At 58.4% G+C, this 57,671-nt stretch carries 58 protein-coding genes (1 of these 58 running past the window's edge); all 58 read left to right on the plus strand.

Annotated elements, in window-relative coordinates; all coding sequences use genetic code 11:
• The coding region (locus K8I01_12280) for a chemotaxis protein CheW (protein ID MBZ0221194.1) at positions 1-322 on the plus strand (322 nt) is incomplete at its 5' end.
• Positions 323-336: 14 nt separating this feature from the next.
• Entirely contained in the window at positions 337-1,218 is an 882-nt protein-coding gene (locus tag K8I01_12285) for a protein-glutamate O-methyltransferase (GenBank protein MBZ0221195.1), read from the plus strand.
• Between the two features lie 20 nt (positions 1,219-1,238).
• Positions 1,239-2,138 carry a HAMP domain-containing histidine kinase gene (locus K8I01_12290; GenBank protein MBZ0221196.1) on the plus strand — a complete coding sequence of 300 codons (900 nt, stop codon included), beginning with the start codon at positions 1,239-1,241 and terminating at the stop codon, positions 2,136-2,138.
• A gap of 55 nt (positions 2,139-2,193) precedes the next feature.
• Positions 2,194-2,622: a chemotaxis protein CheD gene (locus K8I01_12295; GenBank protein ID MBZ0221197.1), complete on the plus strand. Its 429-nt coding sequence runs from the start codon at positions 2,194-2,196 to the stop codon at positions 2,620-2,622.
• Complete coding sequence (locus K8I01_12300) at positions 2,619-3,689, plus strand: chemotaxis response regulator protein-glutamate methylesterase (GenBank protein MBZ0221198.1); 1,071 nt, start codon at positions 2,619-2,621, stop codon at positions 3,687-3,689. The genes K8I01_12295 and K8I01_12300 overlap by 4 nt, the downstream gene beginning before the upstream one ends.
• 350 nt (positions 3,690-4,039) lie before the next feature.
• On the plus strand, positions 4,040-5,200 hold the full coding sequence (locus tag K8I01_12305; protein ID MBZ0221199.1) for a hypothetical protein: 1,161 nt from the start codon (positions 4,040-4,042) through the stop codon (positions 5,198-5,200).
• A gap of 22 nt (positions 5,201-5,222) precedes the next feature.
• Entirely contained in the window at positions 5,223-5,849 is a 627-nt protein-coding gene (locus K8I01_12310; protein MBZ0221200.1) for a DsbA family protein, read from the plus strand.
• 8 nt (positions 5,850-5,857) lie between these two features.
• Complete coding sequence (locus tag K8I01_12315) at positions 5,858-6,475, plus strand: cation transporter (protein ID MBZ0221201.1); 618 nt, start codon at positions 5,858-5,860, stop codon at positions 6,473-6,475.
• Between the two features lie 129 nt (positions 6,476-6,604).
• A complete protein-coding gene (locus K8I01_12320) occupies positions 6,605-7,072 on the plus strand; it encodes a Mut7-C RNAse domain-containing protein (GenBank protein MBZ0221202.1) in 468 nt (155 codons plus the stop codon).
• 152 nt (positions 7,073-7,224) lie between these two features.
• Positions 7,225-7,545, plus strand: a complete 321-nt coding sequence (locus tag K8I01_12325) for a divalent-cation tolerance protein CutA (GenBank protein ID MBZ0221203.1) — start codon at positions 7,225-7,227, stop codon at positions 7,543-7,545.
• A gap of 166 nt (positions 7,546-7,711) precedes the next feature.
• The gene (lepA, locus tag K8I01_12330; protein MBZ0221204.1) at positions 7,712-9,514 is read left to right on the plus strand and encodes a translation elongation factor 4; all 1,803 of its coding nucleotides are present in this window, start codon (positions 7,712-7,714) and stop codon (positions 9,512-9,514) included.
• 11 nt (positions 9,515-9,525) lie between these two features.
• Entirely contained in the window at positions 9,526-10,212 is a 687-nt protein-coding gene (gene lepB / locus K8I01_12335) for a signal peptidase I (GenBank protein MBZ0221205.1), read from the plus strand.
• A 341-nt stretch (positions 10,213-10,553) separates the two neighbouring features.
• Complete coding sequence (locus K8I01_12340; GenBank protein ID MBZ0221206.1) at positions 10,554-11,459, plus strand: tyrosine recombinase XerC; 906 nt, start codon at positions 10,554-10,556, stop codon at positions 11,457-11,459.
• A 20-nt stretch (positions 11,460-11,479) separates the two neighbouring features.
• Positions 11,480-12,013, plus strand: coding sequence for an ATP-dependent protease subunit HslV (gene hslV, locus K8I01_12345; GenBank protein MBZ0221207.1), 534 nt, complete (start codon positions 11,480-11,482; stop codon positions 12,011-12,013).
• 51 nt (positions 12,014-12,064) lie between these two features.
• A complete protein-coding gene (hslU, locus tag K8I01_12350; GenBank protein MBZ0221208.1) occupies positions 12,065-13,429 on the plus strand; it encodes an ATP-dependent protease ATPase subunit HslU in 1,365 nt (454 codons plus the stop codon).
• A gap of 113 nt (positions 13,430-13,542) precedes the next feature.
• Positions 13,543-14,400, plus strand: a complete 858-nt coding sequence (gene argB, locus K8I01_12355; GenBank protein MBZ0221209.1) for an acetylglutamate kinase — start codon at positions 13,543-13,545, stop codon at positions 14,398-14,400.
• 109 nt (positions 14,401-14,509) lie between these two features.
• Positions 14,510-15,715, plus strand: coding sequence for an aspartate aminotransferase family protein (locus K8I01_12360; protein ID MBZ0221210.1), 1,206 nt, complete (start codon positions 14,510-14,512; stop codon positions 15,713-15,715).
• A gap of 54 nt (positions 15,716-15,769) precedes the next feature.
• The gene (argF, locus tag K8I01_12365) at positions 15,770-16,693 is read left to right on the plus strand and encodes an ornithine carbamoyltransferase (GenBank protein ID MBZ0221211.1); all 924 of its coding nucleotides are present in this window, start codon (positions 15,770-15,772) and stop codon (positions 16,691-16,693) included.
• A gap of 1 nt (position 16,694) precedes the next feature.
• Positions 16,695-18,011: an argininosuccinate synthase gene (locus tag K8I01_12370; protein ID MBZ0221212.1), complete on the plus strand. Its 1,317-nt coding sequence runs from the start codon at positions 16,695-16,697 to the stop codon at positions 18,009-18,011.
• Complete coding sequence (locus K8I01_12375; protein ID MBZ0221213.1) at positions 18,008-18,817, plus strand: fumarylacetoacetate hydrolase family protein; 810 nt, start codon at positions 18,008-18,010, stop codon at positions 18,815-18,817. The genes K8I01_12370 and K8I01_12375 overlap by 4 nt, the downstream gene beginning before the upstream one ends.
• Positions 18,818-18,890: 73 nt before the next feature.
• A complete protein-coding gene (locus K8I01_12380) occupies positions 18,891-20,129 on the plus strand; it encodes an LL-diaminopimelate aminotransferase (GenBank protein ID MBZ0221214.1) in 1,239 nt (412 codons plus the stop codon).
• Positions 20,130-20,236: 107 nt separating this feature from the next.
• On the plus strand, positions 20,237-20,725 hold the full coding sequence (gene folK / locus K8I01_12385) for a 2-amino-4-hydroxy-6-hydroxymethyldihydropteridine diphosphokinase (GenBank protein ID MBZ0221215.1): 489 nt from the start codon (positions 20,237-20,239) through the stop codon (positions 20,723-20,725).
• The gene (locus tag K8I01_12390) at positions 20,722-20,994 is read left to right on the plus strand and encodes a hypothetical protein (protein MBZ0221216.1); all 273 of its coding nucleotides are present in this window, start codon (positions 20,722-20,724) and stop codon (positions 20,992-20,994) included. Before folK ends, K8I01_12390 begins: the two co-directional genes overlap by 4 nt.
• 176 nt (positions 20,995-21,170) lie before the next feature.
• Positions 21,171-21,971 carry a 3-hydroxy-5-phosphonooxypentane-2,4-dione thiolase gene (lsrF, locus tag K8I01_12395; GenBank protein MBZ0221217.1) on the plus strand — a complete coding sequence of 267 codons (801 nt, stop codon included), beginning with the start codon at positions 21,171-21,173 and terminating at the stop codon, positions 21,969-21,971.
• Positions 21,920-22,990 (plus strand): zinc-dependent dehydrogenase, encoded by a 1,071-nt coding sequence (locus K8I01_12400; GenBank protein ID MBZ0221218.1) that lies wholly within the window; start codon positions 21,920-21,922, stop codon positions 22,988-22,990. The genes lsrF and K8I01_12400 overlap by 52 nt, the downstream gene beginning before the upstream one ends.
• A 13-nt stretch (positions 22,991-23,003) precedes the next feature.
• A complete protein-coding gene (locus K8I01_12405; GenBank protein MBZ0221219.1) occupies positions 23,004-23,867 on the plus strand; it encodes an NAD(+)/NADH kinase in 864 nt (287 codons plus the stop codon).
• A gap of 19 nt (positions 23,868-23,886) precedes the next feature.
• A complete protein-coding gene (gene recN, locus K8I01_12410) occupies positions 23,887-25,605 on the plus strand; it encodes a DNA repair protein RecN (protein MBZ0221220.1) in 1,719 nt (572 codons plus the stop codon).
• 97 nt (positions 25,606-25,702) lie between these two features.
• Positions 25,703-26,182: an N-acetyltransferase gene (locus tag K8I01_12415; GenBank protein MBZ0221221.1), complete on the plus strand. Its 480-nt coding sequence runs from the start codon at positions 25,703-25,705 to the stop codon at positions 26,180-26,182.
• Complete coding sequence (locus tag K8I01_12420; GenBank protein ID MBZ0221222.1) at positions 26,179-27,540, plus strand: TldD/PmbA family protein; 1,362 nt, start codon at positions 26,179-26,181, stop codon at positions 27,538-27,540. Before K8I01_12415 ends, K8I01_12420 begins: the two co-directional genes overlap by 4 nt.
• Positions 27,537-28,214: a Crp/Fnr family transcriptional regulator gene (locus tag K8I01_12425; protein ID MBZ0221223.1), complete on the plus strand. Its 678-nt coding sequence runs from the start codon at positions 27,537-27,539 to the stop codon at positions 28,212-28,214. The genes K8I01_12420 and K8I01_12425 overlap by 4 nt, the downstream gene beginning before the upstream one ends.
• A 367-nt stretch (positions 28,215-28,581) precedes the next feature.
• Positions 28,582-29,502: a M23 family metallopeptidase gene (locus K8I01_12430; protein ID MBZ0221224.1), complete on the plus strand. Its 921-nt coding sequence runs from the start codon at positions 28,582-28,584 to the stop codon at positions 29,500-29,502.
• Between the two features lie 266 nt (positions 29,503-29,768).
• A complete protein-coding gene (gene secA, locus K8I01_12435; protein MBZ0221225.1) occupies positions 29,769-32,486 on the plus strand; it encodes a preprotein translocase subunit SecA in 2,718 nt (905 codons plus the stop codon).
• Between the two features lie 52 nt (positions 32,487-32,538).
• A complete protein-coding gene (gene argJ, locus K8I01_12440) occupies positions 32,539-33,714 on the plus strand; it encodes a bifunctional glutamate N-acetyltransferase/amino-acid acetyltransferase ArgJ (protein ID MBZ0221226.1) in 1,176 nt (391 codons plus the stop codon).
• A gap of 12 nt (positions 33,715-33,726) precedes the next feature.
• Positions 33,727-34,149: a HEPN domain-containing protein gene (locus K8I01_12445; protein MBZ0221227.1), complete on the plus strand. Its 423-nt coding sequence runs from the start codon at positions 33,727-33,729 to the stop codon at positions 34,147-34,149.
• A gap of 52 nt (positions 34,150-34,201) precedes the next feature.
• Positions 34,202-34,981 carry a prepilin peptidase gene (locus K8I01_12450; protein ID MBZ0221228.1) on the plus strand — a complete coding sequence of 260 codons (780 nt, stop codon included), beginning with the start codon at positions 34,202-34,204 and terminating at the stop codon, positions 34,979-34,981.
• Position 34,982: 1 nt separating this feature from the next.
• Positions 34,983-36,503 carry a HAMP domain-containing protein gene (locus K8I01_12455; GenBank protein MBZ0221229.1) on the plus strand — a complete coding sequence of 507 codons (1,521 nt, stop codon included), beginning with the start codon at positions 34,983-34,985 and terminating at the stop codon, positions 36,501-36,503.
• The gene (locus K8I01_12460) at positions 36,500-37,843 is read left to right on the plus strand and encodes a sigma-54 dependent transcriptional regulator (GenBank protein MBZ0221230.1); all 1,344 of its coding nucleotides are present in this window, start codon (positions 36,500-36,502) and stop codon (positions 37,841-37,843) included. The genes K8I01_12455 and K8I01_12460 overlap by 4 nt, the downstream gene beginning before the upstream one ends.
• Before the next feature lie 241 nt (positions 37,844-38,084).
• On the plus strand, positions 38,085-38,501 hold the full coding sequence (locus K8I01_12465; GenBank protein MBZ0221231.1) for a prepilin-type N-terminal cleavage/methylation domain-containing protein: 417 nt from the start codon (positions 38,085-38,087) through the stop codon (positions 38,499-38,501).
• Positions 38,502-38,513: 12 nt separating this feature from the next.
• Entirely contained in the window at positions 38,514-39,416 is a 903-nt protein-coding gene (locus K8I01_12470) for a prepilin-type N-terminal cleavage/methylation domain-containing protein (GenBank protein ID MBZ0221232.1), read from the plus strand.
• Positions 39,417-39,418: 2 nt separating this feature from the next.
• On the plus strand, positions 39,419-39,871 hold the full coding sequence (locus K8I01_12475; GenBank protein MBZ0221233.1) for a pilus assembly PilX N-terminal domain-containing protein: 453 nt from the start codon (positions 39,419-39,421) through the stop codon (positions 39,869-39,871).
• Positions 39,843-43,055, plus strand: coding sequence for a hypothetical protein (locus tag K8I01_12480; protein ID MBZ0221234.1), 3,213 nt, complete (start codon positions 39,843-39,845; stop codon positions 43,053-43,055). The genes K8I01_12475 and K8I01_12480 overlap by 29 nt, the downstream gene beginning before the upstream one ends.
• Positions 43,055-43,405 (plus strand): DUF5666 domain-containing protein, encoded by a 351-nt coding sequence (locus tag K8I01_12485; protein ID MBZ0221235.1) that lies wholly within the window; start codon positions 43,055-43,057, stop codon positions 43,403-43,405. Before K8I01_12480 ends, K8I01_12485 begins: the two co-directional genes overlap by 1 nt.
• A 13-nt stretch (positions 43,406-43,418) precedes the next feature.
• On the plus strand, positions 43,419-44,297 hold the full coding sequence (locus K8I01_12490) for a hypothetical protein (protein ID MBZ0221236.1): 879 nt from the start codon (positions 43,419-43,421) through the stop codon (positions 44,295-44,297).
• Entirely contained in the window at positions 44,287-44,754 is a 468-nt protein-coding gene (locus tag K8I01_12495; GenBank protein ID MBZ0221237.1) for a prepilin-type N-terminal cleavage/methylation domain-containing protein, read from the plus strand. Before K8I01_12490 ends, K8I01_12495 begins: the two co-directional genes overlap by 11 nt.
• 461 nt (positions 44,755-45,215) lie before the next feature.
• Complete coding sequence (locus tag K8I01_12500; GenBank protein MBZ0221238.1) at positions 45,216-45,413, plus strand: helix-turn-helix domain-containing protein; 198 nt, start codon at positions 45,216-45,218, stop codon at positions 45,411-45,413.
• A 10-nt stretch (positions 45,414-45,423) separates the two neighbouring features.
• Entirely contained in the window at positions 45,424-46,491 is a 1,068-nt protein-coding gene (locus K8I01_12505) for a pilus assembly protein PilM (protein ID MBZ0221239.1), read from the plus strand.
• Complete coding sequence (locus tag K8I01_12510) at positions 46,488-47,108, plus strand: PilN domain-containing protein (protein ID MBZ0221240.1); 621 nt, start codon at positions 46,488-46,490, stop codon at positions 47,106-47,108. The genes K8I01_12505 and K8I01_12510 overlap by 4 nt, the downstream gene beginning before the upstream one ends.
• Positions 47,108-47,746, plus strand: a complete 639-nt coding sequence (locus K8I01_12515) for a type 4a pilus biogenesis protein PilO (GenBank protein MBZ0221241.1) — start codon at positions 47,108-47,110, stop codon at positions 47,744-47,746. Before K8I01_12510 ends, K8I01_12515 begins: the two co-directional genes overlap by 1 nt.
• Position 47,747: 1 nt before the next feature.
• The gene (locus K8I01_12520) at positions 47,748-48,263 is read left to right on the plus strand and encodes a pilus assembly protein PilP (protein MBZ0221242.1); all 516 of its coding nucleotides are present in this window, start codon (positions 47,748-47,750) and stop codon (positions 48,261-48,263) included.
• A 125-nt stretch (positions 48,264-48,388) separates the two neighbouring features.
• Entirely contained in the window at positions 48,389-51,346 is a 2,958-nt protein-coding gene (pilQ, locus tag K8I01_12525) for a type IV pilus secretin PilQ (protein MBZ0221243.1), read from the plus strand.
• 296 nt (positions 51,347-51,642) lie between these two features.
• The gene (gene aroC, locus K8I01_12530) at positions 51,643-52,839 is read left to right on the plus strand and encodes a chorismate synthase (GenBank protein MBZ0221244.1); all 1,197 of its coding nucleotides are present in this window, start codon (positions 51,643-51,645) and stop codon (positions 52,837-52,839) included.
• Positions 52,840-52,947: 108 nt separating this feature from the next.
• A complete protein-coding gene (locus K8I01_12535; protein ID MBZ0221245.1) occupies positions 52,948-53,436 on the plus strand; it encodes a shikimate kinase in 489 nt (162 codons plus the stop codon).
• 62 nt (positions 53,437-53,498) lie between these two features.
• On the plus strand, positions 53,499-54,578 hold the full coding sequence (aroB, locus tag K8I01_12540; protein MBZ0221246.1) for a 3-dehydroquinate synthase: 1,080 nt from the start codon (positions 53,499-53,501) through the stop codon (positions 54,576-54,578).
• 81 nt (positions 54,579-54,659) lie between these two features.
• On the plus strand, positions 54,660-54,872 hold the full coding sequence (locus K8I01_12545) for a hypothetical protein (GenBank protein MBZ0221247.1): 213 nt from the start codon (positions 54,660-54,662) through the stop codon (positions 54,870-54,872).
• A 13-nt stretch (positions 54,873-54,885) separates the two neighbouring features.
• The gene (locus K8I01_12550; protein MBZ0221248.1) at positions 54,886-55,245 is read left to right on the plus strand and encodes a roadblock/LC7 domain-containing protein; all 360 of its coding nucleotides are present in this window, start codon (positions 54,886-54,888) and stop codon (positions 55,243-55,245) included.
• Positions 55,246-55,257: 12 nt separating this feature from the next.
• Complete coding sequence (locus K8I01_12555) at positions 55,258-56,343, plus strand: Xaa-Pro peptidase family protein (GenBank protein ID MBZ0221249.1); 1,086 nt, start codon at positions 55,258-55,260, stop codon at positions 56,341-56,343.
• A gap of 220 nt (positions 56,344-56,563) precedes the next feature.
• On the plus strand, positions 56,564-57,025 hold the full coding sequence (gene accB / locus K8I01_12560; protein ID MBZ0221250.1) for an acetyl-CoA carboxylase biotin carboxyl carrier protein: 462 nt from the start codon (positions 56,564-56,566) through the stop codon (positions 57,023-57,025).
• A gap of 53 nt (positions 57,026-57,078) precedes the next feature.
• On the plus strand, positions 57,079-57,671 hold the start of the coding sequence (gene accC, locus K8I01_12565) for an acetyl-CoA carboxylase biotin carboxylase subunit (protein MBZ0221251.1). The gene runs 742 nt beyond the window's last position; only the first 593 of its 1,335 coding nucleotides appear in the window; the start codon lies at positions 57,079-57,081; its stop codon lies off the right edge, out of view.

A 57,671-nucleotide genomic window follows, 5' to 3' on the forward strand; every position in this document is an offset into this window, starting at 1 on the left:
GCCGGTAGTCGACATGCGCCTGAAGTTCGGCATGAGCCGTACGGAGCAGACGGTCAACACCTGCATAATAATCGTCGAGATAAGCCTTGACGGCGAAAAGCTCGTAATCGGGGCTCTCGCGGACTCGGTCCAGGAGGTCATAGAGATAGAGCCCGGGCATATTGAGCCGCCTCCGCGCATAGGCACGAGGCTCAATACCGAGTTCATAAAAGGCATGGGCAAGAGGGATGAGCAGTTCATAATCATCCTTGAGATAAACAAGATATTCTCTTCCAGCGAGCTCGTAGTAATCAGCGGCGAATCCGCGGCCGAGAGCGCGTGAAGCGGGGACCGGATATGGAATACGCGATAAGCCCTGTTGACGATATCGACGTGGCGTCCCCGGGGGGCCTCAAAAGGCTTTCCGAGGGCGATTTTCAGCGGCTCAGTACTTTCATCCAGCAGGAGCTCGGGATCAAGATGCCGCCGGCAAAGAAGGCGCTACTCGAGTCCAGGCTCCAGAAGCGCCTCCGTGCGCTCGGGTGCAAGACCTTTTCCGAGTACTGCGACACGCTATTCGGCCCCGGCGGCATGGCGCGGGAGCTGGTCTTCATGCTCGACCTGGTCACGACGAACAAAACCGATTTTTTCAGGGAGTCGCATCATTTCGACCTGCTCCTCCAGAGCATACTTCCAGCCATGGTCCGCGAGTCGGGCCGCCGCGTCTCCATCTGGAGCGCCGGCTGCTCAACGGGCGAGGAACCATATACCCTCGCTATGGTCTTAAGCGAGTTCGCGTCAGGCCACCCGGGGCTCGGTTTCGATTTCGATATCCTGGCTACCGACATCTCGACACGGGTGCTTGAGATGGCCAGCAAGGGGATTTACAAGGAAGAGAGACTCGTTCCTGTGCCGGAGAGCTTCAGAAGACGCTATTTCCTGAGGAGCAGAGACAGGTCATCGGGGCTCGTGCGGGTCGCGCCGGAGGTGAGGGAAAAGGTAAGGTTCGCGAGGCTTAACCTCATGGACGAGGAGTTCCCGATTGAAAGCCCGCTCGACATTATCTTCTGCAGGAACGTCATTATCTACTTCAACAGGGAAACGCAGGAGCGGCTCATGTGGAAGTTCTGCAACTACCTCAAGCCCGGCGGGTATCTTTTCCTCGGCCATTCCGAGACGCTTAGCGGGCTCGGGCTTCCGCTTAAGAAAGTAGCCGCGTCCGTATACATAAAGTGCTGAATTCAGGGAGGTGAGCCAAGATGCGAGACCTTTCGGACAGGGAACTCCTGGCCGTCATAGAGGAGAGGCTTGAGGCCAAGGACAAGGCCTATGCCGGGCTTGTCGAGCTTACGGGCAAGCTGGAGGAGCTCAACAGGAAGCTCATAGAATCCGAGGATGTGAAGTCCAGCTTTCTCTCGAACATAAGGAATGAGATAAACAACCCGCTCACGTCTGTCCTTACGATGTCCGAGGTCCTCATATCCGGCGACGAACTGCCGGACCATGCCACCCTCAGATCCATAATAGGGATGATACACAAGGAGTCCTTCAGCCTCAACTTCCAGCTCAGGAACATCTTCGCCGCGGCCGAGCTCGAGGCCGGCGAGGCGGTCCCTGGGTTCTCAAGCGTCGACATGGACTCGATACTTAAGGACGTGGTCTCCTCCCTGGGCCACAGGGCAGCGGAAAAGAAGGTCTCCGTGTACCTTGACGTCCAGACCGAGCTTACTGAGAAGGCATTCCGTACCGATGCCGAAAAAGTGCACAGGATCGCCACTAACCTCCTGGCCAACGCCATCGAGTTCAGCCCGGATGGGGGCGAAATTTCCGTTGCCGCCGCGACCGAGGACGGCTGGCTCAGGATATCGGTGAGGGACCGCGGCCCGGGCATAGACCCCCGCGATTTCAACCTGCTGTTCGAGAGGTTCAGGCAGCTTGACAGCGGCGCTTCGAAGCAGCACCTGGGGCACGGCCTGGGCTTATCGATAGTCAAGGCCACCGTGGACCTCCTCGGCGGGGATATATCGGTCGAGAGCAGCCCGGGAAAAGGGGCGCTCTTTACGGTATCGGTCCCCGAGGCCGACATGGATGTTTCCACCTGCGCCATTTCGATGGACGGCGCCGAGTTCTTTACCCAACCCGAGACCAGAAGGTTCTGATAGAGTGCTGCTGAATACCGTAAAAGCCGGGGGACAGCACTACCTGTACCCCGGGATGCTATTTGCCGAGGCGGGCTCGCACAGCGTCGTGACGGTCCTCGGCTCGTGCATCTCTGTCTGCCTGTGGGACCCTGAGAGGAGGGCCGGGGGCATAAACCACTATCTCCTCCCGTACTGGAACGGAGAGGGCCTGAGGACACCCAAGTACGGCAATATCGCGGTCCCGACGCTGATAGAGAGGCTCCTTCAGGTCGGTTGCGGCAAGTCAAGGCTCGTGGCCAAGGTCTTCGGCGGCGCGAGCGTCCTCGAAAGCTCGGGGGTCCTTAACGTCGGTGAGCGTAATATTACGTTCGCCAGGGGCGCGCTTGCGGAAGCAGGCATACATGTCGCCTGCGAGGACGTCGGCGGAACGCACGGGAGAAAAATAATGTTCCATACCGGCACCGGCGAGGTGTTCGTAAGGAAGATAGGGCGGCATGAATGACGAAAAAGACAAAGGTACTCGTAATAGACGATTCCGCGGTCGTGAGGAAGGTCCTGACGGCCATAATAGGCTCCGAGCCCGACCTCGAGGTCATCGGGGCGGCAAGCGACCCCTTTATCGCTGCCGAGAAGATAGCGCACGACCTGCCTGACGTCATAACCCTCGATGTCGAGATGCCGCGCATGGACGGCATCACCTTTCTCCAGAAGCTCATGAGCCAGCACCCGATACCGACGGTAGTCATCTCGAGCCTCGCGGGCGGAGGCTCGGAGACTGCGCTTAAGGCGCTTGAGTACGGCGCGGTCGAGATTTTGCAGAAGCCGACCATTGGCACTAAGGAGTTTCTCGAGGAATCACGCGTGCTCATATGTGACGCGGTTAGGGCCGCTTCCGTCGCGAAGCTCAGGAGGGTGCCGGTCCATGCGGTCGCCCCGGCCCCCAAGCTCAACGCGGACGCGGTCATCGCTAAATCCAGGCCCACGAAGGCCATGCTCCGGACGACCGAAAAGGTGATCATCCTCGGAGCCTCGACCGGCGGAACCGAAGCGATAAGCGAATTCCTCATGTCCATGCCTCTCGATTCGCCCGGCATAGTCATAGTCCAGCACATGCCCGAAAAGTTCACCGCATCGTTCGCAAAAAGGCTCGACTCCGCGTGCAGGATATCGGTAAAGGAGGCCGAGGACAACGATACCGTCATAAGGGGGAGGGCCCTCATCGCGCCGGGGAACAGGCACATGATGCTAAAGAGGAGCGGCGCGAGATATTATGTCGAGATAAAGGACGGGCCCCTCGTTTCGAGGCACAGGCCGTCGGTTGACGTCCTCTTCCGTTCCGCTGCCATGTACGCCGGGAAGAACGCCGTCGGGGTCATATTGACGGGCATGGGCGACGACGGCTCAAAGGGCATGAAGGAGATGAAGGAGGCCGGCTCATTCAATATCGCGCAGGACGAGCGCACCTCGGTCGTATACGGCATGCCCAAGGAGGCCGTAAAGGCCGGGGCAGTGGACTGCGTGCTGCCGCTTAATGAGATAGCGGGCCGGGTGCTCAAGGAATGCGCTTAGGCTATGCGCATAGAAGGACTATCGCAAACTGATACACGCCTAAAGCTGCCCCGTCCTTTCCGACACGGGCAGACTGCTTTCAATCCAGTAGACACTGTTTTTCCTTCCTTTTCCGGTTTGACTTAAATCCCATAAATCTGTATATTATAAGAGGCTTTGGACGATGCCAACTAACGGGCCTATCGGCCCGCGGCATGCAGTATGCCTGTATTCAGACAGGTCCTTTCCGGGCTGCGCACGTGATGCGCCGCGAATAGCCATATGCAGCCCGTTTACCTATGTACGAGCTGGTGCCCCCGCCATGCCCTTTCCCGGAGGAGGCATCAAAGCCCTGAAATGAGAGGTATTCTTTGCTGAAAGCCATTGTATTCGCGGTCTCAATCTTCCTTTTGCCTGCTGCGGCTTTTGCTGAAGATGGCGTATTGACCATCCTCTACAGCGGGGCCATGAGGGGAGAGCTCGAGCCGTGCGGCTGTTCGCCGGAGAACCTTTCGGGCGGGCTCGCGAGGCTTTCGGGTTTCATCAATGCGAATAAAGAGAGGCTCAGTCCCTATGTGCTAGTGGACGCAGGCAACTCCCTCGGGGACGGTTCGCGGCAGGGCAGGCTCAAATCGGATGTCGTCCTCAGGTCGTTCTCGCTGATGAAGTATGACGCCGTTGCTTTATACGGCGGCAAGGCGCTTAAGCCGGTAGCGGAAGCGGCGAACGGGTACGGGGTAAATGCTATCAGCGACCTCACCGGGAGCCCGGGCGCGGTGCGGGTCGAAAAGGGGAAACTCGCCCTTAATATAAGCGTAGACAAGGCCGCCTCCAGGAAGGGCATGATCAATCTGCTCCTTACGGACAGGCCGTCCTCGGAGCTAGGCCAGGTAGAAGACTGGGACGTTGTCGTCACCTCTTCCGGAGAGGTCCTGGAAGAGCCGCTTGCATCCGGCAGGGCGCTTGTTGTTTCCGGCTACCCCAGGGGGCAGAAGCTCGGAGTCCTTACGCTCAGCCTCGATGAGAACGGTCGGGTCTCAGGGTTCAGCCACCGGTGGCAGGACCTGGGAAATGATGTCAAGGAAGGCCAAAAAGTACGTGAAATAATTAACGAATATGACAGGAAAGTCGCCGAGCTTGTAAAAGACGAGGACATGCCTCAGACGGGCCTTAGCCCCTATCTCGGGGCAGAGAGCTGCATGGAATGCCACCGCGCATACCATGAGGGCTGGAAGACCACGCGACATTCGGAGGCCTTCGCCACGCTTGAAAGGGCCGGTAAACCAAGAGACCCTGAATGCGTGAAGTGCCATTCGACCGGCTATGGAGAGGACGGCGGTTTTTACAGCATTTCCGCCACTCCGAAACTGGCCGGGGTGCAGTGCGAGGCTTGCCACGGGCCGGGCAGGGAGCATACGAAGGACTTCAAGCCAATGCAGCCGGTAGGCGAATCCGTATGCGTCAAGTGCCATACGGTCGAGAGGAGCCCTAATTTCGAATTCAAGAGATACATTGAAGGCATAGGCCATTAACAACAAGGACGAAGGAGGACGCATGTTGAAGAAAATACTTTTACTGCTGGTCGGGCTCGCATTCATCCCGCTAGCCGCCTCGGCAGCTCCGGCCCCCTCGATAAAGGGGACCTACACGGAGGTGCAGGGCAAGGAATTCAAATTCGACGGCAAGACGGTAGAGGTTGTCGAGTTCCTGAGCTTCTATTGCGGGAGCTGCTACAAGTTCGAGGAGTCTGTGCCGGTCGTAAAGGGCAACTTCCCGAAAAAGATAAAATGGACGATAGTGCCCGTATATTGGGGCCAGGCGTCCACCAAGCCGAGCGAGGCGTATTTCCTGGCCGAGGAGGCCGGAAAGGGCGAGGAGATGAAAAAGGCCCTCTTCAGGGCCAACTTCATAGAGAAGAAGGACATCGGGAACATCCAGGTGCTCGAATCCCTGGCGGCAGAGATGGGACTCGGCTTCGACTTCAGCAGGAAGCTCAGGACCGGCGCGAAAACGGAACAGGCGAGGAAGGCTCTCGATATGGCGAGGGAGTACGGGATAAGCGAGACGCCTTCACTTGTGATTGCGGGAAACCTCCTTACTAGCCCCCACACACTGAACCATGACCTGAACGCCTTGAAGGACAACGCGATAACCATAATCGGCAGCATACTAAAGAAATAGGACCCGGCATGGCGGACTGCTGCCAGGATAAGGCATGCGAGATCGAAGCCCTGCGAGAAAAGCAGGGCGCGGTCCTCAAGGCCGTGCTGGCCATAAACGCGGTAATGTTCCTCGTTGAGGCCGGTGCAGGGACACTCGCCGGCTCAACGGCCCTGCAGGCAGACTCGCTCGACATGCTCGGAGATTCTCTCGTATACGGCTTCAGCCTCTATGTGCTCGGCAGGGGCGCAAGGTGGCAGGCCGCGTCAGCCCTTTTCAAGGGGCTCATTATGGCCGCGTTCGGGTTTTTCGTGCTCGGCGAGGCGGCCTACAGGCTATTGAACCCCGCGATCCCTCCTGCAGATGTCATAGGCGGAATAGGGGCGCTTGCTCTTTTTGCCAACTCCATATGCCTCTGGCTCCTCTGGAAGCACCGGAGCGACGACATAAACATGCACTCCGTCTGGCTCTGCTCGCGTAATGACATTATCGCCAACGTCTCGCTCTTCGTCGCGGCAGCCGGTGTCTGGGCGACAGGCTCATGGTGGCCTGACATGGCCATAGGTCTTGCCATAGCGGCGGTCTTCCTCCGCTCGTCTTTATTTGTAGTCGGGAGGGCCGTACGCCAGCTTAAGACCGCTAGCTGATGGCCCGAGCCCGGCGAATCCCAATATCCCAGCTTAATCCCGCTCTTCCCGCCCTTGACTTAAGCTCAGGCTTGTGGCCAGAGTTATCTTGGAAGTAGACCAACATACCCTGCCGATAACAGGTCAATAGTGAACGGAAACCCAAGGTTCTTTGCCGATTCCATGCTCGGCAAGCTCGCAAGGTGGATGAGGACCCTCGGCTATGATGTCGAGTACGACCCCTCTATAGAAGACGGCGAGCTGGTCAGGAGGGCGGCTGCCGGAGGCAGGATCGTACTCACAAGGGACACGAGGCTTATCAAGCGGAAGGCGGTCAGGAACATGGCTTTTTTCATAAGGGGCGACCGCATAGAGGACCAGCTGAGGGAGGTCGCTTCCGCGTATCCGCCGGAAAAGGGAATGCTCCTTACGAGATGCTTAAGGTGCAATGCCGTCCTGGAAGATGTCCCCCGCGAGTCAATAAGGGGGAAGGTCCCCCCTTATGTCTACGCAACGCAGGCCGGGTTTTCGGCATGCCCGGTCTGCCGTCGTATATATTGGGGAGGAACTCACAAAACGAGGATGGTAGAAGAGCTTAAGAGGATGCTCAGCGGCTGAAAAGCCTTTCCCCTTAGCGGGCCCCGGCGCCTTACCTTGTTGATTTATCCCTCCAAAGATGGTAGTTTCCATTTCTGGATTCCCTGAATTCAATCATCCGAACGGTCACGGACGGCCTTGAGCCGTTGAGATGCTATCAGAAGGAGTCTCCCATGGACGGACATATCGTCGTCTTCACGACAGCCCAGGATCAGGACGCGGCCCTGCAGATAGCTGACGCGGTCGTAAGCGAGGGGCTTGCCGCGTGCTGCAACATGCTCCCGGGGCTCCGGTCCATCTACATGTGGAAGGGCGAGATTTACGACGAGGAAGAGGTGCTCTGCATCATTAAGACCAGGGCAGGGCTCTTTGACGCACTCAAGGCCCGCATATTGGAGCTTCACGCCTACGAGGTCCCCGAGATCATAGCAATCGATATAAAGGCCGGGCACTCGGACTATCTCAAGTGGATAGACCAGGTCACCGCGAGGTGACGGAGGGGGCGGTCCGTCGGGCGGCCCTAATGTGGCATTTTCCCTGCTAGGGAAGCGGCCCCGGCCCCGCGAAGGGGCCGGGGTTTTATTTTGACAAACCCCCTCTCTTTATTTACAATATCTTGTTATCGCATTTATCCGTACGGGAAGGGAAAAGGCCGTAATTTTGACGACGAAGACAGGCAATATCCGCAACTTTTCGATAATAGCGCACATAGACCATGGAAAGTCCACCCTTTCGGACAGGCTCCTCGAGTACACCGGGAGCATATCCAAAAGGGAGATGATGGACCAGTTCCTCGACAAGATGGAGCTCGAGCGCGAGCGGGGCATCACCATAAAGGCCCAGACGGCGCGGCTCTCTTACAAGGCCGACGACGGGGAGACCTATGTCCTTAACCTCATCGACACGCCAGGCCACGTGGACTTCAGCTACGAGGTCTCGCGTTCGCTCTCGGCGTGCGAGGGGGCGATCCTCATTGTGGACGCCTCGCAGGGGGTCGAGGCGCAGACGCTTGCCCACCTCTACACGGCCGTGGACGTAGGGCTTGAGATATTCCCGGTCCTCAACAAGATCGACCTCCCGTCGGCCGAGCCCGAGAGGATAAAGGCCGAGATCGAGGAGGTATGCGGCATCGACGCATCCGAGGCCGTGCTTACGAGCGCCAAGGAGGGCATCGGGATAAAGGACGTGCTCGAGGCCATCGTAAAGCGCATACCCCATCCGGGCGGGGACGAGAAGGCCCCCTTGAAGGCCCTGGTATTCGACAGCTGGTATGACATATACAAGGGCGTAATAGTGCAGATAAGGGTCTACGAGGGGACCATAAGGAAGGGGACCAGGATACGCTTCATGGCAAACGGCAAGGAGTTCGACGTCGACCATGTCGGCGTCTTCGCCCCGAAGCCGAAGGTGGTGGAGGAGCTCGGCCCCGGCGAGGTCGGTTTCGTCATAGCCGGCATAAAGGAAGTTAGGGACACGAGCGTCGGCGATACGATTACCGATGCCGCGAATCCGACCTCAGAGCCTCTTCCCGGATACAAGCCCGCCAAGTCGATGGTATTTAGCGGCCTCTATCCGGTCGATTCGGTCCAGTACGAGGACCTTAAGGAAGCGGTCATGAAATTGAGGCTCAACGACTCGTCCTTCACCTTCGAGCCCGAGACCTCTCTGGCACTGGGCTTCGGGTTCAGGTGCGGCTTCCTGGGCCTTTTCCACATGGAGATAATCAGGGAGAGGCTCGAACGGGAGTACGGCCTGGAGCTCATAACTACAGCGCCAACGGTCGTCTACAGGGTCACGAAGACCGACGGCTCCGTCATGCTGGTCGAGAACCCCTCGAACCTGCCGACCCCGCAGTTCATAGAGAAGATAGAGGAGCCGTACATACTCGCTACCATTCACCTTCCGTCCGAGTTCCTGGGCGCCATACTCGGCCTCTGCGAGAGTAAAAGAGGCATACAGCGCGAGATAAAGTACCTGAGCACCTCGAGGGTGGTCGTGGTCTATGAGATACCCCTTAACGAGATAGTCCTCGATTTCTACGATAAGCTCAAGACCCTCACCAAGGGCTACGCCTCGATGGACTACGAGTACCTTGATTTCAGGGCCTCGGAGCTCGTGAAGCTGGATATCCTCATAAACGGCGAGACGGTCGACGCGCTCTCCCTCATAGTGCCGAAGGAGCGTGCGTACGCGAGGGGCAGGGAACTCACGGAAAAGATGCGCGAGATAATCCCCAGGCAGATGTTCGAGATAGCCATACAGGCCGCCATAGGGAACAAGGTCATCGCGAGGGAGACCATCAAGGCCATGAGGAAGAACGTGACCGCCAAGTGCTACGGCGGCGACATAACGAGGAAAAGGAAGCTCATCGAGAAGCAGAAGGAAGGCAAAAAGCGCATGAAGCAGGTGGGCAGGGTGGAGCTCCCGCAAGAGGCGTTCCTTGCCGTCCTCAAGGTGAGCTGATGGGAATAGAGATGGCGGAAAAGGAAAAGGAAGATAAGGCACGGGACGAGAAGCGGAAAAAAGGGCACGCGCGGGAGATCGTCGAGGCGATCGCCATCGCCCTTGTATTGGCCCTCGTCATAAGGACCTTCATAATACAGGCCTTCAAGATACCATCGGGCTCGATGGAAGATACGCTCCTCGTGGGGGACCATATAATCGTAAGCAAGCTCTCTTACGGCATACAGGTGCCCAAGCCCGCAATGATAAAGGTGCTCGGGACTACGGTCCCCTTCTTCGAGACCAGGCTTTTCCGTACATGGGGAGAGATAGAGCGGGGCGACGTCGTGGTCTTCCGCTTCCCCGGCGACAGGTCCAAGGACTATATAAAGAGGGTGGTCGGGCTTCCCGGCGACCGTGTCGAGATAATATCGAGGAAGATCTACATAAACGGGGAGGAATGGCAAGACCCGTACGGCATTAGCAAGGGCGGGGTCTACGGCGAGGAGGTCGAAAGGAGCGTATCCTTCGGCCCCTATTCGGTCCCCGAGGGCGCTATTTTCGCAATCGGCGACAACCGCGACAGGAGCTACGACTCGAGGTTCTGGGGGCCGGTGCCCATCAAGGACATAAAAGGGAAAGCCCTCCTAATTTACTGGTCGTGGAACAGCGACGACAACTGGATAAGGTTTTGGAGGATCGGCCAGGCAATACAGTAAGCAACCTCTGAAAAATCGATCTTTTCCCCGGACTCTGCGTCAGGACGTGAATAAAAATGCTCGCATATTTTCATATATGCTCCGCTTTTATTCCCGCCCTTCCGGGAAAAGCGGGGAAATCTCTAATTTTTAAAAGGTTGCTAAAATCATATCGCCCCAAATTCATTGAATAGCAGTCGTAATCAGCCCCCCTCTTACCCGGCGGGGCTCTCTTTTTCCGGGGCCTGCGAGCATGCTCCCCGGCTCATTTTAGATATTGCAGGTTCGGGGTTTTGGTGTTATAAGCTGAATTTACCGCGGTTCCAGGATGCGCGGGCGGGCCTGGATAAAAAGGGGCTTCTGTGAACGGGCTTAAGCGGCTTATAGAGGACTTTGGAAGCTACCTGGCCGTTGAGAGGAACTCATCCCCCAATACCCGACTGGGCTATATGAGGGACCTGGAACAGTTCCGCTCCTTTCTCGCGGAAAATCGTGGTTTAGGTGAGGACCCGGACATTTCCCGTATAGATGAAGCTGCCGTCATCTCTTTCGTTTATTCGCTCCACGGCGGACGGAAGAAGGTCTCGATAGCCCGTAAGCTATCTTCCATACGGTCGTTTTTCAGGTATCTTAGAAGAAAGGGACTCGCGGCCCGGAACCCGGCCGAGAACGTGCCGACTCCGAAGACGGAAAAGTACCTCCCGGCGGTCCTTACGGTCGAGGAGGCCTCGGCCCTTGTCGAGTCGCCCGCAACGGAAGACGGCAGAAAGACGGCGCGACGCGACCTTGCCATACTCGAGCTCCTTTATTCCTCAGGCATACGGTTAAGCGAGCTTACCGGCCTTGACCTCGAGGATGTGGATATCGAGGCCGGGACCATGCGGGTCCTCGGAAAGGGCAGCAAGGAGCGGATAGCCTATATCGGCTCAAAGGCCAGGGAAGCACTCATGGCTTACCTGGACGAGAGGGGCATGCGAAAAGGCCCGCTCTTCACTGGCAAGGGCAAGAGTGGGCGGGTATCCCAGAGGACGGTAGAGAGGCTTTTAAAGCTCTACGTCTTCCGTAGCGGCATAATGAAGGACCCGACCCCGCACTCGCTCCGGCATTCGTTCGCGACCCACTTGCTTGACGCCGGGGCCGACCTCCGGTCAATACAGGAGCTGCTGGGGCACTCGAAACTTTCCACGACGCAGAGATATACCAGGGTCGGCATTGCGGCCCTCATGGAGGCATACGACAAGGCCCATCCGAGGGCCAGGAAGACGTAGCGGAGGTCCATTTGTCAGGCATCGAGTTTCACGGGACTACTATCATAGCCGTCCGGAGGGACGGAAAGGTGGCCATAGCCGGGGACGGGCAGGTCACGCTCGGGGCGACTGTCATGAAGAAGGGGGCCGTCAAGGTGCGCCGCCTGCTTGAAGGGAAGGTATTGGCTGGTTTCGCCGGTTCGACAGCCGACGCCATGACCCTCTTCGACAAGTTCGAGGCCAAGCTCGAGGCCGCAAGGGGCAACATCACCAGGGCCGTAATAGAGCTCGCAAAGGACTGGCGGACCGACCGGGTATTAAGGAGGCTCGAGGCCCTGCTGGTCGTGGCCGATATAGAGCATACTTTCGTCATCTCCGGGAACGGCGATGTCATCGAGCCCGAGGAGGGGATAGCGGCCATAGGCTCTGGCGGCGCATTCGCGCTGGCCGCGGCAAAGATGCTATCGAGGCACACAGCCCTCGATGCGAGGACAATAGCGGAGGAGGCCCTTAAGACCGCCGCCGAGATATGCATCTATACGAACAGCAGCATAACAGTCGAAGAGCTTTCGTGAAAATTGCCTGCATAAGCAGGCCTTTGCAGGAAAATATTAAGAAGGTTTATCATCATGAAAAGCTTTACTCCAAGGGAAATAGTATCGGAGCTCGATAAGTTCATAATAGGCCAGAAGCTCGCCAAACGGGCCGTGGCCATAGCGCTCCGGAACCGCTGGCGCCGCCAGCAGGTGAGGGCCGACCTCCGGGAAGAGATATACCCCAAGAACATAATAATGATAGGCCCCACGGGCGTGGGGAAGACCGAGATATCGAGAAGGCTTGCGAAGCTTGCCCAGGCCCCGTTCATAAAGGTCGAGGCGAGCAAGTTCACCGAGGTCGGCTACGTGGGCCGGGACGTCGAGAGCATAATAAGGGACCTTGCCGAGCTTGCGGTCAAGATGGTAAAGGACGAGGAGAGGGTAAGGGTAAGGGTGAAGGCGAAGGACCTGGCCGAGGAGAGGATACTCGACCTACTTCTTCCGCCCACGACCGTCTCGCCGCTCCAGGTAGCCGACCATGAGAAGATAGCGAAGGAGCGCGAGGCGCAGAAGTCCACGCGCGAAAAGCTCAGGGGGCTGCTCCGTGAAGGCAAGCTCGATGACAAGGAGATAGAGGTAGAGACCAGCGAGCAGCAGAAGATGCCCTCGATAGAGATACTCTCGTCACAGGGCGGGTTCGAGGAGATGGACATGAACCTGAAGGACATGTTCTCGAACATCTTCCCGAAAAAGACCCGGAGGCGGAAGGTCAAGGTGCCCGACGCCCGGGAGCTACTCATAAACGAGGAGAGCCAGCGCCTAATCGACATGGAGAAGGTGACGAAGGAGGCGGTCGAGAGGGTAGAGCAGTCCGGAATCGTATTCATAGACGAGATAGACAAGATCGCGGGCCGCCAGTCCGGGCAGACCCCGGACGTCTCCAGGGAAGGCGTCCAGAGAGACCTCCTCCCCATAGTCGAGGGCTCGACCGTCAACACCAAATACGGAATGGTAAAGACCGACCACATACTATTCATCGCCTCGGGCGCGTTCCACATAGCGAAGCCCTCGGACCTAATACCGGAGTTCCAGGGCCGCTTCCCCATAAGGGTCGAGCTCGGCCCGCTCGGCGAGGAGGACTTCATAAGGATACTCACCGAGCCCGAGAACGCGCTCCTCAAGCAGTACAAGGCGCTTCTCGAAACCGAGGGGATAGAGGTGGAATACACGGACGACGGGGTGAGGGAGATAGCGTCCATCGCCACGATCGTGAACGACAGGATGGAGAACATAGGCGCGCGGAGGCTCCATACCGTCATGGAAAGGGTCTTCGACGAGATATCCTTCAACGCGCCCGATATGGCCGAGAAAAAGATAGTCATAGACCGGGAATACGTGAACAGCAGGCTTTCGGACATAGTGAAGGACGAAGACCTGTCGAGGTATATACTGTAATCGAGCCGTGGCCTCCGGGGGGAGCCAGCGGCTCAGCCCCGGACCACGGATATTTTTTTGAATCCGGAGTATCTTACCCCGCCTCCGGGGCCAAGAGCATATGGAGCGTGCCTGTGCAGAAGAACATTGAAAAGATACGCACTCTTTTCGAATCGCTTCCGTACATAAGGAAGTTCTACAACAAGACGGTCGTCATAAAGTACGGCGGCCACGCCATGATAGACGACGCCCTCAAGAAGAGCTTCGCCAGGGACATCGTCCTCATGAAGTACGTCGGGATAAACCCGGTCATAGTGCACGGGGGCGGCCCCCAGATAGGCGGGCTCCTTGCGAGGCTCGGAAAGGAATCGAGGTTCGTAAAGGGCATCCGCGTGACCGACAACGAGACCATGGACGTCGTGGAGATGGTCCTCGTGGGGAAGATAAACAAGGAGATAGTCGGGCTCATAAACCACTTCGGCGGCAAGGCCGTGGGCCTCGGCGGCAAGGACGGCGGCCTCATAAAGGCCAAGAGGCTAAAGATAAAGGGCGAGGAGATGGGCTATGTCGGTGACGTCGAGGCCATAGACCCCGGAGTCCTCGCGGTCCTCGAAGAGAGCGACTTTATCCCGGTCATCGCCCCGGTCGGCGGCGACGAGGAAGGGACGAGCTTCAACATAAACGCCGATACGGTCGCGGGGAAGATTGCATCGGCCCTGAACGCCGAGAAGCTCATCCTCCTCACGGACGTAGCCGGGGTGCTCGACAAGGATAAAAAGCTCATATCCTCCCTTACCCTTTCAGAGGCGCGGGCGCTCATTACGAAGAAGGTCGCCGTGGGCGGCATGATACCCAAGCTACAGTGCTGCATGGAGGCGGTGGTATCCGGCGTAAAGAGGGCCCATATAATCGACGGCAGGGTCGAGCACGCGGTGCTTCTTGAGGTATTTACCGACGCAGGGGTGGGCACGGCAATAGGGCTCAAGAAGTAAGCAATTTCTAAAATGCTCTCCCCGGACTCTCTAATTTTTGGAAGCTGCCATAAGAGTTTTACTCCCCGCTTTAAAAAAGGGGAATTCAGCATACCGGAGGGTAGTCGAGTTGTCGAACGCTGAGATAATAGCTCTTACCTCGAAGCATGTAGCTAACACATACGGCAGGTTCCCTGTTGCGATCGTAAGGGGCGAGGGGACTCGGGTGTGGGACGCGGACGGGAAGGAATACCTTGATTTCGTATCGGGCCTGGCCGTCTGCAACCTCGGCCACTGCCACCCGAAGATAGTAGCCGCCATCAGGGAGCAGGCCGGTAAGCTCATACATATATCGAACCTTTTTCACATCGAGACGCAGTCAGAGCTTGCGCGGCTCCTTACGGAGAACTCCTTCGCGGAGAGGGTATTCTTCTGCAACTCCGGGGCCGAGGCGAACGAGGCGGCCCTTAAGCTATCGAGGAAGTTCTTCAGCGACAGGGGCGCGAACAGGCATCGCATAGTGAGCATGGAGCAGTCGTTCCACGGCCGCACTTTCGCCGCGCTCGCGGCGACAGGGCAGAAGAAATACCAGTCCGGGTTCGAGCCTCTTTTGGAGCGCTTCGTCTACGCGCCTTTCAACGACATCGAGGCCGCAAAGAGGGTGGTGGATGATTCCACTGCCGCGGTCATGGTCGAGCCCATACAGGGCGAGGGCGGGGTGAACGTGGCGTCCCCGAATTACTTGAAGGAGTTGAAGGAAGTCTGCAAAAAGGCGGGGGCGCTCCTCATATTCGACGAGGTTCAGGTCGGCATGGGCCGCACGGGGACGCTTTTCGCCTACGAGAACTACGGCGCTCCGCCTGACATCATGACGCTAGCGAAGGGCCTTGCCGGAGGAGTGGCAATAGGCGCGATGCTCGCAACCGAAGAAGTGGCCTCGTCGTTCGTGCCCGGTACCCACGCGTCTACATTCGGCGGGAACCCGCTTGCGACAGCAGCAGGGATAGCCGCAGTGAACACTATGATAAACGACGGCATCCTGGACAATTGCAAAAAAGCCGGGGCGTACCTTGAAGGGAAGCTCAACGCGCTAAAGGCCAAATACGGCTTCATAAAAGAGGTGAGGGGCAAGGGGCTCATACTCGGCATGGAGCTTGCCGAAGGCGTAAAGGGCGGCGAGATCGTGAAGGAGTGCCTCGCAAAGGGGCTACTCATAAACTGCGTGGGCGACAAAGTCCTCCGTTTCATCCCGGCCCTTGTGGTTACGGAAAAGGAAGTGGACGAGATGCTGGGGATGCTGGAGCCGGTTCTCTCGTCCGCGGGGAAAGGTAAATAGGTGGAACCGATCACCTTGAAAGCGGCAAGTATTCAAAAAACGCGGGAGCGGATAATGCACCTCCTTACAATAGACGACCTCACGAAAGAAGATATAGACCGCCTCATAGGAAGCGCGGTCACGCTCAAGGCGCGGCATAAGAAAGGAATCCCGCATAATCCTTTACGCGGGAAAACGCTCGCGCTCATATTCGAGAAGTCCTCAACGAGGACCCGAGTCTCCTTCGAGGCCGCCATGCACCAGCTCGGCGGGAACGCCATATTCATGAGCCAGAGGGACTCGCAGATAGGCCGGGGCGAGCCCATAAAGGACACGGCGCGAGTGATGTCAAGGTACGTTGACGCCGTGGTCATAAGGACTTTCGGCCACGGGATAATAGAGGAGTACGCAAGGTATTCTTCCGTCCCGGTCATAAACGGCCTTACGGACCTACACCACCCATGCCAGGTGCTCGCGGACCTCATGACGGTGGTTGAAAAAAAAGGCGGGTACGAAAGCATAAAGGCCAGCTGGATAGGTGACGGCAACAACATGGCGAACTCGTGGATAGAGGCGGCCATGCTACTGCCATTCGAGCTTACGCTCGCCTGCCCGAAGGGATACTGGCCCGACAAGGCGATACTGGATAAGGCCGTTGCCGCGAACCCGTTGATACGCGTGACCGAAAGCGTGGAAGAGGCCGCAAGGGGATCGGACGTCCTCAATACCGACGTCTGGGCGAGCATGGGGCAGGAGGAAGAGGCCGAGGCGAGGAAAAAGGCCTTCGAGGGCTACCAGATAAACGAGAGGCTCCTTGGACTTGCGAAGAAGGACGCGATAGTGCTTCATTGCCTCCCCGCGCACAGGGGGGAGGAGATAACCGACGAGGCGATGGAAGGCCCTGCCTCAGCAATATGGGACCAGGCCGAGAACAGGCTTCACATACAGAAGGCCGTGCTAGAATGGCTGCTGGCCGGAAAACACAGCGAAGGAGCTTGAGATGTCAAGGGGTGTTGGCGTTAAGAAGGTCGTTTTGGCGTACTCCGGGGGGCTCGACACCTCGGTCATAATGAAGTGGCTCATCGAGAAGTACGGGTGCGAGGTCATAGCGTTCTCCGCAGATATAGGGCAGGGAAACGTCGAGATAGACGGCATAAGGAAGAAGGCCTTCGCCACGGGCGCCAAGAGGGTCTATATAAAAGACCTTAGAGAAGAGTTCGTAAGGGACTTCGTATTTCCGATGCTCAGGGCCTCTTCGGTCTACGAGGGAGCGTACCTCCTCGGCACGTCAATCGCCAGGCCTCTCATAGCCAAGGCCCAGATGGAGATAGCCGCTAAGGAGCGGGCGGACGCCGTATCGCACGGAGCTACCGGAAAGGGCAACGACCAGGTCCGATTCGAGCTCGCCTATTATTCGATGGACCCGCATATAAAGGTCATCGCGCCCTGGAGGGAGTGGGACATGAAGGGCAGGGCGGACCTCGTAGATTACGCCAGAAAGCACGGCATACCTGTGCCGGTCACGAAGAAGAAGCCCTACAGCTCGGACAGGAACCTCTTCCACATAAGTTTCGAGGGCGGCATACTCGAAGACCCCTGGGCCGAAGCGCCTGAGAGCATGTACGTGCTGAGCGTCGCTCCTGAAAAGGCCCCGAACAGGGCTACGTACGTCGAGATAGGCTTTGAGAACGGGAACCCGGTATCGGTGAACGGAAGGAAACTATCCCCGGCAAGGCTCCTTGAGCTACTCAATGAGATGGGCGGCAAGAACGGGGTCGGCAGGCTCGACATGGTCGAGAACCGCTACGTGGGTATGAAGTCCAGGGGCGTCTACGAGACTCCCGGCGGCACGATACTCCACGCCGCGAGGAGGGCGGTTGAGTCCATCACCATGGACAGGGAACTCCTGCACCTCCGGGACAGCCTTTCGCAAAAGTACTCGACCCTCGTATATAACGGCTACTGGTTCTCGCCCGAGAGAAAGGCCCTGCAGTCCCTTATCGACGAGGCGACATCCGGCGTTACGGGCGTTGCGAGAGTCAAGCTCTACAAGGGCGGGGTGATGATAGTGGGCAGGAAGGCCGAGCAGTCGCTCTACCACCCGGACTTCGCCACCTTCGAGGAGGATACGGTCTATAACCAGAAGGACGCCGAGGGGTTCATAAAGATAAACGCCCTTAGGCTCAAGATAAAATCGATGGTGGAGGGTGCCGCCGTCGTAAAGCCGAAGAGGGCGGTAAAGAAGGCAGCCAAAGCCACGAAGGCTGCCCCGGCCCAGAAGGGCGCGGCCATATCCGCAAAGGGAGGCAGGCATTGAAGCTTTGCAGGTTCGAGTCCTCCGGAAAGGTCCTCTACGGGATTATTGAGGACGGGAGCGTCTTCGAGCTGGATTCAAATCCTTTTTCCGGGTCGTTTGCGCTTACAAGGGACCTCATCCTTTCTACAGGCCATGACCTCGAAAAGGTAAAGCTACTTGCGCCGGTCTCCCCGTCGAAGATAGTCGCCATAGGGCTAAACTATCGGGCCCATGCGGCCGAGTTCGGAAAGCCCCTGCCGGAAGAGCCCATGCTCTTCATGAAGCCCTCGACAGCGGTCATCGGCCCTGAGGACGAGATAGTCTATCCCTCGCACATGTCCCACAGGGTGGACTACGAAGGGGAGCTTGCGGTAGTCATCGGTAAGACGGCAAAAGAGGTCCTTCCGAGGGACGCATCCGATTACATACTCGGCTACACCTGCCTGAACGACGTTTCGGCCCGCGATCTCCAGAAAAAAGACGGACAGTACACCCGGGCGAAGGGCTTCGATACCTTCGCGCCCATTGGGCCTTGCATATCGACCGGCCTCGATCCCCTCGATACCATTATAAAAACGCGCCTTAACGGCGAGACGAAGCAGGACACCTCGACGAGGGACATGATATTCAATGTGTTCGAGCTCTTAAGCTTCGTCTCCCACGTCATGACGCTACTCCCGGGCGACGTCATCGCGACCGGGACCCCCTCGGGGGTGGGCAAGATGCGGCCCGGCGACACCGTCGAGGTCGAGATAGACGGTATAGGCGTATTGAGGAACACGATAGCCGAGGGCAGGGCTTCCAGGAAGCTCTGGGCTGACGGTTAGTCTTGCAGAGAAGCTTTTTTTGTTCTAATATGTCTCATTCATCCAGTTTGGAATAAGGAGGTTCGCACCAGAGATGCCTGAGGATTTCATCCAGGGTTCTTTCGCGGAGAGGATAGGGGGAAAACTCTTCGGAAAAAGCCAGAAAATCTACAAATTTGAGAAGATAAAGAGGGCCAAGGCAGAGGCCAGGAAGAGTAACCCCAATGCGGAGCTCTTTGACTTCGGCGTGGGCGAGCCTGACGAGATGGCCTTCCCGCCGGTGGTAGAGGCCCTTAAGCTCGAGTGCGCAAAACCCGAGAACAGGGGCTATTCGGATAACGGCATACAGGAGCTGAAGGAAGCCGCAGCAAGATACCTCGACAAGGTCTATGGCGTCGCGGGGATAGACCCGGCAAAGGAGGTCGTCCATTCCATAGGCTCGAAGCCAGCGCTAGCCATGCTCCCGGACGCCTTCATAAACCCCGGGGACGGCGTGCTCATGACCGTGCCGGGGTATCCCATCCTCGCCACCCATACCGAGTGGAACGGCGGGCGTGTAGTGAAGCTCCCGCTAAAGGAAGAGAACGGGTTTTTGCCGGACCTGGATGCCATCCCGGCTAAAGACCTCGCCGGGATAAAGCTACTTTATCTCAATTATCCCAATAACCCGACCGGCGCCGCCGCGACTCCTGAGTTCTTCGAGAAGGTCGTCGGGTTCGCGAAGAAGAACAAGATAATCGTCGTCCACGACGCCGCCTATGCCGCGCTCTCCTTTGACTCGAGACCCTTGAGCTTCCTTTCGGTCCCGGGCGCGAAGGAGGTCGGCGTGGAGATACACTCCTTTTCCAAGGCCTTCAACATGACCGGCTGGAGGCTCGCCTTTGTCGCCGGGAACGAGAAGGTCGTATCCGCCTACGCCCATGTAAAGGACAATTACGACTCGGGCCAGTTCATCGCCATACAGAAGGCGGGCATCTACGCCCTCGACCATCCGGAAATAACGGAAAAGATATCGGACAAATATAAGAGAAGGCTTAAGCTCATGGTCGAAGCGCTTGAGGGCTGCGGCTTCTCGGCCGTAATGCCCAAGGGCTCCTTCTATCTCTATGTCCGCGCCCCTAAAAAGGCAAAAAAGACGAACACGGTCTTTTCTTCAGCCGAGGACGTCTCCGAGTACCTCATAAAAGAGGCGCACATCTCGACCGTGCCCTGGGACGACGTGGGGAGCTACCTGAGGTTCTCCGCGACCTTCGCGGCCAAGAACAAGGACGAGGAATACAGGGTCATAGAGGAGTTTAAAAAGAGGCTTAAGGGCCTGGACCTCGAGTTCTGAGGAAATAGGCAACCTTAAAAATGGTTGCCTGATGCTCATCATCTGACCGGGCCTGAATCCGTTTACGCGGTTCAGGCCTTTGTTTTTGGGACAGGCCTTTGTATCTGATGGAAGAACGGATATTCATAGCCATAGGCTCTAACCTCGGGGACAGGGAAAGGAACATCCGCGAGGCGACAAGGCTTGCTGAAAAAGGCGGCGGGCTTACTGTCGTCAAGGTAAGCCCGCTGTACGAATCGGAGCCCTGGGGACCTCAGGACCAGCCGAGATTCGTGAACGCTGCTATGGAGGCAAGGAGCGAGTTGCCGCCCGGCGAGCTATTACGGTACCTTAAGGGCATAGAGGCGGAGATGGGTAGGCGGGAGGCGGAAAGGTGGGGCCCGCGCCTCATTGACCTTGATATAATATTCTACGGCTCGAGGGTGATAAAGGGCGAGCGCATCGAGGTGCCGCACCCCCGCGCCCATGAGCGGGCCTTTGTCATGGTCCCCCTCTCGGACATCGCGCCCGGGTTCGTCGACCCGCTTTCTGGGGCCACTGTCTCCGAATTGGCGGAAAGGCTCGGAAAAGAAGGGTTAAGGAGAATGGAAGGTTGAAGAGCGTACTCATATTATTGGCCATATTCTTCATCGTGCTCGCGCTTAAAAAGGCGCTCGAATCAAAAAAGGCGCGCGGGGCCGGAGAGGCCTCGGTCCACCGCGATACTGTGCGCCACGGGCGCGGCGACAGCGAGGAGATGGTGCTGGATACGGTTTGCGGGACATACGTTCCGATAAGCTCGGCTTTGAAGTCGTCTGAAGGCGGCAGGAGTCTTTTTTTCTGTTCCGAGGAGTGCAGGGCGAAGTTCATGGCGGGCCACGCCTGAGGCGGGTTTCGGCGGTTTTTACGGACAAACCCGGAATAAATACAGTTGACGCGGACCCCTCGGCTTGTTATCCTGATTTTCCGAAATCCCCCTCGGCTCGGCAGGGGGAAGCTCTTGTTTTAGAAAGATTTTTGCGGTCCGTTCCGCTTGAAAACTTATCTCAGGAGGGCACACACATGGGTTGGGGGAAGAAAAACCGTCTTGCGAAGATAATACGGCCGGAAACCGGAAGGACCGTCATGTTAGCCGTTGACCACGGATACTTCCTCGGCCCCACGAGCGGGCTCGAAGAGCCTGGGAAGACCATAGCCCCGCTTGTGAAGCACGCGGACTGCCTCATGCTTACGAGGGGGGTCCTCCGGGCCTGCGTCGACCCCGGCGTGGACGTGCCCATAATGCTCAGGGTATCGGGCGGGACGAGCATACTCGGCAATCTCGCGGACGAGGGCACGACGGTCTCGATGAGGGACGCCATCAGGATGAACGCGGCGGGCGTGGCCCTTTCGATATTCGTCGGCTCGGAGCTCGAAAGAAAGTCGCTTCTCGCGCTCGCGGACCTCATAAACGAGGCCGAGGAGTTCGGGATTCCGGTACTCGCCGTTACCGCGGTCGGGAAGGATATGACGAGGGACGCGCGCTACCTTGGCCTAGCCTGCAGGATAGCCGCAGAACTCGGCGCCCATGTCGTCAAAACCTACTACTGCGAGGACTTCGAGAAGGTAGTAAAGAACTGCCCGGCGCCCATAGTAATTGCGGGCGGCAAGAAGATACCCGAGAGGGAAGCCATAGACCTCTCCTATAACGCGATCTCCAGGGGCGCTGTGGGCGTGGACATGGGTCGGAACATCTTCCAGTCCGAGCATCCGGTCGCCATGATAAAGACAGTAAGGGAGATAGTCCACAAGGACCTTAAGCCCGACAAGGCATGGGACCTCTTCAAGACGCTGGCAGGCGAAAAGGAGACAGCCGCCCGTTGAAGGCCGCCGTATACTACAACAATAATGACGTCAGGGTAGAGGAAAGGCCAGTCCCCGCCATAGGCCCCGGAGAGGCGCTCGTAAGGATAGAGGCGAGCGGCATCTGCGGAAGCGACGTCATGGAATGGTACAGGATAAAAAAGGCCCCCCTTGTCCTGGGCCATGAAATAGCCGGGACAATAGAAAAGACCGGCCCCGGCGTAAAGGGCTTCAAGCCCGGCGACCGGGTGACGGTAGCGCACCACGTGCCCTGCAATACCTGCAGGTACTGCCTCGCCGGGAACCACTCGGTATGCGACACGCTCCGCTCGACCAACTTCGACCCCGGCGGGTTCTGCGAGTTCGTGAGGGTCCCGGCCATAAACCTCGACAGGGGCACCTTCATCCTTCCGGATAATGTGAGCTTCGAGGACGGGACATTCGTAGAGCCCCTCGGCTGCGTTGTCCGGGCGTTCAGGGTGGCAAGGTTCTCCCCTGGCATGAGCGTTCTAGTAATCGGCAGCGGCATGTCGGGGCTTCTTCATATACGGCTTGCGCGGGCCCTCGGCGCCGGGAAAATAGCGGCTACGGACATAAACAATTTCAGGCTCGATTCCGCTACCCGCTCGGGCGCGGACCTCGCGCTGGATGCGCGTACGGACGTGCCAGCGAAAATACGGGAAGCCTTCGGAAGGCCCGTTGACCTCGTCATTATATGCGCGGCGAGCGACTCGGCCATAACACAGGGCCTTAAGAGCGTTGACCGCGGCGGCACCGTTATCTTCTTCGCGCCCAAGGAGCCGGGAGGGACCTACCCCCTCCCGCTCTTCGACCTCTGGAGGGACAATATCACTATCATCAATTCCTATGCCTCTCCGCCGTATGAAACCCTCGTCGCTTTGGAGCTAATCGCCTCCGGAAGGGTCAGGGTCAACGACCTCATAACGCACAGGCTCGGACTGGATGAAGCGCAGGAAGGGTTCAGGCTCGTCGCCGGGGCCGGGGAATCGATAAAGGTCGTGATAGTGCCGCAGAGGTGATGAGGAGTTTCATTTGAAGAGGTTAGGCCTAATAGTCAAGGTAAGCAACCCCGAGGCGATCAAGCTCGCCGACAGGATAGCTGACTGGGTCGTCGAAAGGGGCGGCGAGGTCTTTACCGACGAGGGGCTCGCCCTCATGATAAAGAACGCCGGGGCAGTCCCCATAAAAGACCTCCCCACGAGCGTCGATCTGATAGTCGTCCTCGGCGGCGACGGCACCATGCTCCACGCCGCGAGGCTCATAGACGGCAGAAAAGTCCCAATCCTCGGTGTGAACATGGGAAGCCTCGGCTTCCTCACCGCAATAACAGTCAAGGAGGTCTTTCCGCTACTTGAAAAGATAGAGCGCGACGACTTCGTACTCGAGGAACGGATGCTCCTCTCGGTCGAGCACGCGAGGGAGGAGAGGGTCCTCTCGACCCACAAGGTCCTGAACGACGCCGTCATAAAGGGCGAGAGCGCGAGGCTCGTAAGGCTCGAGACCCGCATAAACAGGGAATATGTGAACACCTACAGGGCCGACGGCCTCATCGTGGCTACACCTACCGGCTCGACGGCCTACTCCCTCTCCGCCAACGGCCCGATACTATACCCGACCATACACTCCATAATAGTGGCCCCCATATGCCCGTTCAATCTCACGAACAGGCCGGTGGTCATACCGGACTGGATGACCGTGGACGTGACCGTGAGCCCGGAGCAGTCTAATATCGAGCTCATACTCGACGGCCAGGTGAACCTTCCGCTCGAGAGCGGCGACATGGTCAAGATAAGGCGCGCCGGCGAGAGCGTCTATCTCGTGAGATACGACGGCAAGAGCTATTTCGAAATCCTCCGGGAGAGGCTCATGTGGGAGGTCGGCATGGTTAGGAACTGAACCGCTGCCGGGCCTGCTTATGCTGCTTGAACTGAGTATAAAGGACTTCGCCATAATAGAGTCCCTCTCTATCGGGTTCGGCCCGGGCCTTAATATCTTCACCGGCTCGACCGGCGCGGGAAAGAGCATCATCATGGACGCGCTCGCCCTGGTCCTCGGCGACAGGGCCTCTGGCGACCTTATCCGCGAGGGTAGCGTTGAGGCACAGGTGGAGGCCCTCTTCGATGTTTCGGGCGTAAGGGGGGGCGGCCTGGATGACGTGCTCACGGAGGCCGGTTTCCCGGCCTCGGACGAGCTTGTGATCAAGAGGGTCGTCCAGCGGGCCGGAAGGAACAGGATATATATAAACGGGAGCCTCTCGACGCTTGTTACGCTCACCGAGGTCGGGCGGAGGCTTATAGACATATACGGCCAGAGCGAGCACCAGTCCCTTGCAAGGTCTGACGAGCACGTAGAGGTGCTCGATTCGTTCGGCGGCCTTTCCGGGCTACGCACCCTAATGGCCTCGGCATACAGGGATATGGCCGAGGCGAGGCGCGAGCTCGAAGCCCTCTTGAGCGAGGCCAGGGGCGGGAGGGAAAGAAAAGATTTTCTTTCCTTTCAGCTGAATGAGCTGTCGGCAGCCGGGTTAAAGCCCGGCGAGGAAGAGGAGCTAAAGAGCCTAAGGGAAAGGCTCCAATCAGTTGGGAAACTCAGGGAGGCTACCGAATTTTCCGAACGGGCCATTTATTCGGATTCAGGCTCGATAACCGAGAGGCTCGGGGCGGTCGCGAGGGCTTTGAAGGAGGTCTCCTCGCTCGATGAGCGGCTTAAGGACGCGGCAGCGAGGGTGGAGGCAAGCCTCCTGGAGCTTGAGGATACAGGCGCGTTCTTCCGGGATTACGCCTCCTCGATAGAGGCCGACCCCGATGCCCTGGAAGCGGCTTCCGAAAGGCTCGACCTCATCGGGAAGCTCAAGAAGAAATACGGCGGAAGCGTCGATGAGATGCTCCTTAAAAAAGAAGCCCTGGAAAAAGAGCTCGGGCTTCTCGAGAATACGGACCTCAAGCAGGCGGAGCTCGAAGCAAGGTACAATTCCGCGCATTCAAAAGCTGCCGGGATAGCGGGCGATCTGCACGCCGGAAGGCTTGAGGCCGCAAAGGGGCTCAAGGCCGGCATAGAGGAAGAGCTTACGAACCTCGGAATGAAGGGCGCCCTCTTCGAGCCTCTGGTCGAAAAGGACATGGGGCAGGACGGCGGCCCTAGGCTTACGGAAAAGGGCTCTGACAAGGTTAGTTTCCATATAGCCGCCAACGAGGGCGAGGGCCTCAAGCCCCTTTCAAAGGTGGCTTCCGGGGGCGAGCTTTCGAGGATAATGCTCGCCATAAAGAGCGTAATATCCGCGGGCAGGGTCCCGACAATGGTCTTCGACGAAATAGACACAGGCGTAAGCGGCGCCATTTCACAGGTTGTGGGCCTTAAGCTTAAAAAAGTGTCCAAGGCCAACCAGGTGCTTTGCATAACGCACCTGCCGCAGGTCGCGGCCTTCGCGGACAGGCACTTCGCGGTCTCGAAGGAGGCAACGGGAGGGAGGACTGTCACGAGGGTCAGGGAGGTCTCTGGCGAGGACAGGGTGGACGAGATATCCTCCATGCTCGGCGGCCTCAAGGTAACGGAAACAACGAAAAAGCACGCATTAGAGCTGATGGAGGCCGCGGACAAACTCGCCAGGCCAGGCAAGGCTCTGAAAAAATCTTGAGGGGACCTTTCGACGGAAAGTTCCCCCCCCCCCCCAAAGATTTTCAGCAACTTGCACTGTCGGCCTGCCGGGCCGCCCAGGAGGAAAAAGGGTAGAATTGGTAAGGAAGGCGCTTCTTTCAGACGTAGAGAGCATACACCAGATAGTCGAGGCTTTCGCCAAGCGGGGCATAATGCTCCACAGGTCGGCCTCTGACATCTGCGCGACGCTGAGGGACTTCTTCGTATACGAGGAAGGAGGGAAGATACTCGGGACCTGCGCGCTGCATATAGCTTCGCCGGAGATGGGCGAGGTTAGGTCCCTTGCCGTAAGGAGCGGGCATACCGGGAGGGGCATAGGCACCAAGCTCGTGACGGCCTGCCTGGACGAGGCCGCGGAGCTGGGCTTAAAAAGGGTATTCGCGCTCACCTACAAGCCGGGGTTCTTCAAAAAGCTCAGGTTCAAGTGCATAAGCAAGGAGGTCCTGCCGCACAAGATCTGGGGCGACTGCATAAAATGCGTGAAGTTCCCGAACTGCGACGAAATAGCCGTCATAATCGAGCTCGCGGGCGGACCGCGGGAAAGGGGGCAGGCGTGAAGGGATTTCTTGACGATGCCGGCGCGGAAGAGACGATCGGGAGGCTCAGGAAGCTCTTGAAGGGCAGGGCGGATTCGTACGAGATATATTTCTCGCTCCAGAAGGGGCTCGGGGTCGAGGCCAAGGACGGGGCTGTGGATGCGTTGAAGGCCCGGTCGAGCAGGGGCGTGGGATTACGGACCATATCCGGGAGGAGGCTCGGTTTCGCATTTTCGAGCGTTCTCTCCGAGAGCGCGCTCTCGGAGCTCGTAGAGAACGCGATTTCTGGAAGCAGGGAGGCTTCCGAGGACGAGTATCTCAGGCTCCCGGAGCCCCAGCAGGGCCTTCCGGAGGAAGACTTGGGGCTATTCGACGGCTCGTTCGGGGCGAGGCCCGAGGAGGAGCTCATAAAGGCTGCGGTCGAGATAGAGGAAGCGGCCCTCTCATTTGATAAGAAGGTAAAGAGGGTGAGGAAGGCTTCGTACTCGGAATCCCTCGGCGCGGGAAGGCTCGTCAACTCGAACGGAGTCGACATAGTCCACGCTGCCACCTATTACAGCGGTAGCGTCACCGCCGTAGCGGAAGGCGACGGCGAGGCCCAGATGGGCTGGGAGATGGGGACCGGCCATAAGGGAGCGGACGTGGACAGCCGCGCAATCGGCGGAAGAGCCGCCGAGAACGCCGTTAAGCGCCTCGGCGCAAGGACCATAAAGACTACAAGGTGCGGGGCGATGATAGAGAACACGGTCGCCTGCGAGCTCCTTGAAGCCCTTGCCGGGTCGTTCCTGGGCGATGGCGTCATAAAGGGCAAATCCATGCTCATAGGAAAAAAAAGGAAAAAGGTCGCGTCCGGCGCGCTCAATATCTGGGACGACGGGGTCATAAGGGGCGGCTGGGCCACCTCCGCCTTTGATGCCGAGGGCACGGCCTCGAGGAAGACCGCGCTAATCCTTGAAGGCGTCTGCCAGGGCTATCTCTACGATACCTACTGGGCCGGAAGGGCAGGCGCCGCCTCGACGGGTAACGCCGTGAGAGGCGGTTACAAGTCAACGCCCGGAATAGGCATAACGAACCTCTACATCGAAAAGGGCGAAAGGGGGTTCGAGACTCTCCTCAAGGAGCTTGGAAACGGGCTTTTCATAACCGAGCTCCTGGGTGTGCATACAATCAACGCCGTAAGCGGGGACTTCTCGCTCGGGGCCGCGGGCTTCCGGGTGGAGAACGGGGAGGTCGCCTACCCTGTAAGGGGAATGGCCGTCTCCGGGAACCTGCTTGGGCTTTTCTCGGGCGTGACCGAGTGCGCGTCGGACCTGAGGTTCATAGGGTCCATCGGCGCGCCCAGCCTGCTGGTCGAAGAAATCGAGGCGAGCGGAACATGACTGACGTAAAGGAAGACGCAAGGAAGTTGAAGGAAGTCCTGGCCCTGAACCCGCTTTTCAAGGGGCTCGAGGACTTCTATATAACCGACCTCATCCCGAGGGCGGAGTTGAGGTCCTGGCCCGGCGGCATTCAGGTCATCACGGAGGGCGACGAGGGCGACGCCGTATATTTCATCGTCTCCGGGAAGGTCAAGGTCACGCTCTACGGCGAGGAAGGCCGCGAGATAGTGCTCGCGGTCCTCAAGACCGGCGACATGTTCGGCGAGATGTCCATAATGGACGACAAGCCCAGGTCCGCGAACGTCGAGGCCGTTACCGACCTCTCATGCCTGGTCATAGGCAAGTCCGCCTTTCTGGAATACCTCTCGAAGCACCATAAAGTGTACATGCGGCTATTCGCCTATCTTACCGGCAGGCTCAGGGAGGCTACGAGGAAGATAGGCGGGCTCGCGCTCCTGGACGTCTGCGGTAGAATCGCCCACACTCTCATCGGCATGGCCAACGCCGAGGGGTCCGATGAAAAGGTCATAGCCATAGAGAGGCCCACTCACGAAGAGCTCGCGGCCATGATAGGCTCCTCCAGGGAGGTCGTGAGCAGGGCCCTTAAGAAGATGACCCAGGAGGGTTATATAAAGATAGAAAAAGGCAGGATACTCCTTTACCTCACCGAGTGACCCGGGTCACTGCCCCCGACGCTCGCCTCAAGTATACTCATCCCGTGCTTACGGCCCGCCGCGGGCTAAATAGCTTGACACGGGAGCGCTGAGTATGCTAATGAATCTCCACTCGAAAAAGCACCCGCAAGACCCGGGAACCCCGAAGTCCGTACCTTTTTTTCAAGTTTTTCCCTTGCGCGCCGATATGAAATGGCGGCAAAAACACCGAGACCCTTTCCACCCGCTGAAAAGACCGGGCCTGGAAGGCTCACCATGAGCGGCAGCCGTCCTTAAGCCGCGGTAATCCCGCAATACGGCTTTAAACCCGGGCTCTCCGGAGCAGCCCCGGGCAGAGCGAAAAAATCCTGGAAGGGAGGACCTCACGTTGGATAGGCGGTTTCTTACGCTCTTTGTCCTTGCGAACGACGCTTCCAAACCGAGAAAACTGAATATCCCCTTCAGATATCTCAAGGTAGCAGGAGTTCTTTCCATCGTCTTTTCCCTCGCCCTGGCCTTCGTAATAATAGATTACATGAGGCTCAGGGTGAACCACGTCGAGTTCTCATCGCTTAAGAAGGAAAACTCCGAGCAGAAGGCCGTGCTCCAGGGCTTCGCCTCCAAGATAAGCGACCTCGAAAGCCAGCTGGCCAGGCTCAACCTGTTCGACAAGAAGATACGCATAATCGCGAATATCGAGAAGGACCCCAAGCCGGCCGGAGGCGCCGAGCAGGTGCTCGGGATGGGAGGCGATTCCTCGGTTGACGAGAACACGTTCCCGTCCGCCGGAGCGAAGGTCGACGAGCTGGTAGAGAAAATGCGCTCCGACCTCCTTAACCTCGAATACCAGGCCGCTCAGCAGGAGGAGAGCCTTGTCGAGCTTAGCGACCACCTTGTAAATAAGTCGGTCATGCTCGCCTCCACGCCGTCGATATGGCCGGCAAAGGGATGGGTCACCTCCAGGTTCGGGAGCAGGATCTCTCCTTTTACTGGAGCACCCCACCACCATGCCGGGATAGACATAGCCAACAGCATAGGCACCCCGGTAATCGCGCCTGCGGACGGCATAGTCGTCAAGGCGGCAAAGGAGGCGAACCTCGGCAGGGCCGTGGTCATCTCGCACGGGTACGGGATCAAGACCACTTACGGGCATCTTTCCGAGACGTTCGTAGCCGTGGGCCAGAGGGTCAAGCGCGGCGCAAAGATAGGGACCATCGGAAACTCGGGACGCTCGACGGGGCCCCACCTCCATTACTCGGTATCCTTGAACGGGATAAACGTCAATCCCGAAAAGTACATACTCGACTGAACCGGTTCCATCAAGGCATGGAAAGGCCCCCGGAGAGTTCCGCGGGGCCTTTTTATTTTGAATGAAAGCCGCTCGTGTGCGCTTTTAAAAAGGATTTCGGCCGGTATGGAAATATTGTTATAATTATGCTATTATAATTGTTTTCCGGTCCAAGGCATATTTATGCCATAATAACCGCGATATGCCGGATTAATGAGCAATATCCCGGCGGTTGCATAAAGGTTCTGAATTCAGGCCGCCCGTAAAAAAAGGGAAACCAGGGGAATATGTTAAACAGTCTGCTTAAAAAAGTTTTCGGCTCCAAGAACGAGCGCGAAGTCAAACGGATGGCGCCCATAGTCGAGGAGATAAACTCCCTTGAGCCGTCCATGAAGGCCTTGAGCGACGAGGGCCTGAAGGACCTGACGCTCAGGTTCAAAGAGGAGCTTGCCTCGGGTAAGACCCTGGAAGACATCCTCCCGAGGGCGTTCGCCGCCGTGAGGGAGGTTGCGTGGAGGCGCCTTAAGATGCGCCACTTCGACGTCCAGCTCATGGGCGGATACGTCCTTAACAGCGGCAAGATATCCGAGATGAAGACCGGCGAGGGAAAGACCCTCGTCGCCACGCTCCCGCTCTATTTGAACGCCCTTACCGGCAAGGGCGCGCACCTCGTGACGGTGAACGACTACCTGGCGAGGAGGGACAGCCACTGGATGGGCACGGTCTATCACGCGCTCGGCCTTACGGTGGGCATCATCCAGAGCGATGAGAGCTATATCTACGACCCTTCCTACACCGATGGGCCGGGGAGCTTCACTCACCTCCGCCCCGTAACGCGGAAGGACGCCTATAACGCCGACATAACCTACGGCACCAACAACGAGTTCGGGTTCGACTACCTCCGCGACAACATGAAGTTCTCGCTCGACGAGTACGTCCAGCGGGAGCACAACTTCGCCATAGTGGACGAGGTTGACTCCATCCTCATAGACGAGGCCAGGACCCCGCTAATCATCTCAGGGCCGACCGAGGACTCTACCGACAAGTACTACGAGATAGACCGTATAATGCCCGGGCTCAGGAAAGAAGACCACTTCACGGTGGACGAGAAGGCCAAGCAGGTCCTCCTTACCGAGGAGGGCATGAACAGGGTTGAGGAGCTCCTCGGCATAGAGAACCTCTACGACCCGGCGCACATAGAGACGCTCCACCACGTAAACCAGGCGCTTCGCGCCCACGTCCTCTTCCACAGGGACGTGGACTACGTCGTGAAGGACGGCCAGGTCATAATAGTCGACGAGTTCACTGGGCGCCTCATGACCGGGAGGCGCTGGAGCGACGGGCTCCACCAGGCGGTCGAGGCCAAGGAGAAGGTCAAGATAGAGAGCGAGAACCAGACGCTCGCCACCATCACCTTCCAGAACTACTTCAGGATGTACGAGAAGCTCGCTGGCATGACCGGCACCGCCGATACCGAGGCCGCCGAGTTCAGGAACATATACAACCTCGACGTCGTGGTCATCCCGACGAACAGGCCGCTTGCCAGGGTGGACGCAACGGACCTCGTCTACAAGACCAAGAAGGAGAAGTTCAAGGCCGTAATAAAGGACCTTGAGGAGTCCTACAGGCAGGGGAGGCCCGTGCTCGTCGGCACCATCTCCATCGAGGACTCCGAGCGCCTCGCCAAGATGCTCGTAAGCCATAAGATCCCTCACCACGTGCTTAACGCGAAGCAGCACGAGCGGGAGGCCGAGATAGTCGCCCAGGCCGGCAGGCTAAAGGCCGTCACCATATCGACCAACATGGCCGGAAGGGGAACCGACATACTCCTCGGCGGAAACCCCGAGTACCTTGCCTCAGCCCGCGCCGGCAAGGACGACACGAACCCCGAGTACAAGGCCGCGCTCGAGAAGGCGAGGGCGCTCTGCGAGGAGGAGAAGGCCAAGGTGCTCGCTTTGGGCGGCCTCTACATCCTCGGCACCGAGAGGCACGAGTCCAGGCGCATAGACAACCAGCTCCGGGGCCGCGCGGGCCGCCAGGGCGACCCGGGCTCGTCAAGGTTTTATATGTCGCTCGAGGACGATCTGCTGCGCATATTCGGCTCGGACAGGATAGCCTCCATAATGGAGAGGATAGGAATGGATGAGGACGTGCCCATCGAGCACGGCCTCGTCTCCAAGGCCATAGAGAACGCGCAGAAAAAGGTCGAAGGGCATAACTTCGACATAAGGAAGCACCTCCTGGAATATGACGACGTCATGAACCAGCAGAGGACCGTCGTCTACGGGTACAGGAAGCAGATACTCGGCCAGCAGGGGCTCCGGGAGATGGTGAAGGAGTTCTCCGAGGAGGCCGCGAGGGAACTGGTCGGGACGCACGTCGACGAGAAGAGCCATGTCGAGGACTGGGACCTAAAGACAATAAACGACGCGGCCATGATGCAGTTCGGGATGCATTTCGGCCCCGATGACATGCAGGGCGTGAACAGCCGCGAGGCCCTTGCCGAGGGCATAGCCGAGAAGGCGTGGAAGTCCTACGAGGATAAGATAGCTATCGTGGGCGATGAGGCCTTCCTCCAGTTTGAGAAAGTGATACTCCTCCACACGCTCGACTCCTTATGGAAGGACCACCTCCTTTCAATGGACCACCTCAAGGGCGGCATAGGCTTAAGGGGCTACGGCCAGAAGAACCCGCTCCAGGAGTACAAGAAGGAAGGCTTCGAGCTCTTCGCGGGCCTCATCGCGAGGCTCCGTAGCGAGGTATGCGAGCGGCTCTTCAAGGTGCAGATAAAGATGGAGGAGAACGCTCAAGCCGCCCCGCCGCCTCCTCAGCCCAGGCAGAGCCAGCAGAGGGTGAGGTACTCGAGAGGGGAGGAGGCCGAAAGCGCCCCCGAAAAGGAGCAGCCTGTCGTAAGGGCGGGCGAGAAGGTAGGCAGGAACGACCCGTGCCCATGCGGGAGCGGTTTGAAATACAAGAGATGCTGCGGCATGACCGTGGCAAGATAAGGCGGCGGAAAGCGGGATGGCGGATTTCACGAAGGCCGGCAGGCAGTTCGATCTGAGGGTGCCGGGATTCAGGGCCGCGGGCGCGGCTGCAGGCATAAAAAAGAACGGAAAAAAGGACCTTGCAGTCATCGTGAGCGACTCCCCGGCATCAGTTGCGGGGGTCTTCACGACCAATTCCGTCAAGGCCGCCCCGGTCCTCCTCGACATGAAGAGGATTAAAAAAGGGCTGGCGAGCGGGCTTCTGGTGAATAGCGGCAACGCCAACGCGTGCACAGGAAAAGAAGGCATGCGGAACGCGGAGGCCATGGCCGAGATGGCCGAGCGCACGCTGGGGTTGAAGAAAGGGAGCTTACTCGTCGCCTCGACCGGAGTAATCGGCGTGCCGCTCCCTATAGATAGGGTGGAAAAGGGCCTGCCTTTACTTTCCAGATCCCTCGGGTATGAGGGCCTGGGCTCGGCGGCAGAGGCCATGATGACCACAGACGCCTTTCCCAAGAAGACCATCCTGAAAGCGAAGCTCGGCGGCGTTGAAGTCACCCTCGCCGGGATCGCAAAGGGCGCGGGCATGATATGCCCCAATATGGCTACGATGCTCGCCTTCTTTTTTACCGACGCCAGCATAAAAGCCCCCGCGCTCTCAAAGGCCCTGAAAGCCGCAGTCGACCGCTCTTTCAACAGCATAATCGTCGATAATGACACCTCTACCAACGATACGGTCCTTGCCTTCGCGAACGGCGCCGGGAACGGCGGCGAAATAAAAGATGGCACAAGGGAGTTCGATTCTTTCACTGAACTCCTCACCGCGGCTTCTACCGAGCTAGCCCACATGATAGTAAAGGACGGAGAGGGCGCGACAAGGTTCGTGGAGATCGAGGTCTCGGGCGCGTCAAGCGTCGCAGAGGCAAGGAAGGCCGCCCGGACCGTCGCGGAGTCCTATCTTTGCAAGACCGCCTTTTTCGGAGGCGACCCGAACTGGGGGCGCATAATCGCGGCCATAGGCAGGGCGGGCGTAAAGATGAGGGAAGAAAGGACCAGCATCTCCTTCAACGGCGTGCAGGTCGTTCTAAAGGGACTCGATACAGGCAGGGAGAAGGAAGCTGCAAGGGCCATGAAGAAAAAGGAGCTCCTGGTGCTGGTCGATATCGGCGCGGGCAGGGGCTCGGACAGGGTCTGGACGACCGACCTCACCTACGAGTACGTCAAGATAAACTCCGCTTACAGGACTTAAGGAGGGAAATCCATGGAACCTTTTCTCAAGGAAGCCGAAAAATGGCTGAGGCAGGCCGAATACGACCTCAAGGCCGCGGAGTGGACGCAGCAGGGCGGCTTCCATGCCCAGGCCACCTTCCTTGCGCAGCAGTCCGCTGCCAAGTCCCTGCGGGCTTTCCTCTTTTTAAGCAAGGAGGACGCCCGCGAGACCCGCTCGGTCGTAGAGCTTATCGACAGGGCCATAGTCCATGAGGAGGAGTTCAGGAAGTTCGTCGGCTCGTCCAGGAGCCTCGACCTCTATTACAAGACCTCGCGCTTCCCTGACGCCATCCCCGGCGGCATACCATCCGAGGTGATATCAGACAAGGAATCAGTGGAGGCGATACGCCAGGCAGCCGACATCATCGCCATAGTCGAGAAGAAAAGGAAGTCGGCCCTCCCGGAAAGCCTTTGATCTTGCGCCAAACCGGCGCTCCGGTCCTTAAGCCGCGGTGAATATTCAGCCGATGTCCGTAGACCTCATCCTCATCCTGCCCCTTGTTTTCGGGGCCATAGTTGGCAGCTTCCTGAATGTCTGTATCCACAGGATACCTCTGGGCGTTTCGGTCGTATATCCCCCTTCGAGCTGTCCGAACTGCTCAAAGAGCATACCCTTTTACCTGAATATACCTGTCATAAGCTATGTGTTGCTGCGCGGCAGGTGCTCCTCGTGCGGCGAGCCGTTCTCGGCGAGGTACCCTGTAGTCGAGGCCTTTACGGCCCTCGTTGCGCTCTTCACCTTCTTAAGATTCGGCCCCACTCTGGAGGCCGCGGTTTATTTCGTATTCCTCTCCGCGCTCATAGTCATAACCTTCATAGACCTTGACCTCAAGATCATACCTGACGTCATAAGCCTTCCGGGCATTGCCGCCGGGCTCATGGCCTCGTTCTTTCTCCCTTACCCGGGGGTGCTTGATTCTTTTATCGGCGCTGCCGCCGGCGGCGGGGTGCTATTTGCGGTCGCCTGGGGGTATTACCTGGCGACCGGGCAGGAGGGCATGGGCGGCGGGGACGTGAAACTCCTGGCCATGATAGGCGCGTTTCTTGGCTGGAAGGGCGTAATACTTACGCTCCTCATCGGGTCTTTTGCCGGCGCGCTCATAGGCGCTGTCTTGATGCTCGCGCTCGGCAAGGGTTCGAGGTACGCGGTGCCATTCGGCCCGTTCCTGGCCTTGGGAGCGGCGGTGCATCTCTTTTTCGGTGAGTCGATCATAAGCTGGTACCTCTTAAGGGCTACGGGCGGCTAAAATGAAAAATGGCCTCGGCATCCGGTTCCAGCTAACCGCCAGCATGGTCATAATGACCGTCGCGGGAATAGGGCTCATAGGACTCCTCAGCGTAAAGATAGTCGAGAGGAGCGCGCTCATGTGGAAGGCGAGCCAGGCAGGGGACATGGTGAGCTTCGTCCGCGCCGCGTTCAGGGTCCAGAAGGAGGTAGCGGTTGCCGCAAGCATCACCGGGGCGGCCTTGAAGGAGGCGGGGGTTGCTTCTTTCAGGCTTGTTGGCCCGAACGGCAGGACGCTTGTAGCCGAGGGCTCGATGCAGGAGGGGCCCGGCGAGCGGTTCGCGTCCACGGAGGGGTTCGAGGCCTTCAGGTACGGCGGCGGCTGGTTCATGGGCGCCGGCGAGAGCCTCCGCATATCAGCGCTGGTGAGCTGGCCGGGGCAGGGGAACGGCAGGATCGAGTTCGTCCTGAGCCTCGCCGATATAAACGAGGAGATGGCCGGGGTCAGAAGGTTCCTCCTCATTTACGCCCTTCTCGACTCCGCCGTCATTATCATATTCGGCCTCTTCCTCCTTTCGCGCTCTGTCGTGGGGCCGCTTAAGCGCCTCGAGGAGGCGGCTACCAGGATAGCCGGAGGCAGGCTTTATGAGCGGGCCAGGGTCGACGTGGAGAACGAGATAGGGAGCCTCGCCTCGTCCTTCAACAGCATGGCCGGAAGGCTGGAAGAGGAGATAAGGTCTCTTGAGCGCGTGAACGTCGAGCTCATGACCGCGCAGGACGAGCTTTTGAGGTCGTCGACCCTTGCCGCGGTCGGGAGGCTCGCCGCGGGCATAGCGCACGAGATAGGAAACCCTCTGGGAGCGCTCAGGGGCTACATGGACCTCCTCGGCAAGGGCGGCCTTGACCGCTCCGAGGAGGCCGAGATAGTCGAGCGCGCCTCCAGGGAGGTGTCGAGGATAGATTCAATCGTTAGGGAGTTCCTGGAGGTGGCCCGGCCCCCTCGTCGAGAAGGGGCCGCTGTCGCGCCCGTGGACGTGAACGCGCTCGTAGAGGATACGCTTACGGTCCTTTCAATGAGGGATGATTTCAAAGGTGTGAGGGCGGAGATGGATTTAACGGAGGGGCTTTCGCCAGTGATGGCGGACGGGGGGAAGCTCAGGCAGGTCTTCATGAACCTCCTTCTTAACGCCGCGCATTCAATGGATGGGATGATTGATAAGCCTGTGAGGATATCGACAGGCACAGAGAGCCGGCCCAAGAAGGCCGGGAGAAGGAGAAGCGACCAGCCGCTCGGGACCGATGCCTCGGCGATGGAGTTCATTACGGTCTCTTTTTCCGACAGCGGCTCCGGCATATCCGGGGAGGACGCGAAGAGGGTCTTTGACCCGTTCTTTACGACCAAGGGGGCGGGCAGGGGCACGGGGCTCGGGCTTTTCGTCTCGCAGTCGATAATAAACGCGCACGGCGGGGAGATATCGTTCAGGTCGGTCCCAGGCGAGGGCTCGGTCTTTACCGTCGCCCTCCCCTCCGGGAGGAACCGATGAGGATACTCATAATCGACGACGAGGAGTCGATGCGCCACATGCTTTCCGTGATCCTCAAGAAAGAGGGCTATGATACGGTCTCGGCCCATGACGCTCAAGCCGGGCTTACGCTCCTCGAAAAGGACGAGTTCGATTTCATTCTCTCGGACATACGGATGCCCGGAATGGACGGGACCGGGCTCCTTAAGGCGATAGCCGATAAGGGCGTTGCCTCTCCCGTCATAATAATGAGCGCCTACGGCTCGATGGACTCGGCAATGGAGTGCATGAAGCTCGGGGCCTACGACTACATATCCAAGCCCTTCAAGGCCGACGAAATAGTGCTCGTCCTGAGGAAGGCCGAGGAGAGGGAGAGGCTCCGGAGGGAGAACAGGAGGCTCAAGGAGGAGGCCGCGAGGGAATATGACGTGTCCGGCATAAGGACCTCCGACCCCGTTATGGAGGGGGTGCTCGGTCTCGTCCTCAAGATAGCGGATTATTCGACCTCGGTCCTCATTACGGGCGAGAGCGGCACCGGCAAGGAGCTTGTCGCCCGGGCGATACACTACGGCGGCAGGCGCTCTGGCGGGCCTTTCGTCGTCGTCAATTGCGGGGCCCTTCCCGGACCGCTACTTGAAAGCGAGCTCTTCGGCCACGTGAAAGGCGCGTTCACCGACGCCCACAGGAGCAAGGCCGGGCTTTTCCAGGAGGCCGAAGGCGGCACCATTTTCTTAGACGAGGTCGGCGAGCTGCCGATGGAGCTCCAGGTAAAGCTCCTTCGCGTTCTGCAGGAAGGCGAGGTAAGGAGGGTCGGCGACAACAGGCCGGTAAAGGTGGACGCAAGGGTCGTCGCCGCCACTCTAAGGGACCTTAAGCATGAAATATCGAGGGGCGCTTTCAGGGAAGACCTTTTCTACAGGCTGAACGTAATCGAGGTAAAATTGCCGCCCCTCAGGGAGCGGCAGGGCGACGTACCGCTACTCGCCGAATGGTTCGTCGAGAAGTATGCGCGAAAATTCATAAAGCCGCCCAAGGCGATTTCCGCCGGGGCAATGGAGGCGCTAAAGAGATATTCTTGGCCCGGCAACATAAGGGAGCTCGAGAACGTCATAGAGAGGGCCATGATACTCGAAGAGACCGGGACCATAAGGGAGTCCTCCCTCCCGCTCCTTGCCGGACCCGAGGCCCCAAGGAGCGCTGGACCTTCCGACCTCTCCATCAAGAAGGCCCAGGAATCAATGGAAAGGGAGCTTATAAGGAAGGCGCTCGACCAGACCGGGAATAACAAGACAAAGGCCGCCATGCTCCTTGAGATAAGCCACCGGGCCCTCCTTTATAAGATAAAAAGTTATGGACTATGAAAAAAGTGCATAGTTCCATGACACCCTTCCATATATGACTTTAAATAAATCAATAACTTAGGTTTTGGCACGACGCTTGCTTTTCGGAATAGGCAGAATAGGCGCCCTTTCATGTGCACGGGTTCTCTAAGGCCTTACGCCTGTTGAGATCCTGTTTCGATCTGCATAACGAACCCAACGCGGACGACCAGATGAAGACAAGCGTATCCTAAAATACGGGCATGGTAAGGGTGACAACGGGATGCTGAAGCTGATGAGGACCGGCCAGAACAAGGGTTTCACGCTGATTGAACTGCTTATCGCAATATCCGTACTTGCAGTCGGCATACTGGGCGTTGCCACAATGATGACGACGGGCATAATGTCCGGACGGTTCGCGCACATGGTGGCCGCCGAGAGCTCGGTCGCTGTCTCGGTGCTCGAGGAGTTGATGTCCAGGGACGGTTCAGACCCGGTCTTCTCATCTAATATTACGAACGCGGTATACGACCTCGACCCGTCCTCTGCCGCAACGGGCATGGTCGTGCAGGGCAGGATGTACTCTGCAGTCTATTCGGTGGTTCCCAATTCCCCGGTCGCCGGGGTTGCGAGCATAGAGGTGGTTATAACAAGCAACGGACGCATGGCGAGGTACGCATCGCTCAAGAGCGTGCTTTAGGCGGGGCAGTAAATGAGAAATGACGATAGGGGCTTTACGCTCCTCGAACTGATCATAGCGATGGGCATTCTCGGGATGGTTACTGTCGCGATCTTCTCGGTCTATAACACCCAGCGCAAGGTGGCCTATGTAGAAACGGACGTTGCTGACGTGCAGCAGAACGTGAGGCTGGCCGTCCACAGCATACTGAAGGACCTGAGGATGGCCGGGTTCATGGTGCCGGACGGGCAGGACCCCATTGCGTCGGCGGTGGACGGGGCCGGCCCCGTGGCGAGCGACCTCCTTACGATGAATACGACCACCGCGAGCGGGGCCGCGTGCAGGATAGACGCGGAAATGACGGTCGACATCCTGTCAGGGGCCGCCTTCACTCTCGCGGTTTCGTCCGAGCGCGACCTCGACGGCTTCTCCGCCGGGGACTCGGTAAGGATATTAAGCCCCGGCGAGCGGGCCCAGCCCGCGGAGACCGCGTATACGGTCGTATCCAAAAACGCCGCTGTTCCGAGCATAACCTTGAGCCCGCAGTTCGACGGTGGCACCGTGGACCTCAGGCGGGGGTTCATTGTCGCCAGGACGGGAGATTCCCTGCCCGACACTTTTCCGAATACGGTGAGATACTGCCTTGGGCCGGCTGCCGGGTGCGCCCCGGCCGTGCCGTGTCCCGCCGGTAACTGTCTCATGAGGATAATGAATGAAGATCCGTCCGAGAACTCGATAGTGGCCACCAACATAGGGGGGCTCCAGTTTAGCTATGTCCTGGACGGCAGCACGGCCGAGATCGCCGTCCCCGCCGACCTCTCGGCAGTCCGCGACGTAAAAATAGTAATAGCGGGTGAGACCGTGAAAACGGCGGTGCTTTCGGGCTCGCCTAAGACCAGAGAGTTCGCGGCAATCTCAAGGATAAGGAACAGGTGACCATGATGGAAGCGAAAAAGATAACCGGCAACGAGCGCGGGATGGCGCTGGTGATAGCCCTGATCGCGCTATTCCTGATGAGCATACTCGGAGGTATGGTCTTTACCACGTCCAATTCAGAGGTGCTCGGCGCTAAAAATCACAGGGTGATGAACGAGTCGCTCTACGCCGCCGAGAGGGGGATAGAATACGCCAAGAGCGACCCGGCCATATACTCAGCCATAGGCACGGGGTCGGTCGCGATACCGATCGGCGGCGTGAGCCTGGAAACCGTGGCGAGCGACGCCTCCGGGATCGTCGAATATCTGACCCGGGGCAATCCGCCGAGGGGCTCGGGGATGGACGCGACCGAGTTCGAGGCGAACTATTTCGCGGTAAACGTTGAAGGGACCGGCCCGTTAAACTCACGCACGGAGGTAGAGATAAATGTCGCAAGGATCGTCCCTAAGAATTAGTCTCGCCGTTCTTGCATGCCTCGCGTATTCTCACCTGGCTGCGCCTGACGCCTCGGCCCTGGACCAGTACCCCGGGGACACGGTCATTTACGGCGCCACGACCGAGACGATACAGCCCAACGTCCTGGTTATACTGGACAACTCGGGCAGCATGGCCGACTCGATCATATCCGGCGACCCATATACCCCAGCCACAATCTATGCTTCCGTAAACGCTTGCAACGGGCAGTCCTGTTTGACCAATAAGGTCTACCGGTGGAGGTCCACCGGAGGCGGCACGTGGGTAAGCCACATAAACGACGTCAATACCATAAGCTGCAACTCGGCCAGGAACTCTTTTCTTCAGACTGGCCTTTACCAGGGGCGGCTCCGGACCAACGGCTCGTGCTCGAGCACATCAGGGAGCTTCGCGCTGGGCAACTATATCAACTGGCTGACCGCCACCGGCGGCTATCGCCCCAAGATGGATGTGGCGCAGGAGGTGCTTACCAATCTCGTCAATTCTACCGAGGGCGCCAAGTTCGGCCTGATGATATTCAACAGCTCCAACGGAGGACATATAGCCGGGGTGGGCGACAGCTACGGATACGGCGGGTACGACGCGTATATAAAAGATATGGACGAGATCTTCTCCGGCACAACAACCAACAGGACCGCCTATGTCAACACGGTCAACAATGTAGAGCCGACTACGTGGACGCCTCTCGCCGAGACCATGTTCGAGGCCATGCGGTATTTCCAGGGCGGGGCTACGGCGTTCAACGGGACTTACACTTACACGAGCCCCATAGAATACAGCTGTCAGAAGAACTATATAATACTCATCACCGACGGCATGTCCACCGAGGACCGTTCCTCGGTCCTCAGGAGCATCTGCAACAACGGCGACTGCGACGGCGACGGGCACGAGCCAGCCAACGACCCTGACAAGGAATACGATTCAAACGGCTCCGACTACCTTGACGACGTCGCAAAATACATTTATGAAACCGACCTGCTGCCGGATACCGGGGAGGAGAGGACCTTCGGAAGACAGTTCGCCATAACGTACACGGTCGGGTTCGGCCTTGCCGGGGTCGACTACGCCGAGCAGCTCCTCGAGGAGACTGCCTATAACGGCGGCGGAGAGTACTATTCCGCAAACTCGACCTCCGGCCTGAGCGAGTCCCTCAGGCGGATATTGGCTACTATCGTGGAGGACAACACTTCATTCGTGGCGCCCGTCCTTCCTGTAAGCCCCGAGAACCGGACTTACTCGGGAAACAGGATATACATGGGCTTTTTCAAACCCAAGAACAAGGCGTTCTGGAGCGGTAACCTCAAGAAATTCGGCCTGGATTCGGACGGGAACGTTACGGACAGCAACGGCGCCCACGCTACCAATTCCGACGGGAGCATAAGGGACAACGCCACCTCGTTCTGGAGCCTGGTCCAGGATGGCGGCGACGTCGAGCGCGGAGGGGCCGGCGAAGCCCTTGTCGCCCGCACCGCCCCCAGGAACATATACACCTATACCGGGTCGAGCACGGACCTGACCGACCCGACGAACCTCCTTTTAAGCTCCAATACCGCGGTCACCACCGCAATGCTTGACGTCGCGGATGCCACCGAGAGGGACCGCTTGATAGATTACGTGCACGGATACGACTCTTACGACGAGGACGGGAACGGCATTACGGACGAGTTAAGGGCCTGGATAATGGGGGACGTGCTCCACTCAAAGCCGCAGGTCGTGAACTATGACAGGTACTCGTATGTCGATGAGGACAACTGCGGCGTGAACGAGTCTATCGTACTGGTCGGGTCGAATGACGGGATGCTGCACGCCTTCAGCGACTGCGACGGGAGCGAAAAGTGGGCCTTCATCCCGCCCGACCTGCTCGGGAATCTCAAGCACATGCCCGCCGCCGTCCACACCTATTTCGTGGACTCCTCCCCGGTGGCATACACCTACGACGCCAACGGCGACGGCAGGATAGACTCAGGGAGCGACAAGGTAATCGTGATTTTCGGCGAGCGAAGGGGTGGCGGCTACTATTACGCGCTGGACGTGACCGACCCTGACCAGCCGGTGTATCTCTGGAGGATAAGCTCCACGGAGAGCCCGTCCGGGGTGAATACCGAATACGCGGAGCTGGCCGAGAGCTGGTCCGAGCCGGTTTTCGCCAGGGTGCGAGTCAATGTCGGAGGAGTGATAAAGAAAAAAGTCGTGGCTATCATAGGGGCGGGCTACGACAACCTGGCCGAGGACTCCGAGCCTGCTGTCGCGTCCACGACAGGAAGGGGCATATACGTTATAGAGGTGGCGGATATAACCACCACGGGCTCGATAAGCCTCGCCGGGAGCGGCTGGAAGCTCTGGGGGTACACCAGGGCTGATGACGCTGGCATGACAAAGTCCATTCTTTCGCAGCCGGCCGTCCTTGATATCGACGGAAACGGGTACGCGGATACCGTGTACATAGGCGACCTTGGCGGGTACATGTGGCGTCTCAACATCGGGTCAACGCTTACATCCTCATGGGACGGGACCAAGATATTCAGCTCCGGTGGTAGCAGGAAGATCTTCTACAAGCCCTCCGTGACGCTGGAGCCGGGCTACGAGCTCATCTTTTTCGGCACAGGGGACCGAGCCCATCCGCTTTCCACGAACATTTCCGATAGGCTGTATGCCTTGAAGGACAACGGGCAGACCACGGCCAAGACGGAAGGAGACCTCGTTGATGCGACCGACGTGGATTCGGTTAGCATCGCGAGCTCCTACGGATGGTATATCGAGCTTGAGGGCAGCGGTGAAAAGGCACTTGCCGGGGCCGCCGCATTCGGAAAGGTGGCCTATTATACGACATATATCCCGGCTTCAGACGTCGGGGTCTGTACTACGGACAGCAGCGGCACGTCGGTGCTTTACGCGGCCAGCCACCTTACCGCAGCGGCGGCGTACAATTACAACCCCTATAACGACCCTGTGCCTGACGGTGATGACGTTGACGATGAGCAGACGTCGACGAAGGACCGGACTGACAGGTCGAAAGTGATAGGCTCTGGCATAGCCTCGGGCATCGTCACCTCAGTGGGCCCCGGGGGTTTCTCTGCCCTCATAGGCTCCGGCGGGGCCATAATAAAGCCGGATGTAAACGAGAGCGGCTCTAGCATACCACTTTACTGGAGAGAGGTGCGCTGATGAAGATAGCTGTCCTTGTTGCAGCGTTTTTGTTCTTTCTCGCCGCGGCGTGTGGCGCCGAAGAGACAGGGCCGCAGGACTATGTGTTCCTGGACGGCATAATAAGCGATTTCAAGGGGCCGGGGTTCATATTGAACGAGCGCCACACGATAATCGTGACTCATAAGACCGGTTTTTACGATTCATCGGGCAGTAAGATCGCCTCATACAGGCTTGAACCGCAAAAATGGGTGTATGTGGAAGGCTACCCGGGCGCGAACGGGAGCGTTGAAGCGGAAAAGATATATGTCCTGCCGGGGCCGGCACGGAAGAAAGGCAGCCATAAATATGACTTCATGCAGTCGCCGTGAGAACGCATTTCGGTTGATAAAGGGACTCTGTTTCCTTTCCGTCGCCATAGCTCTTCTTTCATCCGGTTGCGAAAAGTCGGGCGGCCCCGAGAAGCCTGAGACGCGGATAGATACGGAAATGGCTACGCTGTCGGTCACTCTCACGCCGGAGCGCCCGGCTGCGGGAACCGACGTGAAGGCGGTCGTCAGCGGGCGGGCCGGCGATGTCGGATTTCTGTGGGAAGTAAACGGAGAGGAGGTCGACGCCAGCGGGGACACGCTCGGGAAAGGCATGTTCCGGAAGGACGATGTCATAAGGGTCACGGCGGAGGCCGGAGGAATGGAGGCGGCGGATGAGACCGTTGCGGCCAATACGCCCCCTTCGATACTGTCCGTAAGGATAAGGCCCGAGGCCTTCAGCGCCGGCACCGAGATTTCGGCGGAGGCAGAGGGGCATGACCCGGATAACGACCTGCTGCGCTATGATTTCGTGTGGTCGGTAAACGGCGAGCGTTTTTACGGCGAGATCCTTCCCGGAAAGCAGGTGAGGCGCGGCCAGGATATTTCACTGAGGGTAGTCGCATTCGACGGCGACGACGAGAGTGAGGCATTCGAGGCCCGGGTCATCTCCGCTAAGAATTCCCCGCCCCGCTTCGTATCGTCCCCACCCGCGGAGTTCTCACGGGTCTTCATATATGAGGTGAGGGCCGTAGACCCTGATGGCGACGATGTAGGGTTCTCCCTCGTTAAGGGGCCTGAAGGCATGGCTTTCAAAGGCAACAGGCTAGAATGGGATGTAAAGAGCGGCGAGGGCCAGCCCGAGATTGTAATATCAGTGGATGACGGCAACGGCGGAAGCTCGCTCCAGACGTTCAGGCTCACCATCGGCAGGGAGGAGCAGGATGCGGAGTAGCGGATATTCGCTTGTCGAGACGATAATAGCTCTAGCCATAGCCGGCGTCCTCGCCGCCATAGCGGTCCCGCAGCTCTATCAGTGGTCTCAGTCGCTCAAGTATAAGGAGGCGGCCTGGAGCATGCTTTCCGGGCTCAGGGACTGCAAGCAGCTATCCATGTCCACTAACCTCGAGCACAGGGTGGAACTGGCTTTGGACTCCAAGAGGTTCAGGCTGGCCAGGGGCGATCGGCCCTCGGGCAGCATCGTCTGGACGCCCGTGAGGCAGTGGGCGGATCTCCCCGAAAGCGCTAGTTACGCGAGCGGAGACGCTTGCGCAAGCACCGCCGACCTGAACATAGTGTTCAGGCCGAACGGCTCGGCCCAGGCAGCGACCCTCTGCATCAAGGATCCGTCTGCTTCCGTAAAGTTCCGCATAAACCTGAACGCAACAAGCGGACGGGCTTCGATAGTTTGACGCCGGACGGCCGCTTCGTGAGCCTGAACCGAGAGGGCCATTCTCGTTTTTTTCCTGTGGCCCTCTGCTATTTTCTCTGGTCGCGCATCAGTAATGCATCCGGCCAGGAACGGCAAGCGACGCGCTCTGGAGGACTCAAGCGAATATTAGCAATAGTTTATGTTTGAGAGAAGCGCCGAGCCCGTCCCCGGTGCCCGTCTTTGCCTCCCCACACCCGCATGGGAACCAGACTACAGCTGGCCAACGCGAAACGCGTGGGGCCACATTATGAAAAAAGTCCTAAACTTATCCGGGTATGCGCCGATATTATAGTTAATTATGTGCCAATTAGAAGAAATATGTTGACAATTATGGCTCATTGGAGATAGATTGCACACAAATCCAGCTCAGATTCGTAATTCCCGTGGCTACGCGGCTCTCCCTCAAGACCATCCATACCGTGTGACTAAAGTGCTTGTGCCATGACGAGAAATAATCTAAAAAAGATACGTGAGGGCATGCTCCTCAGCAAATCCGAACTTGCCAGGAAGGCGGGGGTCTCTCCGCTTACGATAGACCGGGTAGAGAAGGGGTATCCTTGCAGGCTCGAGACGAAACGGAAGCTCATATGCGCTCTAGGCCTAAAGGTCTCCGACAAGGGCAAGATATTCCTGGACTGACGGGGGTAAAATGAACTTTTCCTTCAGCAAGAAAAAGGACGCCGTGGCATTCGACATCGGCTCCAATTCAATAAAGCTCGTGCAGATGAAACGCACCAAGAAGGGCTGGGAGCTCGTGAAGATGGGCATTGCGAAGCTTCCGCCCGAGGCCATAGTCGACGGCTCCATCATCGATTCGATGACAGTCACCAACACGCTCCGCGAGCTCGCAAAGGAGCACGGGGTCAAGGTGAAGGACACGGTCTCGTCGCTCACCGGCCATTCCGTCATCATAAAGAAGGTCAGCTTCCCGGCCATGACCGAGGACGAGCTGGCCGACTCCATCCAGTGGGAGGCCGAGCAGTACATCCCGTTCCCCATAAGCGACGTCAACATCGACTTCCAGATACTCGGGACCGACGCCGAGGGCAGGGGGCAGATGGATGTCATGCTGGTGGCCGTGAAGCGCGACGTCATAAACGACTACACCAACGTCATAAAGGAGGCCGGCCTGAATCCGGTCGTGATAGACGTCGACTCCTTTGCGCTCGAGAACATGATGGAGGTGAATTACCCGCTCGCTCCCGGCGAGAACATCGCCATGGTGAACATCGGGGCGAGCATCACGAGCATAAGCGTGATACTCGGGGGCATCACGATATTCACCAGGTCCATTCCCATGGGTGGCAACCAGTTCACCGAAGAGATACAGAGGCAGCTTAATATAAGCTTCAAGGACGCCGAGGACCTGAAGACCGGGTCGAAAGAGCCGTCCGAGCAGGAGGCCCCGGAGCTCGCCTCAGCGCTGGAATCGGTCTCCACGAACCTCGCGTTCGAGGTGAAGAGGTCGCTTGACTTCTTCCTCGGCGGGGCGCACGGCTCGTACATCAGCAAGATATTCCTTTCCGGCGGCGGCTCCAAGGTCGCGGGCCTGCAGAACCTTATGCAGGAGAAGACGTCGGTGCCTGTCGAGCCGGTCGACCCGTTCAAGGGCATCGAGGCCAACCCGAAGCATTTCGACCCCGAGAGGCTCAAAGAGGCCGCGCCGCTCTTCGGCGTGGCTGTCGGGCTCGCCACACGGAGGTTCGCCGACAGATGATACGCATAAACCTCCTGCCCGTAAGGGCAGCCAAGAAAAAAGAGTCGATACGCCTCCAGCTCACGATAGCCGGGCTGGCCACTTTTTTCGTGACCGCCGTCTCGATCGCGGTATACATCATCGCCGCTGCGGAAGCGCGCGGCCTCCAGGAGCAGATAACCTCCGGGAACCAGGAGCTCAACGAGCTCACGAAGAAGATAGGCGAGCTTTCGAAGATAAAGGAGCAGAAGAGGATAGTCGAGGAGAAACTCGCCATCATAAACCAGCTCGAGTCCGACAGGACCGGCCCGGTAAGGCTCCTTAGGAACATAAGCGAGGCCATCCCGCAGAGGGCCTGGGTCAAGACGCTCAGGGACAAGGACTACCAGATATCGATCGAGGGATACGCGTCCGACGACGAGGTGGTCGCTGAGTTCATGAGGGGCCTTGAGAAGGCCAGGATAGGCAAGGTCGAGCTCGAGGTGGCCAAGAGGGAGGCGGAAAAGGAGACCGGCTCCGAGGTGGTGAGCTTCGTAATCCGCCTTGAAAGGGAAAAACCCGAGAGGGAGACCAAGGCCGACGAGAAAGGCAAAGGCAAGGCGGCCGGCAGGAAACCTTCGGCCAGGGAGAAAAAATAATGGCCCTTCCGATAAAGATAAACCTCGATTCGATACTGAAACTTCCCCTCTCAAAGAGGATACTCATACTCGCGGGCGTGAACCTGGCCGTGGCCGGGCTCCTCTACTGGTTCCTCATCGGCCCCAAATACGCCAGGGTGGCGGAGCTTGACATGGAGCTTTCCGGGCTTACGGTCAAGCTCAACGAGAGCAGGCAGATAGCTGCGGACATACCGAAGTACCTTAAGGAAAAGGAAGAGATGGAGGAGAAGCTCGCGGCAGCCGTCGCGCAGCTCCCGAACGCGAAGGAGATACCCGACCTGATAGACGGCATAAGCGGGGCCGGCGTCCAGGCCGGGCTCAAGATCCTGCTTTTCAAGCCCGACAAGGAGGTCGAGAAGGGCTTCTACGCCGAGGTCCCGGTAAAGATGACGGTGGAGGGCAGGTACGACAGCCTTTACGACTTCAGCGTCAAGATAGGGAACCTCCCCAGGATAGTGAACCTCGGAAGCCTCGAGGTAGTCTCCCAGGGCCATAAGAACCGTGTGCCTGTCCTCAAGACCGACCTGGTGGCCACGACCTTCAGGTTCCTCTCAGGGGAGGGCGCGGCAGAGCCGGAGGAAGAGGGAGACCGGAAAAAAGGAGACCGGAAAAAATAAGATGAAAAGGACACTTTTCATAGCACTGGCGATGTTTCTTCCGCTACTTGCGGCCTCGTGCAGCAAGACCGAAGAGGCGGTCGTGGATAAGGCGGCGAAGCCGGCCGCCAAGAAGGAGCAGGCAAAGGCAGCGGAAACGCCCGTGCAGACGGCGGGCACGGAATCCGGCGGAACTGCCGACCTGAGAAACCCCTTCCAGAGCCATCTAATCGCCTCAAGGGGCATCGAGGGCCCGGCCAGGATCAAGGGCCCGCTCGAGTGCTGCGAGCTCAACTCGTTCAAGCTCATGGCGGTGGTCGTCGGCTCCGCAGACTCCGAGGGCTATGCTCTTATCCAGGCCCCTGACTCAAAGCGGTATGTGATCAGAAGTGGAGACACGCTCGGCACGAGGGAGGGAAAAGTCATGAAGTTCACCTCGAATGCCGTTGTCATCCGTGAGGTATCAAGAGACGAGGCGGGCAAGGTCAGGTCCTCCGAGGATATCGAGCTCAGGCTGCCTGAAAAGACAGGCGCATGATTTTTTTTCAGAATGACCGCCCTTCGCCCGGCATCAGGGTGAGGGCTAGAAAAAGGCCCGGCCATCCGGCCCCAGCCTTAAATGGAATCCAGCCGCTCACAAGGGAAGCATAAACGGAGGTTTTTATGAGTTTGAGAGATGTTCGGTTGAGGCAGGCCCTCATGGGTATCATGCTCGGAGGCGCCCTGACCGCGGCAGGCTGCGCTTCGACCGGCCCAAAGGAGATACAGGCAGAGCCGGCCGCAGAGGCTGCCGCGCCTGCCGCCTCGGCCGTATCGGTCGAATACATCGACGTGGTCGGAGAGGGGGACAGGGTCCTCATCGGGACGACAGGCCCGGTCAAGTTCACCGTCTTCAAGCTGTCTTCCCCGTCGAGGCTGATAGTCGACATGCCGGGGATAGACCTTGAGAAGGTCGCGAAGACCCTTGCCGTCGGAAACGACTACGTCGGCGAGATAACCACGGCAGTCTACGGCGAGAACAAGGATATCGGAAGGATAGTAATAGGCCTCAGGGAAGGCATTGACCACGAGGTCAAGTCAAGCGAGAACAGCATCCTCGTAAGCCTCAATAAGGGAGATCAAGAGGCAGGGGAGGCGGGCTCCCTCAAGCTTGCCTCTGCCGATGCCGTCATCGAAGAGACCCTCCCTGAGACGGCTGCAGCGCCCGCTGAAGGGCAAGCCGAGCCGGATGGGCCAGCCGCCGTAAGCGAGGCCGCAAAGGCGGAACCTGAAACTATAGTCGAAAAGACCGCCCCGGCGAAGAAGGCCACGAAGGTGACCGGCCTTGAGACCGCCTCAGAGGGCGAGAATACCGTTATAAAGGTGTTGACCGACGGCCTGGCCGGCAACCACAACGCATTCGTGCTTGCCAAGCCTGCGAGGATAGTGCTCGATGTATGGGGCGTGCGTAATTCCACGGGCAAGGACGCCAGGAACCTGAATGATAAATATGTGAAGACCGTAAGGATAGGAAGCTACCCTGACAAGGCCCGCTTTGTTTTCGATGCGAAGGGAGAGAAGCTCCCTCCGCATTCCGTAAGGGTTGAAAACGGCGCTATAGTACTGACCGTGGGGCCTGGCGCATTGCAGGCCGCAGCCCCCGCCCCGGCGGTAACGGCGGCGCTCCAGGCAAAGCCTGAGGCCCAGAAGCCCGCGGAAATAGCGGCATCGGCCCCGGAAATTGCAGCTGCCCCGGCGCTCGCTGAGCCTCTTAAGGAACCTGAAGCCGCAAAGCCCGAGGAAGTAGCGGCATCGAGCCCGGCGCTTCCGGCGGTCCCGGCAATTTCGACAGCAGCCGAGCCTGCATCCGAAAAGACCATATCTATAAAGGATGAGGTGAAGGGAACCAATATAGACAGGATAGATTACGCGAGGGTCGGAGATAAGGGGAGGCTTACTATTGCAGGCGCCTCGAAGCTCGAGTACAGGACGAAAGAGAGCAAGGACGGGAAGACAATAGCCCTGGACATCAAGGGAGCGGTCATCCCCGATACCCTGGTAAGGACGCTCGACGCGTCCAAGCTCAAAACGCCGGTCGCATCGGTAAGCTCCTATCAGGATTCTGTAAGCCCCAGCTCGGTAAGGGTGCTCGTAAAGCTCAAGGACAAGGCCGCGTACAATGTCCAGGAAGCCGGCAATTCCATAGTCGTCGACTTCACGGAGGCGGCCGCCGCAACGGATAAGGCGGTCCAGGCCGAGCCCGCCGCTCCGGTCGTTTCCGAAACGAGCGCGATTTCTCAAGAGCTCGCAGAAGCAAAGCGCTACAACGGCAAGAAGGTAAACCTCGACATGATGGACGCCAACATAGCCGATGTCTTGAGGCTGCTTGCCGAGGTCAGCGGCATGAACATCATAGCGTCTGACGACGTAAAAGGTACCATCTCGCTAAGGCTGAAGAACGTCCCCTGGGACCAGGCCTTTGACATCATAATGAAATCCAAGGGCCTGGACAGCGTCCAGGAAGGGAACGTCATAAGGGTCGCGCCCGCGCAGAGGATAAGGCAGGAGAACGAGGCCCTGCTCGCCGCCAAGAAGGCGGGCGAGAAGCTGGAGGACATGGAGATCGAGTTCGTGGCCGTCAACTTCGCAAACGCCGACGAGCTCAAGGACCAGGTCAAGAGCGTCCTTACCGACAGGGGCGAGGTCACGACCGACAAGCGCACCAACACCCTGGTGATAAGGGACATAAGGAAGGGAATAGACGCCGCAAAGAACGTCATAACCAAGCTCGACACCCCCATTCCGCAGGTGCTAATAGAGGCCCGCATCGTCGAGGCGTCTTCGAGCTTCGCCAGGGACCTCGGTATCCAGTGGGGCGTCGACTATTCGGCGGGGAACAAGCACCAGTTCAACACGCTCGGCAGCTCTTCCAGCTTCGGATCATGGGCGTTAAGCCCGGACCGCAGGATAATCGGGATCGCCGAGGAGGGCGGGGCATTCCCTCTCGAGAAGAAGGAATGGCCGTCCAGGCCCGGCGTGAGCAACTATGCCGTGAACCTCCCGGCGACGGGCACCGCGGGACCGCTCGGCGCATTCGGCTTCATGTTCGGTAAAATCGGCGCTAACCCGCTCATCCTCGACCTGAGGCTCACCGCCGGCGAAACGCAGGGGCAGCTTAAGACGATATCGAGACCCAGGGTCACTACCCTGGACAACAGGGAAGCCAAGATCGAGCAGGGCGAGTCCATACCCTTTGAGACGACCTCCGCCGCGGGCACGGCGACGACCTTCATAGACGCTAACTTGAGCCTCACTGTGACCCCGCATATAACCCCGGACGGAAGCGTCCTCATGAGGATAAACGCATCGAGGAACTCCATAGGCACGTTCAGGACCTCCGGCGGGCAGCCTTCCATCAACAAGAAGGAGGCCACCACCGACGTGCTCGTCAAGGACGGAGAGACGACCGTCATCGGCGGAATAGTCATAACCGACAAGAACAACAGCGAGCGCGGCATCCCGTTCCTCAAGGACATACCGGTCCTGGGCTGGCTCTTCAAGAGCAAGTCCGTTGCGGACACCCAGACGGAGCTCCTGATCTTCATAACCCCGAAGATATTGAAGGAGAAGACCATAGGCTAAGCCCCGCCTTTCAACCTAAACGCGAAAAATGCACCCTTCGGGGTGCATTTTTTTATTTATGGAAGGCCTAAAAAGTTATATAAATAATGGGTTGCGGGGCGAGGAGCTCCATCCCAAACAGGTCTAACAGGTTGCTGAAAAAGCAACCTGTTAAGCAATCCTGGATGGATTGCCAAATTGCGAGACTATCCAAGTCGAGCAATTTGCAAGACTTGGACGAATTCACTTCGGCCAAGTCGTGGCTGAAAAAGGCCCGGATGGACTTTTTCAGCATCCTACTGAAAGGGGCTTGAAAAATGCTCAGATACCTTACTGCCGGCGAGTCGCACGGCCCGGAGCTTACGGCCATAGTTGAGGGTATGCCATCCGGCCTGAAGGTCTCCTCAGCCGATATCGACGCGGACCTTAAAAGGAGGCAGTCGGGATACGGCAGGGGCGGCAGGATGAAAATAGAATCCGACCGCGTGGAGATAACATCCGGCGTAAGGAACGGGCTTACCCTCGGCTCACCTGTTACGCTCAAGATACGGAACCGCGACTGGGAGAACTGGAAGGAGATAATGGCCGCCGAGAGCGCTTTATCCGACAGGTCGGTCACGCGGCCGAGGCCCGGGCACGCGGACCTGACCGGCGGCCTCAAGTACGGGCACAGGGACCTCCGGAACATACTCGAGCGTTCGAGCGCGCGGGAAACGGCTATGAGGGTCGCATCAGGCGCGCTCGCCAAAAGGCTCTTAAAGGAGTTCGGCATAAGCGTCTTCAGCTGGGTCGTTGAGCTCGGAGGGGTAAAGGCCGGGAGCGCGGCCCTTGGCAACAGGGGCGGGGCAGAGGCCCTTTTCAGGCTGGCCGAGGCCTCTCCGGTCCGGTGTCCTGATGAAAAGGCCGGAAAGGCAATGATAACCCGCATCGACAGAGCGAAAGAGGCCGGGGACAGCCTCGGCGGCTCGTTCGAGGTCGTTGTGGCCGGGGCCCCGCCCGGGCTCGGAAGCCACGTGCACTGGGACAGGAAATTGGATGCGAGGCTCTCTTTCGCCCTGATGTCCATACAGGCCATAAAAGGCGTTGAGGTCGGACTGGGGTTCGGCGTGGCAGCGCTTCCAGGCTCGGAGGTGCACGACGAGATCTTCTATAGAAGCGGGCGCGCTAAAAGCAAGTGGTGGCCTCGCTCGCCGAGGTTCTGGAGAAAGACCAACAACGCGGGCGGCGTAGAGGGGGGCATGTCGAACGGCGAGGCTATAGTCCTCAGGGCCGCCATGAAGCCCATACCGACTCTCTATAAGCCGTTGAGGTCAATCGACATAGAAACGAAAAGGCCCTTCAAGGCCAGTGTCGAAAGGTCTGATGTGACCGCGGTCCCGGCAGCCGCGGTCATAGCCGAATCGGCCGTGGCATTCGAGCTGGCCAACGCCTTCATCGAGAAGTTCGGCGGCGATTCGGTTAAGGAGATCGCGCGTAACTATCGGGGCTACCTCGACGATATAGCCGCTTATTAAGCCTCAGGCGGGAATAAGGGAATCCCGGTAAATCACTGGATATGCCAGGTCTTTAAAAACGCGGTATTCAGGACGGCGACGGAAGTGAATATAGTTCTTGCGGGCTTCATGGGCACAGGGAAGACGACAGTCGGAAGAGTCCTTGCCAGAAGGCTCGGCCATAAGTTCGTGGACATGGACGAGCTTATCGAAAAAGAGGCCGGCATGTCCATATCGGAAATATTCGGGAAAGAGGGCGAGGCCCGCTTCAGGGCAATAGAGACCGGCATCATAAAAAGGCTTGCCGCGGGGGATTTCGGCGGCAAGCTCGTGCTTTCTACCGGGGGAGGCGCCGTTGTCAATCCCGGGAACCGTGCCCTTTTCAGGAGCTGGGGCACGCTCGTATGCCTTACGGCATCAATTGACGAGATACTCAAGAGGGTCGGGGACAGGGACGACAGGCCGCTCCTCCCGGCTGGCGAGAGGCGGGAGGCGGCGCTAAGGCTCCTTCGCGAAAGGGAACCTGCGTACAGGGACTGCGACCTTGAGGTGGAAACCACCGGAAAGAGCGCTGACGAGGTCGCGGACATAATCGAGAGATACGTGCGCGACGCATAAAAGGAATATAGCAGTATCAAGAGTTTGCATTTGAAGTTTAATATATCTTCGCAAGGCGGAAAATGGGCGCCATAAGGGTAGAGCTCAAGGAAAGGTCGTACGACATCCATGTCGAGAGGGGTATCCTCAAAGGCATGGGCAGTCTCGTAAGGGACCTCGGCCTAAAAGGCAGGGCAGCTGTCATAACGAACCCCACGGTCGGGGAGCTTTACGGCGGAACAGTCGTTGAAAGCCTTGCCTCGGCAGGGCTCGATCCTTTTTTAATCACCGTGCCGGACGGCGAGGAATACAAGAGCATTGAGGAGGCCTCGAAGATATACGACGCGCTCATCGCGGAACGGTTTGAGAGGTCCTCCCCCGTAATAGCGCTCGGCGGCGGGGTCATAGGGGACATGGCCGGGTTCGTGGCCGCGACATACTTGAGGGGCGTGCCTTACATCCAGGTCCCTACGACACTCCTTTCCCAGGTGGACAGCTCCGTAGGCGGAAAGACCGCGGTAAACCATCCGAGGGGGAAGAACCTCATAGGAGCATTCTACCAGCCCAGGGCGGTATTCATAGACCCAGACGTGCTAAAGACCCTTCCGGAAAGGGAGGTGAAAGCGGGGCTTGCCGAGGTCGTCAAATATGGGGTCATATGGGACTCCGGTTTTTTCGCGTTCCTTGAAGAGAACGCCTCGAAGCTCCTTACGCCAGGTCCCGAGATAGAGAAGGCCATAGCGGCCTCGTGCAGGATCAAGGCCGAGGTCGTCGGCCTTGATGAAAAGGAGGAGGGCCTCCGGTCCATCCTCAATTTCGGCCACACCTTCGGCCACGCCATAGAGGCGCTCGCCGGGTATGGAGCGTACAGGCACGGCGAGGCGGTCGCAATCGGCATGCGCATGGCGGCCGGCCTCTCGGAAAGGCTCGGCCTTTGCCGCGAATGCGGCCCGAGGATCGAGGGACTCCTGAAGGCCCTCGGCATCCCCTTTTCGCCTCCGGCAATACCACCTAGGGACTTCCTCGATGCCATGAGGCTCGATAAGAAGGTCGTCGGAGGGAGGATAAGGTTCGTGCTGGCGATAGAGCTCGGGAAGGTAGTCCTCCAGGAGGTCCCGGAGGAGGATATCCTCGGATTTCTTGAGTCTTACACGCGCGAATGAGCACAGGGGAGGAACCCCTTTTTATCTTGACTTGCCGCCGTTTCTTTAATAATTTAGGACATTAAACCAGGGCCGGAGAGCATGAGGAACATAAAGGCCGGAGATGATATCTTTTTTACCGCAACCATGGCCGAGGTCCTGGAAAAACAGGGCCTTTACGAGGACGCCCTGATTGTCTACAAGATCCTGGCCGATACGAACCCCTGGGACCAGTCACTGAGTTTCAGGATAGAGCGTCTCAAGGCCCTTGCAGCCGGGCGCGGAAGGAAAAAGCCCGCCAGGGACGAGAACTGAGAGGTCGGGAAAGATGCCTTTCAAGAGCATATTGAAGGAACTGGTCGAGGCTATCGACGGCGGCGTTGCCGCGACTCTCATGGGCAGGGACGGCATATCCGTCGAGCAGTTTATAAAGTCCGGCGGATATGACGTCGAGACCGTCGGGGTCGAGTACGGCAAGGTAGTGGACGAGATAGGAAAGGCCTCCGACCTCCTTAACCTGGGGAGCGTCCAGGAGGTCATGGTCTCGACGGCCTCCGTGGACATACTCCTCAGGATGGCGTCAGAGGACTACTACATAGCGTTCGTCCTCGCGGGCGACTCCAATATCGGAAAGGCAAGGTATCTCCTCCGGAAGGCCGCAGTTACGGCCTCCGAGGAGCTTCGCTGAGAGGGCAGGCGCTTGGGGGCTAAGCGGGAACCGGACTACAGGGGGAGGCTGAGGGGCCTGAGGACGCTCCTCGGTGATAAGCTTGACGCCATCCTAGTAAGCGACCTCAAGAACGCGAGATACCTTTCCGGCTTTACCGGCTCGAACGCATTTATTGTCGTAACGCACGACGAGGCGTTTTTCCTTACTGACCCGAGGTACACGGCCCAGGCCAGGGAAGAGGTCAAGGGCTTCAAAATACGGATATTCAGGAAGGCGCTGGACGAGATATCCGCGCTCGTACTTGAGAAGAGGATAAAGGCCCTCGGCTTCGAGGCCCCGAACCTCAATTATGCCTCGTACAGGAAACTCGCCAAGGCGCTCCCGAAAGTAAGGCTCCGGCCTGCGGACGGCCTTATAGAGCGCCTGAGGGAGAGGAAGGACCTCTTCGAGGTCGAAAAGATAAGGGCCTCGGCAAACCTTCTTGACGTCGGTTTCAGGAAGGCCGCGCGGCTTGTAAGGGCGGGCGCGATCGAGAGCGAGGCCGCTTTCTCCATAGAGGTGGACCTCCGGAGAAAAGGCGCCGAGGCGATGGCCTTCGACACGATAATCGCTTCTGGCGAGCGCGGTTCACTCCCGCACGGCAGGGCGTCAGGGAAAAGGATAAAAAAAGGCGAGCTCGTTGTTGTGGATATGGGCGTCCTGATGGACGGATACAATTCTGACGAGACCCGCACTTTTGCTGCCGGGAAGCTTAAGCCCCGGCAGAGGGAAATATACGGCATAGTAAAGGACGCCCAGTCAGCCGCCATCGATGCGATAAGGCCGGGCAGAAGGGCTTCCGAGGTGGACGGCGCGGCGAGGAAAGTCATAGAGAAGGCCGGGTACGGTAAGTTCTTCGGGCACGGGACCGGCCACGGGGTCGGGCTCGACATCCACGAGCGCCCCTCGCTCGGCCCGCTCTCCGAAGACGTCCTCGATGAGGGCATGGTCGTCACAATAGAGCCCGGCATATATCTCCCGGGCTACGCCGGCGTGAGGATAGAGGACATGGCGCTCGTAGTGAAGGGCGGATGCGAGCTCCTTACGAAGACGGCGAAGGAATTGATCGAGGTATAACGGGATGTTGAAAAGTCCTTCCTGGACTTTTTCAACCACGGCTTGGTCGGAATGGATCCGTCCAAGCCTCACAAATTGCTCGACTTGGATATTCTTCGCAATTTGGCAATCCATCCCTGGATTGCTTAGCAGGGTATTTTCAACACCCTGCGAAAAGGTGCATTGGGGAAGGCAAGCGCATTTTGAAATCGTTCTTGAGGAAGACGTCTGAGGAGGACCAATGGACATAAAGGACATAAAAGCCATCTACAAGTTCCTGAGGGAAACGGATATCGTCGAGTTCGAGCTGGAGGGGCCGGACGGCAAGGTGAGGCTCAAGAGGGGGAACGCCTATGCCGCGCTTCCCGCAAGGGAAGCGGCCATGCCGGAAGCCGCGCCCGCCAGCGCGCCTCAAAAGGAGCCGGTGAAGGAAGACGCCGGAAAGGCCAGGCCGGACAACATAAAGGTCATTACCTCGCCGATGGTCGGCACTTTTTACAGGTCGCCCTCGCCCGAGGCCTCGCCCTTCATCGAGGTCGGGTCGGTCGTGAAGAAGGCCCAGACACTCTGCATAATAGAGGCCATGAAGCTCATGAACGAGGTCGAAAGCGACTTTAACGGCAAGGTCGTCTCGATACTCGTCGAGAACGGCCAGCCCGTAGAGTACGGCGAGCCCCTCTTCCACATAGAGGTCTCGAAATAACCCGCACCGCGCCGGTTCGGCGCGGCCCGCAGGGGAAACCGCAAAGGATACGGATGTTCAACAAGATACTGATAGCTAACAGGGGTGAAATTGCGGTCAGGATAATCAGGGCCTGCCGCGAGATGGGCATAAAGACGCTGGCGGTCTACTCCGAGGCCGACAGGGAGGCCCTGCACACGAGGCTTGCCGACGGCGCGATCTGCATAGGCCCGGCAAAGAGCAAGGACAGCTACCTGAACATCACCTCGCTTATAAGCGCGATGGAGGTGGCTGACGCGGAGGCCGTGCACCCCGGCTACGGCTTTCTTGCGGAGAACGCGGGCTTTGCCGAGGCCTGCGAAAAATGCGGGATCAAGTTCATCGGGCCGACCTCGAACACCATGCGCCTCATGGGCAACAAGGTGCAAGCCAAGCGGCTCGCCGAAGAGCTTAAGGTGCCGGTGCTGCCCTGGAGCAACCGCGGCCTTTCCGACGAGAAGGAAGCCCTGGAGGTATCGAAGAAGATAGGCTTCCCGGTCCTCATAAAGGCCGCGTCCGGCGGGGGCGGAAGGGGCATGAAGCTGGTGCACACGCAGGCGAGCCTCGCGAGCGCCTTCAATACCGCCAAGTCCGAGGCGGTCGCCGCGTTCGGCGACGGCGAGGTCTT

This window comes from Deltaproteobacteria bacterium (assembly GCA_019912665.1).
Classification (GTDB): Bacteria; Desulfobacterota; GWC2-55-46; order GWC2-55-46; family GWC2-55-46; genus UBA5799.

Excerpts from the sequence above, each read along its gene's own strand:
- folK (MBZ0221215.1), top strand. The coding sequence starts at position 20,237 with ATGGAAGAACGGATATTCATAGCCATAGGCTCTAACCTCGGGGACAGG.
- lsrF (MBZ0221217.1), top strand. The coding sequence starts at position 21,171 with ATGGGTTGGGGGAAGAAAAACCGTCTTGCGAAGATAATACGGCCGGAA.
- K8I01_12315 (MBZ0221201.1), top strand. The coding sequence starts at position 5,858 with ATGGCGGACTGCTGCCAGGATAAGGCATGCGAGATCGAAGCCCTGCGA.
- K8I01_12505 (MBZ0221239.1), top strand. The coding sequence starts at position 45,424 with ATGAACTTTTCCTTCAGCAAGAAAAAGGACGCCGTGGCATTCGACATC.
- K8I01_12465 (MBZ0221231.1), top strand. The coding sequence starts at position 38,085 with ATGCTGAAGCTGATGAGGACCGGCCAGAACAAGGGTTTCACGCTGATT.
- K8I01_12310 (MBZ0221200.1), top strand. The coding sequence starts at position 5,223 with ATGTTGAAGAAAATACTTTTACTGCTGGTCGGGCTCGCATTCATCCCG.
- K8I01_12485 (MBZ0221235.1), top strand. The coding sequence starts at position 43,055 with ATGAAGATAGCTGTCCTTGTTGCAGCGTTTTTGTTCTTTCTCGCCGCG.
- K8I01_12285 (MBZ0221195.1), top strand. The coding sequence starts at position 337 with ATGGAATACGCGATAAGCCCTGTTGACGATATCGACGTGGCGTCCCCG.
- pilQ (MBZ0221243.1), top strand. The coding sequence starts at position 48,389 with ATGAGTTTGAGAGATGTTCGGTTGAGGCAGGCCCTCATGGGTATCATG.
- aroB (MBZ0221246.1), top strand. The coding sequence starts at position 53,499 with ATGGGCGCCATAAGGGTAGAGCTCAAGGAAAGGTCGTACGACATCCAT.
- K8I01_12370 (MBZ0221212.1), top strand. The coding sequence starts at position 16,695 with ATGTCAAGGGGTGTTGGCGTTAAGAAGGTCGTTTTGGCGTACTCCGGG.
- K8I01_12460 (MBZ0221230.1), top strand. The coding sequence starts at position 36,500 with ATGAGGATACTCATAATCGACGACGAGGAGTCGATGCGCCACATGCTT.
- K8I01_12450 (MBZ0221228.1), top strand. The coding sequence starts at position 34,202 with ATGTCCGTAGACCTCATCCTCATCCTGCCCCTTGTTTTCGGGGCCATA.
- accB (MBZ0221250.1), top strand. The coding sequence starts at position 56,564 with ATGGACATAAAGGACATAAAAGCCATCTACAAGTTCCTGAGGGAAACG.
- K8I01_12500 (MBZ0221238.1), top strand. The coding sequence starts at position 45,216 with ATGACGAGAAATAATCTAAAAAAGATACGTGAGGGCATGCTCCTCAGC.
- K8I01_12495 (MBZ0221237.1), top strand. The coding sequence starts at position 44,287 with ATGCGGAGTAGCGGATATTCGCTTGTCGAGACGATAATAGCTCTAGCC.
- K8I01_12325 (MBZ0221203.1), top strand. The coding sequence starts at position 7,225 with ATGGACGGACATATCGTCGTCTTCACGACAGCCCAGGATCAGGACGCG.
- K8I01_12295 (MBZ0221197.1), top strand. The coding sequence starts at position 2,194 with ATGCTATTTGCCGAGGCGGGCTCGCACAGCGTCGTGACGGTCCTCGGC.
- K8I01_12535 (MBZ0221245.1), top strand. The coding sequence starts at position 52,948 with ATGGGCACAGGGAAGACGACAGTCGGAAGAGTCCTTGCCAGAAGGCTC.
- K8I01_12300 (MBZ0221198.1), top strand. The coding sequence starts at position 2,619 with ATGACGAAAAAGACAAAGGTACTCGTAATAGACGATTCCGCGGTCGTG.
- secA (MBZ0221225.1), top strand. The coding sequence starts at position 29,769 with ATGTTAAACAGTCTGCTTAAAAAAGTTTTCGGCTCCAAGAACGAGCGC.
- K8I01_12510 (MBZ0221240.1), top strand. The coding sequence starts at position 46,488 with ATGATACGCATAAACCTCCTGCCCGTAAGGGCAGCCAAGAAAAAAGAG.
- lepB (MBZ0221205.1), top strand. The coding sequence starts at position 9,526 with ATGGCGGAAAAGGAAAAGGAAGATAAGGCACGGGACGAGAAGCGGAAA.
- K8I01_12445 (MBZ0221227.1), top strand. The coding sequence starts at position 33,727 with ATGGAACCTTTTCTCAAGGAAGCCGAAAAATGGCTGAGGCAGGCCGAA.
- K8I01_12520 (MBZ0221242.1), top strand. The coding sequence starts at position 47,748 with ATGAAAAGGACACTTTTCATAGCACTGGCGATGTTTCTTCCGCTACTT.
- K8I01_12290 (MBZ0221196.1), top strand. The coding sequence starts at position 1,239 with ATGCGAGACCTTTCGGACAGGGAACTCCTGGCCGTCATAGAGGAGAGG.
- K8I01_12380 (MBZ0221214.1), top strand. The coding sequence starts at position 18,891 with ATGCCTGAGGATTTCATCCAGGGTTCTTTCGCGGAGAGGATAGGGGGA.
- K8I01_12550 (MBZ0221248.1), top strand. The coding sequence starts at position 54,886 with ATGCCTTTCAAGAGCATATTGAAGGAACTGGTCGAGGCTATCGACGGC.
- K8I01_12475 (MBZ0221233.1), top strand. The coding sequence starts at position 39,419 with ATGATGGAAGCGAAAAAGATAACCGGCAACGAGCGCGGGATGGCGCTG.
- K8I01_12515 (MBZ0221241.1), top strand. The coding sequence starts at position 47,108 with ATGGCCCTTCCGATAAAGATAAACCTCGATTCGATACTGAAACTTCCC.
- K8I01_12425 (MBZ0221223.1), top strand. The coding sequence starts at position 27,537 with ATGACTGACGTAAAGGAAGACGCAAGGAAGTTGAAGGAAGTCCTGGCC.
- recN (MBZ0221220.1), top strand. The coding sequence starts at position 23,887 with ATGCTGCTTGAACTGAGTATAAAGGACTTCGCCATAATAGAGTCCCTC.
- K8I01_12470 (MBZ0221232.1), top strand. The coding sequence starts at position 38,514 with ATGAGAAATGACGATAGGGGCTTTACGCTCCTCGAACTGATCATAGCG.
- K8I01_12480 (MBZ0221234.1), top strand. The coding sequence starts at position 39,843 with ATGTCGCAAGGATCGTCCCTAAGAATTAGTCTCGCCGTTCTTGCATGC.
- K8I01_12545 (MBZ0221247.1), top strand. The coding sequence starts at position 54,660 with ATGAGGAACATAAAGGCCGGAGATGATATCTTTTTTACCGCAACCATG.
- K8I01_12455 (MBZ0221229.1), top strand. The coding sequence starts at position 34,983 with ATGAAAAATGGCCTCGGCATCCGGTTCCAGCTAACCGCCAGCATGGTC.
- aroC (MBZ0221244.1), top strand. The coding sequence starts at position 51,643 with ATGCTCAGATACCTTACTGCCGGCGAGTCGCACGGCCCGGAGCTTACG.
- argF (MBZ0221211.1), top strand. The coding sequence starts at position 15,770 with ATGCACCTCCTTACAATAGACGACCTCACGAAAGAAGATATAGACCGC.
- K8I01_12400 (MBZ0221218.1), top strand. The coding sequence starts at position 21,920 with ATGGGACCTCTTCAAGACGCTGGCAGGCGAAAAGGAGACAGCCGCCCG.